The following is a 55,932-nucleotide window of genomic DNA, read 5'->3' on the forward strand; positions in this document are numbered from 1 at the left end:
GTCGCAGCTGCCCGACCGTCTCGCGGGCGCCGGCCTGGCGGCGGCGGTGGCGCTGCCGGCCGTCGCCCTGATGTGGCCGCGTCCCGTCGCCGATCCGCTCAGCGCCCCGGCGGCCGCCGTCTGCCGTGCCGCCGCCGGGTATCTGCGCGCCCGCGCCTCCGTGCCGGCCCCGGACGGGTCGGTGCCCTTCAGCGATCAGTGCAGAGCGGCGGCGGAGGTCACCGCCCGTTCCGGCGCGGAGCTGCGGGGAGCCTTCGACGCCACCCCTTACCGCCCCACCGGCCTGTCCGCGACCTCCCGTGCGCTGGTCCGGCTGGTCGACGAACTCACCTGGCTGTGCGCCGTCCTCGTGGACCGGTCCGAGTACACCGACGAACCCCCCGGCTGTGATCCGGCCGCGCACGGCGTGCGCCGCGCCGCCGCGCATGTCCTGGAGGCGGCCTGCGACCTGCTCACCGACCTGACCGGCGACACCGGCCCGCTGCGGGCCCGCGCCGAGGAGCTGCGGGCGGCGCTGACCGGGATGGAGCACAGCTCCACCGTGCGGGTGCCCGCCGAACACCCGGGCGGGAACAGTACGGCGGAGATCTACGGGTTCATCGCCGCGCTCGACGTGTCCTTCCGCGCCCAGGAACTCGGCTTCGCCGTGCTGCAGATCGCCGACAACGTGGACATGGCGGCCACCGCCTGGCAGCGCAGCTGGCACGAGCGGCTGCTGGGTCGTGAGCCGGGTGCGCTCGCCGCACCGCTGGCCTCCGCACGGGAGCGGGCCGCCGCGCATCTCAGGGCCGACTCGGTGTGGATGCACAACAGTCTGCGCGGCGGCATCGGCCTCGGCATCGCCGTGTTCCTGGCCGACGCGACCGGCGTGGGGCACTCCTTCTGGGTCCTGCTGGGCACCCTGTCCGTACTGCGCTCCAACGCGCTCAGCACCGGGCAGAACGCCGTCCGCGCCGTCCTCGGCACGGTGGGCGGCTCCGTCATCGGCGCCGGGCTGCTGCACCTGATCGGCCACCACGGCACCGCGCTGTGGTTCGTGCTCCCGGTGGCCATCCTGTTCGCCGGCATCGCGCCCGCCGCCATCTCCTTCGCCGCCGGGCAGGCCGCGTTCACCGTCACGCTCGTGGTGCTGTTCAACATCGGCCACGACCCCAACTGGCATGTCGCCCTGCTGCGTGTCCAGGACATCGCGTTGGGGTGCCTGGTGAGCATCCTCGTCGCCGTGTTCTTCTGGCCGCGCGGCGCCCAGACGGCCGTCCACAAGGCACTTGCCCAGGCGTACGAGGACAGCGCCCGTTATCTCGGCGGCGCCGTCGACTACGCCCTCGGCCACCGCCGCCCCGTCGACCCGGATCCGCAGAGCCGGGAGGCGGCGGCCTCCGCCCGCCGCCTGGACGACGCGTTCCGCAGCTTCCTGGCCGAACGCGGCGCCAAACCGGTGTCGCTGGCCTGCACGACCGCCCTCGTCTCGGGCGTGGTCGGGCTGCGGCTGGCCGCCGACGCCGTCGTCTCCCTGTGGCAGGGCGAGGACCTGGCGCGCGTGGAGGCCGTGCGGGCCGACGCCCACAGTGCCGTCCTCGGGTCGGCGGCCCTCGTCACCGGCTGGTACCACGGGCTCGCGGCCAGCCTCGGCGACCGCGGCCCCGTCCCCGACGTCGTCCCCCTGCGCCCCGAGGGTGCCGCGCGGCTGGTCCGGTCCGTGCGTACCGAACTCAGCGACGGTCAGGGCCGGGCCACCCCCGTCGCGGTCCGGATCATCTGGACCGACGACCACGTCGACGCCGCCCGGCGCCTCCAGCCGGGCCTCGCGGACGCGGCGAAGACCCGGGCGGCGGCTCACCACGGCTGGCCGCGGAAGAGGCCCACCGGCTGACCGTGGCGACGACGTCCGAGCCGCTCACCAGGGACTCGCCGAGCCTGGCGACAACAAACCAGCCGCTCACCACAGACCCGCCCGACCCGGTGACATCGAACCAGCCGCTCACCGTGGGTCCGGCGACCACGACGACAACGGACGAGCCGCTCACCACGGACCCGCCGGCCCCGGCGACGAGGACCGGCGGCGTGCCCCGGGGCCGGGGCGGGGCGGCACGGTCGTCCTGTCAGCGCGCGGTGGCTCGGAGTTTGTCAGCGCACGGTGGCTCGGAGTGGTGTGCCGGACAGGTATGCGGGGGCGGCCCAGGCGACGTCGTCGACCGCGAGCCACGGCGCGGCGGAGACCGCCGAGGGCGTCGCGCCGGTGAAGGCACGGACGTCACGGTGGAGGTGGGACTGGTCGGCGTACCCGATCTCCGCCGCCACCTGCGCGGCGCTGTGCCCCGCGGCGAGCCGGTGGGCCGCGTGGTCGAAGCGGATCAGCCGGGCCGCGCGCTTGGGGGTGAGGCCGGTCTGGGAGCGGAAGCGGGACCACAGCCGCTTGCGGCTCCAGCCGACCTCGGCCGCCAGCGGCTCGACCCGGACCCCGCCCAGGTGCGTCACCATCTGCCGCCAGACGAAGGCGATCTCCGGGTCGACGGCCCACCCGGTCCGGTGCCGGCGGGCGAGCGCGGTCTCGGCGAGCGCGAACCGGTCCTGCCACGACCCGGCGGCACGCAACTGCTCCTGGGCGCGTGCCGCGTCGCGGCCCCAGAGGTCGTCGAGGGTGACCACCGTGGCGCCCAGCTCCGAGGAGGCGCCGAACACCGCGTGCGCGACGACCGGGGACAGGCGTATCTGCAGGCACTCGACGGCACGGCCGTAGCCGCGCAGCCCGCTGGCCGCGAGTCCGGCGACGATGCTGCCGTGATGACGCCGCCCGCCGCGATCGTCGACGGCGAGCGAACGGTCGCCGAGGTCGACGACCACCGTGACCGCCGGGTACGGGATCACGCCCAGGTCGACGGGGTCGGTGGTCCGCGCGCGGAATCCCGCCATGCTGACTCCCGGCAGCCGACCGGGCCGCGCCGGGACGGCGATGTCCCAGATCTGCGCGGCGTCCCGAGCCGGCCGTGCGGTCCGCATGGCGCCAGCGTACGGAACATTCGTCCAAGACGGAGCGGCACGGGCCCGCCGAGACTGACGGCCTGCCCGTCAGGGACACCGGCGTGATCCGCCGGGCGTCCCCCGGCCTCCCGGACCGGAAAGGACCGCACGTGATGCGCGCACCGATCGATCTGTTCACGCCGGCCGTCGAACTCGCCGCGGCCATCCGCCGCAAGGAGGTGAGCCCGGTCGAGGTGGCCGACGGCTTCCTTCGGCGGATGGACGCGCTGGATCCCCGGCTGAACGCCTTCTGCCACCGGGCCGACGACGAAGTCCGCAAGGCCGCGGCCGCGGCGGCCGACGCGGTGGTACGGGCCGCGTCGCCCGACGACCTGCCGCCCTTCCACGGTGTCCCACTGCCGGTCAAGGACCTTATCGACGTGGCCGGTTGGCCCACCACCTATGGCTCCGCCGGTGGCGGTACGGCACCGGCCACGGTCTCGGACCCGGTGGTGCGGCGGTTCATGGACGCGGGGTTCGTGCTGCTCGGCAAGACCACCACCTCGGAATTGGGTGCGGTGCCCTTCACCGAGAGCGCGGCCCTGGGCATCTCGCGCAACCCGTGGGACCCGGACCGCACCCCGGGCGGGTCGTCCAGCGGGGCGGGGGTGGCCGTCGCCGCCGGGATGGCGCCCCTCGCCCACGCCGAGGACGGTGGCGGGTCGATCCGCATCCCCGCGTCGTGCACCGGTCTCGTCGGCCTCAAGCCCACCCGCGGTCTGGTCAGCGGCGAGATCGTCTTCGTGGAGGGTCTCGCTTCCAGCGGCGTGGTCTCCCGTACGGTGGCGGACACCGCGGCCGCTCTGGACGTGCTGGCCCGCCACGATCCGGGCGCCTGGTGGTCGCCGCCGTCGCCGCGCGGGTCGTTCGCCGCCGCGACGACGGTGGAACCGCCGGCCGGGCTGCGGATCGGTGCGCTCACCGACTCGCCGGTCGACGGGATCGGGGTGGACCCGGCGTGCGTGGCGGCCGTCGAGGGCACGCTCCGGGCGCTCGAGTCCGCCGGTCATCACGTCGTGGACACTCCCCTTCCGCTGCCTCCGACGGACGAGTTGGTCACCGCGTTCACGACCATCTGGAACGCCGGGGGCGCCGCCATCGAGCTCGCGGATCCGGAGCGCGTCGAGCCGCACAACCGTGCGCTGCGCGAGGCGGCCCGGTCGACCGACTCGTGGGCCTACGTGGAAGGGGTGCGGCGGACCCAGCAGTTGTCGCGGCGCATCGTGGAGGGCTTCCTCGCCGGCTTCGACCTCCTCGTCACGCCGACGATGGCCTGTCTCCCGCCGCGCATCGGCGCCTGGCGCACGGGCGTCGACGAGAATCCTCTGGCGGCGCTGCTGAACAGCTACCCGATGGGCGTGTTCACGTCGGTGTTCAACGTGACCGGGCAGCCGGCGATATCGCTCCCCCTCCACCACGACGAGGCCACCGGGCTGCCCGTAGGCGTCCAGATCGTCGCCGCCCCCTGGCGGGAGGACCTGCTGCTCCAGGTGGCCCGCACCCTGGAACTCGCGCTCCCGTGGAGCGGTCGCCGCCCACCCGTCGGCTGACGCCCCGGCCGCCACGCGATCGGCCACCGCATCACCGGGTGGCGCGGCTCCGGAGCCCGCCGGGCCACGTGAGGGGGGTGGACCGGCGAGCCCGACGGAGCGCGGGCCGGCGGGGCCGGCGACGCGCCCCGCACGTGAGCGTCATGCCCGGTGGTACTGGACGGGGGTGTCGACCGTGCCGCCGAGCTGCTCGGCGGCGTGGCGGGCCCAGTAGGGATTGCGCAGGAGTTCCCGGGCCAGCAGGACGGCGTCGGCGGTGCCGGAGCCGACGATCTCCTGGGCCTGCGCGGGGTCGGTGATCATGCCCACGGCGGCGACGGGCATGCCGGTCTCGTCGCGGACGCGTTCGGCGAAGGGAACCTGGTACCCCGGGCCGGTCGTGATCTTCGCGTCGGGGACGATGCCGCCGGTGGAGATGTCCATCAGGTCGACGCCATGCGCCAGCAGCTCCTTGGCGAGGCGGACGGTGTCGTCGGCGGTCCAGCCCTCACGGCCGTCCTCGGGGTTCTCCGAGAGCCAGTCGGTGGCGGAGATCCGGAAGAACACCGGCAGTTCCTCGGGCCATACGGTGCGGACGGCGTCGACGACCTCCAGCGCGAAGCGGATCCGGCCCTCGAAGGAGCCGCCGTACTCGTCGGTGCGACGGTTGCTCTGCGGGGAGAGGAACTGGTGGATCAGATAGCCGTGGGCACCGTGGATCTCGGCGACCTGGAACCCGGCCGCGAGAGCGCGTACGGCCGCGTCGGCGAACTGCCGGACGATCTCACGGATGCCTTCCGTGGTCAGTTCCTCGGGAACCGTCGAGGTCTCGTCGAAGGCCACCGCGCTCGGGCCGACCGGGGTCCAGCCGAAGGGTTCGGTCGGGGCGATCGAGCGCCCGCGGTCGACCCAGGTACGCTCGGTCGACGCCTTGCGCCCGGCGTGCGCCAGCTGGATCCCGGGGACGCTGCCCTGCGACTTCAGGAACGCGGTGATGCGCTGGAAGGCGGCGACCTGCTCGTCGTTCCAGATGCCGAGGTCGTAGGGGGAGATGCGGCCCTCGGGGCTGACGGCGGTGGCCTCGGTGATGATCAGCCCGGTGCCGCCCGCGGCACGCGCGGCCAGGTGCGTGAGGTGCCAGTCCGTGGGCACACCCGCCTGCTCGCCGCCGGGCTCCGCGCTGTACTGGCACATCGCTGCCATCCAGACGCGATTGGGGATCGTCAGCGACTTGAGATCGAAGGGGGTGAACAGCGAGTTCAACACGTGACTCCTTGGAGACCGGACAGGACGAGGTGCCGGGGCCGGTCGAGGGCCGGCCGCCGTGCCTCGTCCAAGATAATTGCATGCGCGGGTTTTTTATTTCCGCCCACTACCCGCGAATAGTCATAAATGGTCGGGACCGGCCGGTCCCGACCATGAAGGCGACCGTGTCATGGCCGCCGGCTCCGAGGTCTCCGCACCCTGACGACCTCGGCGGCTTCGCGTACGGGACCGATGATCTGCGCCTGCAGGAGACACAGCGCGTCGAGGTGGTCCGCCGTCCAGATCATCCGTACGACCGCAGAAGCAGCGGGGGCGTTCCCGTCGGCGGTCAGTTCACGGCGCAGTGCCTGCTCGAGGGCCTGGTCCGCCTCCCTCGGGCCTACCGTCCGGTCCGGTACGGCCGCGAGGCCCGCCAGCGCGCGGCCGGACCCCTCGAACCAGGCGGCGATCGGCTCACAGGCGCCCAGGACCGCGGCACGGGCGGCGGCCCGGTCACCTCGGGGCCGGTATCCCTCGCGCGACCACAGGTCGGCTATGGCGTCTCCGGTCAGCCGCACGGCCACGACCGAGTTGACCAGGCGGGCCACCTCGGGCAGCGCGAGCCGTTTCGTACCGCGCTCTGCCAGGAACCCGCGGAAGGCGTCGTCCAGCCGCCGAGCGGCGGCCGCGGCCGACCGCCTGTCCGCACCCGAGGTCGCCGAAGGCGCGGCCAGGCCGTCACAGCGCAGCAGCCCGAACGCCACGGCACTGCGCAGGTACCGGGCCGTGTCCTCGAAGGCCTCGCACAGCACACAGCCCAGTGCGGCACCTGCGCCCCGGGGCCAGAAGAGGACCCCCACGACCAGGCTCACCGCGCACCCGAGCGCCATGTCCTCGATCCGGACCAGTCCGACCGTCCACCCGACGGGATTGATGATGCTGAAGAGGATCAGCAGCACGACGGTGAAGCCGGCCTGCCCGGCGGTGAACGAGGTGACGGACGGCTCGAGCCCTATCAGGACGATCGCGAAGGGGAGCAGCACCCACAGGGCGACGGGATGGGTGCCGAGCACGAGGATGAGGGCCACGCCGATGACGAAGCCGATGACGGTTCCCACCAGGGCGCGCCCGACGGTCTGACCTGTGTTCACGGCATTGGAACGCAGCACGGCCAACGTGCCGAAGACGACCCAGAACGAATGACCCACGCCGCTGAGCTGAGCGAGAACCACGGCGAGGCTGAGGGCGGCAGCGCTGCGCAGGCTGTTGTGCAGCCACACGGAATGGCGGTCGAGGTGTGCCGCGAGGCGATCACGAGCCGATGACAGTGCGGGGGCGGTGGTCGCGGGGCGCTGCCCGAGCAACTTTCGCCACCGGGCGCGTTGGCGTGCCGCGAGGGCGAGTTCGATGTCCGCCGCCGTCACCGCCACGATGAAGGCGATTCTCCTCGCGCGGAATCCGGGCTCCAACGAGGCGAGCAACACGGCGACCGGATCGGCCGATTTCACGGACCGTGTCCCGACCGAGGTCCGGGCGGAGCGGGTCGCCAGGTTCTCGGGGAGGGATCTGGTCATCACCTCCTCGAGTCGCGCTCCCGCCGCTTCCAGTCGCCCGATGTCGGAGGCGAGACCGTCCAGCGGTCCCGTACCGGATCGCAGCAGCGCCGCTCCGCGCTCCAGCACCGCCGCGGCCGCGAGCTCGACGTCGCACACCACCAGCCGGCTCGAACGGTCCTGTCTCTGCGGCGGGGCCTGTTGCAGGACGCTGCCGAGCCAGAGGACCTCGTCGACCAGCCGGACCAGCGCCCGGGCCGTCGTGGAGAGCCCGGTCGGACGGTACGGGGTCGCGTAGAAGGCCTTCCGGAGAGCGGCGGCGGCGTTCCCCGTGTCCCGCGCAGCCGCGTCCAGTGCCGCGGCGTGCGGGAGAGCGGCACGGACACAGTCCGTCTCGGCGCGCAGATATCCGGCCTGGTGGGCGCAGACCTCGGCGAGGGAGGTGCGCACAGGATCGCCGGCCGGACGAGGCCACATGAGGGCGACGGCGGCAACGGTCGCCGCGCCGCCCAGCGACCAGCCGGCAATCCGGTCCGGGATCGAACTCACCGGCCCGGTCAGTGTGGCGGCCAGCACGAAGCTGATCAGAAGTGACGTTCCCGCACCGGCCAGGGCGGAGCTGACGACACCGGAGAAAAGCACGGCGAACGCCACCACGAAGGTGGCGACCCCCGCGAGCCACACCAACTGGCCTGCCAGACTTCCGAGGCAGAGCAGCGCGGTGGAGACCACGACCAGGCTCAGTTGCTGGGCCGCCCGCTCCCGTATCGGACCGCCGAAGTCCACGAAAATCATCAGCACCATCGGGCCGAGAGCGGCGAAGACCGCCATCACCGGGTTCCCGAGACCGAGATAGGTCAGGGCGAACAGCGAGGGCGTGATGATCGCGGTGCGCAGTGCGCGCCGCAGTGCCGACAGACCCGGATCATGCTCCCTTATCCGCGCCGGCGTCCGGCCCCCTGCCATGAGGGCACGTCGCTCCGCGCGTCCGCTGCGGCTGGTCCCGTCCGTGCCGTCCCGGCTCGTCGATCGGAACATCAGGACGGCCGGTCGCGTCCGGCGAAGTGAGTGCCGGGGCGGACGGTGAGCCAGTCGGCACCGCGGCGGATGAGAGAGGTGTCCGCCGCCTTCTCCAGGACCTTGCCGTAGATCTGGAACACCCTCATGAAGGACACCTCTCTCCCTCGCAACGGCGCCCGTCCCACACCATCATGTCCCCGGGCCGCCCCCCTCGCGACCGGCCTCGCCGCGGCTCCGGGACGACCACGGCGCCTGCGGAGATCGCGGCGGCCGGCGATGTCGTCGCCCGGACGGCGACCCTCGGCGCGGTGGGGTGCCGACGCGCGTTGCCGACAGTGCCCACCGGCGGGTTCGCGATCACGCGCCGACCGCTTGAACTCGCCCTGGCAGGGGGCTGGTTGAGGGTAGCCGGAGGGAGCCGGTCCTGGCCGGACGGCGACCCTCGGCGCGGTGGGGTGCCTGCAGGTGCGCTCGCATCGGCCCCGCGGTGATTCAGCACCAGGGCTGCCGGTGGCCAGCGCCCGCCGCGTTGACGGCTCGGTCCGCACCGGCCGACGCGGACCTGGGCGGGTGTGGACCGCGCCGCATGTCCTTGACACCTGCGGGGGCGGGCGACGTACGGTGAACCGATCGGTTTCAGACGGGTGGAGGCCCTGATGCACGTGTCCGGCGCGGCACCACGAGGTGGGCGCTGTGGCGTGCGACTGATCACGCGCCGGCATGTCGACTACTGCCGCACCTGCTCCGCCGTCTGTCTTCCCGGACACCGCGTCTGACGCCTGCGGCCCGTCCCGCCAAGCCGGTCCCCCAGGCCCGTCCGCAGGTCCGTACGCCGTGGCCGCGCCCGGTCCGGCGCGCCGTCGTCACGTCCAGCACCTCTCGTCCTCGCCACGCCCGGCTCGCATGTCGCGGCTTCGTCCGACGCTCGTCCGCTGCCGCCGCCCGGCTCGCTCGTGGCGGCCGTGCGGCCGCGAGTTCCCGTGTTTCCCGGAAGGAACGTCCATTGTCCGGCCCCGCCCTGCACCTCGCCGTCGAGATCGACGGTGACGGCGCCCATCCCGCGGCCTGGCGCCGCGCCGCCCACGCACCCGACCAGTTGCTCACCCCGCGCCGTGCGGCCGGCCTCGCCGCCGTGGCCGAGAACGCCGGGTTCACCCTGATCACCCTGGACGACGGGGTGCTGCCGCCCGGTGCCGCACCGGATCCCGTCGGCCGTATCGGGGCGGTGGAGCGGGCGGCCTTCGTCGCGGCGTCCACCAGCACGATCGGGATCGCGCCCGTCGTCCCGCTCACGTATGCCGAACCCTTCCACGTCTCCAGCCAGTTGGCGTCCCTGGACCACATCTCCGCGGGCCGCGCCGGGTGGGTGGTGACGGAGGAGGAGCGCCCCGAGGCGGCCCGGGTGTGGGGGCGTCCCCTGGTCGCCGACGCGGCCGGGCGGGCCCGGGAGTCCCGGGACGGGGTGGAGGTGGCCCGCGCCCTGTGGGACTCGTGGGAGGACGACGCGGTCATCCGGTCCGTGGCCACCAGCCGCTACCTCGACCGCGACCGGCTGCACTACATCGACTTCACCGGGGAGAGCTACGCCGTCAAGGGCCCGGCGATCGTGCCGCGCCCGCCGCAGGGGCAGCTCGTCGTCCTGGGCCGGCCGGACCGGGTGCCCGCCGCGTGGCTCGACGTCGCCCTGGTGGAGGGCCGCGACCCGGCGTCGGTCTCCACGGCCGCCGCCGGCGCCGGTGCGCCCCGCGTCTTCGCCGAGGTCGAGGTGGCCCTGGACACGCCGGACGCGACCGGTGCCGAGCGCGTCGCCGACCTGGAACGGCATGCGCCGTGGGACGACCGCGGGCGGCTGCGGCACGTCGGCTCGGCTGACGGACTGGTCGCCGTTCTCGACGAGTTGAGCCGTCACGTCCACGGGGTACGGCTGCATCCCCTCGTACTGGACGAGGATCTGCCCGTCCTCTCCCGCCTGGTCCTGCCGGCCCTGTCCGCACGGCGTCTCGTCGCCCGCCCGCTGCCCGGTACGTCCCTGCGCTCGACCTTGGGTCTGGAGCGCCCCGCCAACCGTTTCGCGGCCGCGGCCGTCCAGGAGGGGACCCGATGACCCGCACCGACCCCCTCGACGTCCCCCGGCCCCACGCCCAGCTGCACTTCGGGGTCTTCTTCCAGGGCGTCAACCACTGGACCGTCTGGTCCGCCCCCGACAGCGGTTCGCAGATCGACCCCGCCTCCTTCCGGAAGGTGGCCCAGACCGCCGAACGAGGCCTGTTCGACGCGTTCTTCCTCGGTGAGGGGCTCCGGCTGCGCGAGGTCGACGGCCGGATCCACGACCTCGACGTGGCCGGCCGGCCGGACGCCGTCACCCAGCTCGCGGCGCTGGCCGCGGTCACCCGCCGGATCGGCCTGGTCTCCACCTCCAACTCCACCTACAACGAGCCCGCCGACCTCGCCCGCCGCCTCTCCGGCCTCGACCTCCTCTCCGAGGGCCGCGCCGGCTGGAACGTGGTGACCACGGACAACGCCTGGACCGGCGCCAACTTCCGCCGCGGCGGTTATCTCGACCACGCCGACCGTTACCGGCGCGCCGAGGAGTTCCTCACCGTGGCGCGCGCCCTGTGGGACGGCTGGGACGACGGGGCAGTCGCCTCGTCCGTGGCCGCACCCGCCTGGTCGGTGCCCGGTGCCGTACGCCAAGTACGCCACCGAGGACCGCAGTTCGACGTCGACCTCGCGCCCACCCTGCCGCGCAGCGCCCAGGGCCACCCGGTGATCTTCCAGGCCGGTGACTCGGGCGAGGGGCGCGATTTCGCCGCCCGCAACGCCGACGTCATCTTCTCCGCGCACGGCAACGACTTCGACGACGCGCTGGCCTTCGCCGAGGACATCCGGCGCCGGCTGCGGGCGGTCGGCCGGCCCGACGACGACTTGCGGATCCTGCCCGGCACCGAGATCATCATCGGCGCCACCGAGAAGGAGGCCCAGGAGAAGAAGCGCTGGATCCGGCTGCAGCAGGTCACCCCGGCCACGGCCCTCGGTGTCGCCGGGCTGCTGTGGGGCATCGACCTGTCCGGCCGCGACGCCGACGGGCCGCTGCCCGCCGAGGACCCGGTCATCTCCGAGAACGACGGCTCCTTCGGGGCCCGGCGGGTCGCCGACCCGCGCGCGGTCGTGGCCGAGTGGCGGGCGAAGGCGGAGGCGCACGGCTGGTCGCTGCGCGAGACCGTCATCGCGCTCGGCCCGCAGCGCGGGCACGTCGGCACCCCGTCAGGTCTGGCCGACAAGTTCGCCCGGTTCGTGCGGCACGGCGCGGTCGACGGCTTCAACGTCACGCCGTACCTCATCCCCGACGGCCTCGACGACATCGTCGACCTGCTCGTCCCGGAACTGCAGGAACGCGGGGTCTACCGCACCGAGTACACCGGCAGCACGCTGCGCGAACACCTCGGGCTGCGGGCACCGCTCAGCCACCGCTCCGCACCCGAGCGACGGCAGGCCGGCTGAATTCGTCGCCCCCGCCGCACCGGACCGGCACCGGGTCCTGGCTCGCCGGTACGGCGGGGGAACGCGCCGCGTGACTCAGCCCGCTCCGTGCCCCGTGAGCGCCAGCACGGTCTTCCCGTGGGTACGCCCGGCCTCGTGGCGCCGGTGGACCTCGACGACGTCCGACGACGGGACGACGGTCGGCGGGGCGTAGGGCAGTTCACCGGAGGCGAGCGCGGACAGGGCCCTGGAGAGGTGTTCGCCGATGGTGGCGGGGGCACGGCGGGCCACGTCACCGATGTTGTATCCGGCGACGGTCCTGTTGTTCTTCCACAGATCCCAGACGTCCGCCGTCCAGTCCGTGTCACGTCCGAGGTCCCCGTAGCTGACCACCCGGCCGAAGGGGGCCAGAACCCGCAGGCCGGCGTGGCGCACCGGCCCGCCGACGGGGTCCAGCACCAGGTCCACCCCGCGTCCCGCGGTGACCTCCCGGACCGCGTCCTCGAATTCGTCCCGGACGAACAAGGCGTCGTAGCCCAGTTCGGCAGCCAGCCGGGTCTTCGTAGCGGAGCCGACCGTGCCGAAGACCCGGGCGGCGCCGCGGGCTCGCGCGATCCGCGCCGCGGCCGAACCGACCCCGCCGGCCGCCGCGTGGATCAGGACCGTCTCACCCTCGCGCAGCCGCCCCGCGTCCGTCAGCACCCCGTAGGCCGTCGGATAGACGCACGGCACCCCGGCCGCGTGCGCGAGCGGAAGCGCACCGACCGGCCGGACGAAGTCCGCGTCGACGACGGCGAACTCCGCGTATCCGCCGAAGGCCGGAAGATAGGCCGCGACCTGTTCGCCGACCGCCGGCCCCGTCACCCCGCTGCCGAGCGCGGCCACCGTGCCGGAGACCTCCAGCCCGGGTACGTCGTAGCCGCCGGGGCCGTCGGGCTCGCCGAACTCGCCCCGCCGGTGCTGCACCTCGGCGAAGTTCACGCCGGCGTACGCGACCGCGATCAGCACCTGCCCGGGGCCCGGCGTCGGGGTCGGCACCTGGATCTCTTCCAGGACTTCCGGTCCGCCGTTCGACTTGAATCCGTATGCGCGCACGTGGCGTCCTTGTCTATTCGATCGACGCGCAGGACCGGGGCCAACCCCGCGCAGTGCCGTCGGCCCGCCAACTCGCCGACCTCACAGGTGTCCTGACGACCTGAAACTCTCCTGCGGCAACATCACGACGTGCCTCGCCATTCCGCTCGGCGCGCCAGGATCGTCCGGGTCACCGCCGGGCCCGGCGCCGTACGGACACGTCCCGGTCGCGCTGCCGGTCGAGCACGTCGTCGGCCGGGCAACGGCCGCGGCGCACATAGCGGTCGGCATGGGCCGCGACGGCGTCCATGACCCTGGTGCTCGCGCCCAACCGGGGCAGGGCGTCCAGTGCCGCGGCGAAACAGGCCACGGCGGCGCGCTTCAGCTCCGGGTCGGCGAGCCCGTGGCGTGCCGCGTCCGTCCACAGCGGATTGTGCGGCGCCGGGGGCCCGGCGCCGCGCTCCGCCAGCGACTCCACCGCCCGGTTCGCGAGAACGGCGGCACCCGGGTCCTCGAACAGGGCCGTGGCCACGGCGAGCGGCACGATCCACCCGTCGTCGCCGGGCTGTGCGTCGATCATGCGCAGTTCCAGGTATCCGCGCGGCCTGACGGGTGGAAACAGGGTGCCGATGTGATAGTCGAGGTCCGCGAGGGTCGGCGGGCGCATGGTGCGCGAGCGGGTCCACTCGCGGAAGCTCACTCCGTCCGGCACCTCCCAGGGACCGTCCCGTCGTACGCACATCACCGGTGCGTCGAGGACCCGCCGGACCCAGGCACGCCGCGGGTCGGGGACCAGGGAGGGCCCGCCGGCCCGTCCCGGATCGAGTTCCGCCCACATCAGCTGCCGCGTGGACAGCCAGCCCGTGGCGCGGCCCTCGGCCATGGGCGAGTTCGCGAACGCCGCGACCAGGACCGCGCCCAGGTGGTGTGCCAGCCACCAGCGGCGCGTGAATCCCATGACGCCGGGTTCCTCCCGTCCGGCGTCGAGACACACCTGGACGGAGGCCGACGTGCACATCAGGGTTCGCCCCGCCGGACCCGTACGGTCGAGGCAGGCCTCCATGGCGTCGTAGCGCCGCTCCCGCAGGAACCGGCGAGGCGGTTGCCAGGGATCGACGCCCAGGCCGGCCAGGGTCAGGCCGTGCTCGCGCAGCGCGGTGCGCACGGCCGCCAGATCCGCGGAGACCTCCGAGACGCACTGGGCCAGTGACGGGGCCGGCCGGGAGCTCAGTTCCACCTGACCGCCGGGCTCGACGCTCAGCCCGGACGTCAGCGGCAGGGTTCGCAGGTCGGCGTGGGCCGCTTCCAGGTCCTCCCGGCCCACGGAGTCGTGCGGCGCACGCTCCCGGTGGACAAGCCATTCCACTTCGACCCCGACACTGCCCGGCGGGCCCGTCTTGAAGCAGATCCCCTCGACCAGCGCCTCCGCCTCGCGTTCGGAGACAGCGGGACCGTCAACGCCGCACTCCGGTGAAACCGACATCCGGTAGCCTCCTGAGCCGCCTCAGGGCCGTCGGGGATCCGACGTCCGGTACGCGCCGCTGTACCTCCTGCCAGAGTCCGCCGTCCCGCCCTGTCATGACAAGAGCGCACTTTCCAGACACCTGGGCATGCGGCAACCCGCGACGGGCGGCCCGGGAGGGCCCGGGCCGCCCTCAGTCCGTCGTGGGCCCGCCGTCGGTGTCCCGGCGTACCTTCTGCCGGATCCGCGTGTCCCGGTCGTGTTCGTGGTGCTCCAGCATGCGCAGCCGGGCCGTCTCGGCCTCCCCCGCCCGGATCGCCTCGGTGATCGCCCGGTGTTCGGCGAGGGTCGCGTCGAAGGTGTCGTCGACCGTGCGGGTCTGCCAGGGTGCGCTGGTCTTCACCTGGGCGTCGACGGTGTGCAGCAGGGACGAGACGGTGGTGTTGTGGGCGGCGGCACGTATCGTGTCGTGCCATTCGTTGAGGCTGCGGCGGATCTGCCCGGGGTCGTCCAGGGTTCCGGTGTGCTCCAGCAGGGCGTCCAGCCGGGCCAGGTCGACGGGGCTGCGCCGGACCGCCGCCGCCGAGGCCAGCAGGGCGTCCAGCACGGCACGCAGCTCGAAGAGTTCGAGCATCTCCTCGTCGGAGCGCTGCCGTACGGCGAAACCGCGCCGGGTGCTCACCAGAAGTCCGTCACGCTCCAGCAGCGCCAGGGCCTCGCGAACCGGCGTGCGCGACACCGCGAACTCCTCGCTCAGCGCCAGCGGGACCAGGGAGGCGTCCTGCGGATAGCGGCCGGAGGTGAGCCGGTGCCGTAGCTCGTCGTAGATCGTGTCCCTTGTGCTCTTCATCCGTTTCCTCGTCGCGGGGCGGCCCGCGAAACGGTTCGCGGGCTGCCCCGGATCATGCCCGATGCCCCGGGCCGCGGTCAGCCCCGGCCCTCGGCCGCGTTGTCGTCCGCCGCGTTGTCCTCGGCCGCGTTGTCCTCCGCCGGGCCGACGACCAGCGGCAGGGTCGGGTCGGCCCGCCACTCCGCGAGCGAGCCGTCGTACAGCAGCACGTCGTCGATGCCGATCTCGTGCAGGGCGAGGGCGAGCCCGGCCGCGTTGACCGCCCCGCCGCAGTAGAGGACCGTGCCGTCGCCGGCCCGTATGCCGTGGGCTCGGGCGAGACGCGCGGTCCGCTCGCGCGCGAGGGTGTTGTCCGGGCCGAGCAGGTCGGCGTACGGGAGGCTGGTGGTGCGCGGTATGTGCCCGGAACGGGGCCGGTCCGGCGTGCCGAGGTACTCGGTGCGGCGCAGGGCGCACACCGCCGGAGTGGGGTCGCTGCCGTCGGCGATCCGCTTCATGCGCTCCAGGTCCACGAAGCCGTCGTCCGCCGGGCGCGCGACGACGTCCCCGGGGGCGGGGGCCGGCTCGCGTCCATCGGTGACGGGAAGTCCGGCCGCCTCCCAGGCGGTGAGGCCGCCGTTGAGGACGCGGACGCGGGTGATGCCGGCGGTGCGCAGCACCCACCACAGGCGGGCGGCCCAGGCACCGGTCAGCCGGTCGTAGAGGACCACGGTGGAGTCCTCGCGGATGCCGAGTTCGCGGGCCTGGGCGGCGATCCGGGACGGTGACGGACAGGTGAAGGGGAAGGGGGCCGCAGGGTCTGAGAAGCCGGCGATCAGGTCGGCGAAGTGGGCGCCGGGGATGCGGCGTTCGGTGTGGAGGCCGAGCCCGCTGACGAAGACCGTGCCGCCGTCGGGGCCGGTTCGCCGGTCCACGGTGGCGTCGAGGAGAGTCACCTCGCCGAGCCGGTCGCGCAGCCGGGCGACGTCGACGAGGGCACTGGTGGCGGACGTCATGACCGCTCCCCCACCGTCGATGCCGCGCGGTTGCGCCACTCGCCGCGTTCCGGCCGGGCGAGGCCCAGGTTCTCACGCAGGGTGGCGCCCGCGTAGTCGGTGCGCACGAGGCCGCGGCGGCGCAGTTCGGGTACGACGTGGGCGGCGAACTCCTCGAAGGCGGTGGGCACATGAGTGGCCTGGATCATGAAGCCGTCGGCCGCGCCACTGTCCAGCCACAGCTCCATGGTGTCCGCGATGTCCGACGCGGACCCGATCATGTTGCCCTCGGTACGGGCCCCGTACCAGCGGCCGATCTCGCGCACGCTGAGCTTCTCCCGCTCGGCGAACTCGACGACCTCGCGGTAGTGGCCCTCGACACCGACCTCGTCGAGGGAGGGCAGGGGGCCGTCGAGGTCGTAGCGGGTGAGGTCGACGTTGACGTGGTAGGCGAGCCGGGACAACCCCGCCTCGGGGTGGACGAGTTCGGTGAACGCCTCGTGCTTGGCGAGGGCGTCGCGCAGGTCGGTGCCCACCACGGTGGTCGCGGCCGGCAGGATCTTGAGCTGGTCCGGGTCACGGCCCCGGGCGGCGGCACGGGCCTTGAGGTCGGCGTAGAAGGCGACGGCCGACTCCAGTGACTCGTGGCTGCAGAAGACGACGTCGGCCCAGCGGGCGGCGAAGTCCCGGCCGGCCGGGGAGGCGCCGGCCTGGATGATGACCGGATAGCCCTGGGGCGGGCGCGGCACGCTCAACGGGCCGCGCACGGCGAAGTGTTCGCCCCTGTGGTCCAGCGCCTCCACGGTGTCGGGGCGGCCGAAGACCCCGCTCGCCTTGTCGGCGACGATCGTGTCGTCGGCCCAGCTGTCCCAGAGCCGGGCGGTGACTTCGAGGAACTCCTCGGCGCGGGCGTAGCGCACCTGCCGTTCGGGCAGCCGGTCCTGGCCGAAGTTCTGGGCCTCGGCGTCCTGGAAGCTGGTGACCACGTTCCATCCGGCGCGGCCGTCGAGGAGGTGGTCGAGGGTCGCCATGCCGCGGGCGACGTGGAAGGGCTCCTGGTAGCCGGTCGAGACGGTGGCGGCGACGCCGAGGTGCCGGGTGGCGGCGGCCATCAGGGTGATCACGGGGACCGGGTCGAGGCGCGGGGTGCCGGTGCCCCAGGTGACCGCCGGGTCGAAGGAGTCGCCGAGGCTCCGGGGCACCGCGAGGGAGTCCGGCACGAAGGCGAGGTCGAATCCGGCGTCCTCCAGGACCCGGGCGATGTGCGTGTAGTGGGCGGCGGTGAGGAAACCGTCGCCCGCGTCGGGATGGCGCCAGCCGACGGTGCCCTGCGGTCCGGCGTTGAGGAAGGCGGCCAGGTGCATGCGCGGGGCGGGCTGATGGTGGGTGGTGCTCAAGGATGCTCCAGGTGTCGTGCGGTGCGTGCGGGCCGTGAGTCCCCGTCACGTACCCAGCAGGGACAGTTCGTCCAGGAGCGCGACCGCGAAGGACCCGGTGCCGGTGGTGCGGGCGCCCGCGCGTTCGGCCGCGGTGGCGAAGGCGACATGGGCGACCGCGGCGGCGGTGAGCGGGTCGGGGACGACGGCCAGGGCGGCGGCGATCAGGGCGCCGAGGCTGCATCCGGCCCCGGTGACCTGGGTGAGCCGGACGTCGCCGCCGGGGACGGCGACCGTACGGGTGCCGTCGGTCAGGTAGTCCGTGGGGCCGCTGACCGCGACCACGGCGCCGGTCCGCCGGGCGAGTTCCTCGACGGCGCCTGTCGCGTCCGCGGAGGAGAGGGTGGTCTCGACGCCCTTGCCGGTGCTGTCGCCGCCGGCGAGTGCCACGAGTTCGCTGGCGTTGCCGCGGATCACCGTGGGCGCGTGGTCGAGCAGGGCCGTCACGAAGGCGTCGTACTCGGTGGCGCCCGCGCCGGCCGCGACCGGGTCCAGCACCCAGGGAGTGCCGGCCGCGTGCGCGGTGCGGGCCGCGTCCACGAGGGGCTCGGCCGGGTTGCTGATCAGCGCCGCCGTGTTGATCCACACCCCGCCGGCACCGGCCGGGAAGACGGTGGGGAAGTCGGCCGCGGCGCCGATGGCGGGTCCGGCGCCGACGGCCAGCAGCACGTTGGCGCTCAGGTTGGCGGCGACGTAGTTGGTCAGTCCGTAGACGAAGGGCGACGCGGACCGGATGGCGGCGATGCCGTCGGCGATCGCGGGGCTCTCCCAGGTGAGTTCTTCCATGGCGGGGTGTCTCCGTGACTCGGATGCGGGACTCGGATGCGGGACCCGGGGGCGGGGCTCGGGGTGCGTGACCCGGGGTGCGTGACCCGGGGTACGTGGCTCAGGTGTGTGGCTCAGGTGCGGACTGGAACGGTCGGCCGGGCCTGGTGCATGCAACTGTATGCAGCAGGGGGAGCCACTCGGCCGCCCGTGGGCCGTCATTTCACGGAGCCGCAATATTCACGGCCACCAGGGAGCCACCAGGAGGCGGCCGAACATCCATTCTCTTGCCGCCGGGGGTCCGGGCGGGTTCACTGGGCGCATGGTGACCTTCGCCGCCACGCTGACGGGCTTCTGGCCCTCGCGTCGCGTCCATCTCTTCGACGGGTTCTGTAGCCGGGCCGCGTGACAGTGCTCCGCGGCCCCGGACGTCCGGGGCCGCACCGTGCCACCGCCTCCCGCACCACCCGTCACCGGAGAGAACCGAGGTCCCTCATGTCCGTGACCGATGAACTGCTCGCCAACAACGCCCGTTACGCCGAGTCCTTCTCCGGCCCGCTGCCGCTGCCGCCCTCCCGGCGGATCGCCGTCGTGGCCTGCATGGACGCCCGGCTGAACGTCTACGCGATCCTCGGTCTGAACGACGGCGAGGCCCACGTCATCCGCAACGCGGGCGGCGTGGTCACCCAGGACGAGATCCGCTCGCTCGCCATCAGCCAGCGGCTGCTCGGCACCGAGGAGATCATCCTCATCCACCACACCGACTGCGGCATGCTGACCTTCACCGACGACGGGTTCAAGGACGCGATCCAGAAGGACACCGGAATCCGTCCGCCCTGGGCGGCCGAAGCCTTCGCCGATCTGGACACGGACGTGCGGCAGTCGATCGCGCGCATCAAGGCGGACCCCTTCGTCGTGCACAAGGACCGCGTCCGGGGCTTCGTCTTCGACGTGGCCACAGGCAGGCTCGCCGAGGTCCTCTGACCGTCACGGACCGGGGGCGCCCGGCATGCGACGGCTCCCGAGAGCCTTGGCCGGCTCGCGCGGCGTCACGGGTTCGGCTGCCGCGCATCGGAACGCCGTACGGCGGTTCCGGTACGTGCCGGAACCGCCGCCGCTCTCCTCTGCCGGCGGGATGATGCGCGCCGGCGCGGCTGTTGTACGAAGGACAGGATGCGCGGCCGGAGGGATCCGACATGACCGTTCAGGACGTCGACCGAGTGGGCTTCGTACAGGAGTGGGAGGAGTGGCACCGGCAGAAGGAGGCGGTGCTGGCCGGCCCGCACGGGTTCCTCGCGATCACCGGCCTCCACTGGCTCGGCGACGAGCCCACCAGGTTCGAGGACGCGCCCGGTGCCTGGTCGAGCACCAGCGCCGGTGTGGTCGTCGAACTGGACGAGGGCGAGGAGGTGGCCGTCGACGGGCAGGCCGTGCGCGGCCGCCACGACTTCGGTGTCCTCGCCGAACGTGCCAGTGTCTACGTCGGCTGGGGCGACGCGGTGATCGAGGTCGCCAAGCGCGGCGGACACGACATCGTGCGGCCCCGCCACCCCGGCAACGCGCTGCGGACGGCGTTCACCGGGACACCTGCCTACGAGCCCGACCCGCGCTGGGTGCGCTCCGGCCGCTTCCTGCCCTTCGACAGCCCGCGTCCGGTGACCGTGGGTGCCGCCGTCGAGGGTCTGGAGCACGTGTACGACTCCCCCGGCCAGGTCGAGTTCGAACTGGACGGCGCCGTGCACCGGCTCACCGCGTTCAACGGCGGGACGCCCGGAGCCCTGATGGTGCTGTTCACCGACAAGACCTCCGGCGTGACCACGTACGCGGCCAACCGCTCCCTCCGGATTCCCGCCCCCGACGCCGAGGGCAGGGTGACGATCGACTTCAACCGCGCCGCCAACCTGCCCTGCGCCTACACGGACCTGGCCACCTGCCCGCTGCCGCCGACCGAGAACCGGCTCCCGGTCGCGATCGAGACGGGCGAGAAGATCCCGCTGGAGCGCGGCGCACGACACTGACGGGACGCGCATCTGCCGGCCCCCGCCGCCGTAGCCGTGGTCCACGGTGGGCGACGGGGGCTTTCCGCGGGTGCCGGCCGCCTCGATCCCGCGGTCGTCTCTCGTCAGGTGCGCTGTCGCTCCGTGAGCGCCTTGGTGAAGTGGGTGACGGGGCGCTCCACCCGTTCGCCGTCGAGGGTGATGTCGACGGCCTCGTTGTAGAAGGCGAGGAGCCCCTGGACGGCGCCGACCGCGGGCAACGGGTCCGGATAGCTCCAGACGACGTTGGGCGGGACGTCGGCCTCGCCGCGCCACGACCAGTACTCGGCGGTGCCCTTGTAGGGGCAGCCGGTGTGGTGGTCGGTGGCTTCGAGCAGGTCGAGGCGGACGTCCTCGCGCGGGACGTAGTAGCGGGTGGGCAGGCCGGTCTCGAAGAGCAGGACCGGCCGGCGGGTGTCCGCGACGACCGTGCCGGCGATCTCGACCACCAGGTGTCGGCTGCTGAGGACGGCGTCCACCCGCTTGTGCGGGTCGCGGGGGTGGATGAAGATCTCTTCCTCCTCCTCGTACCAGTGGTCCAGGCCCCGTCCGACGCGCCGGAACCACTCGAAGGCGATGTGGCCGTCCAGGTCGGCGGCCGGGAAGGTCCAGGCGGCGTTCTCCAGCAACTCGCCGTCGATGTCGAGGTCGTAGAAGATCCGCGAGCCGGTGTGTGTGCCGGTCGGGGGGTTCTTCGCGGGGCGGAGCAGGTCCTCGCGGACCTCCGTGCGCGGGAACGCGTACAGCGGTACGGGAACTCCCGGCTCCCAGACGAGGACGGGGTGGCGGCTGTCGACAACCGTGACGTCACCCTTACGGCCCCGCACCCAGCGTTCGCTCGGCTCCCACAGGAGCCCCTCCGGGGTGGTCCGCACGGCCCGCGCGGTGGGGAATGTGGTCATGACCGGCTCTCCTTCGGCTTGCTCACGCGGTGACTTCGGCGACGTAGGGGCGCTTCTCCCGCCAGGCGGCGAGCTGCTCGGGGCGGCCGAAGACCCGCAGGTACTCTCCTCGACGTTGCCACTGGCACGCTCCCACACCGAGACGGGTTCGAAGTCGAAGCCGTCCGGGTCGTGGCCGCTGCCCCGTCCCCGATCAGACTGGACCCGGACGGGCAGCGCATGCCGGTGGACGGCACTCCCGTCGCCCTGACCCCGTTGGAGTTCCGGCTGCTGACCGCCCTGCCGGGCAGTCCGGTGTGACGGTCAGTCATGGAGCGTTCCCCCGGTGGACGGTTCGCGTGACGGCTCGTCATCGGTGGAGGGCGCGCGACCGGTCGGCGCGGCCGCAGACGCCGGTACGGATCGGGAGACGGGCGGAGCGGGCGGTACCGGTGGCGCGGCCGCCCCGGCCGCCCCGGCCGACACGGGCGACACGGGCGACACGGGCGACACGGGCGACACGGCCGACACGGCCGACACGGGCGACACGGCCGACACGGGCGACGCGGTCAGGGCCGGTGCCGAGCGTGGCCTCCGCGTCAGCCACAGCGTCACGCCGAGCGCGGCCAGTACGGCGGTGGCCGCGCCCGTGCCCAGCCCCCAGCGCACCCCCGCGTGCTGGGAGATCCAGCCGATGACGGGGGCGCCGACCGGGCTGCCGCCCATGGAGATCACCGTGTAGACCGCCATCACCCGGCCCCGCATGGCGTCGCTGACCTCCGACTGGACGAAGGCGCTCACCGCCGTGTTCAACGTCATCAGCGTGAAGCCGGCCGGCAGCAGCAGGGCGAGGAAGGCGGGGTAGGTGGGCATGACCGCCGCCAGTGCCTCGAAACCGCCGAACAGCAGCGCGCCGACGACGACCGTCCGTACCCGGGGCGAGACCCCGCGCGTGGCGGCGACCGTGCCGGCGACGGTGCCCACGGCCAGTGCGGTGTTCATGAGGCCGAGTCCCCGGGAACCGACGTCGAAGACGCGCCCGGCGAACAGGGTCAGCGTGGTGGGGAAGTTGACCGCGAAGGTGGCGACCAGGCCGAAGACGGTGAACACACCCACGAGTTCGGGTCGGGCCGCCACATAGCGCAGCCCCTCCGCGCCCGCCCCGGTCCACGGCGGCCTGGAGGCGGCGTGCGTCTCCGGTGACCGTGGCCGGATCGACAGCAGACCCGCGAGGACGACGGTGAAGGACACGGCGTTGAGGGCGAAGACCCATCCGGTTCCGATCGCCCCGATCAGCACACCGGCGATCGCGGGACCGATCAGGCGGGCGGCGTTCAGGGACAGGATGTTCAGGCCCGCCGCTTTCGGGATCAGGGGCCGTCCGACCAGTTCGGTGACGAAGGACAGGCGTGCCGGGTTCTCCACCGTGAACACGCAGCCGAGCGCGAACGACAGGACGTACAGCAGCCACAGCGCGGCATGGCCGGAGAACACGATGACCGTCAGGAGCAGGGCCTGGACCGCGTACAGCGTCTGGGTCCACAGGAGCAGGGTCCGGCGGTCGTACCGGTCGGCGATGACCCCGCCCCACAGGCCGAACAGCAGCACGGGGGCGAACTGGAGTCCGGCGACCCAGCCGAGCGCGGTTCCGCTGTGGGTGAGCGTCAGGACGAACCAGTCCAGCGCGACACCCTGCATGGCGCTGCCGATGTTGGACACCAGGCCCGTGCTCCAGTAGATCCGGTAGTCACGGACCCGCAGCGCGGCGAACACCCCTGCAGGAGCAATGCTGTTGACGGCCATGCCTCTCATTCCGACGGGTTGCGGCGGGGCGGTCGGGTGTGCGCGCGACGGACACGCCGGTGAAAAGGGCCGCGCGGCGTATTCACGCGCTTCGAGGAGAAGGAGGTGAGCTGAGCTGAGGGGAGCTGGTGGTCAGCGACAGGTCTGGTCGAACTGGTCGGCCCGGCGGCCCACCCAGAACGGGTCGAGCAGCACGGCGCGTGCCTGACCTGCGGTCTCCATGGCCGGATCAAAGCACACGACACAAGGTGCGTCCACCACGCGTCCCGGCACTTGAGATGGTCGCATCCGCTCGAACGGGACATCGGTCGCGGCATTGACGTACGACAAAATCGATCCGTACGATCGCCAACGGCATTGAGTGTCAGCGTCAAGCCCTGGCTCGCTGACCGGCAACCCTCCCACGCGGTGGGGTGCTCCAGGTGAAAGCCCGGCGGGTTCACCGATGACTCCCGCAAGCGCGTGGCCCCGTGACGGGGGCCGGAGACGAGGAGGGACCGGCATGCGACACAGCGATGACCCGGCCGCCTCCCCCGCCGACGCCACGGCGTACTCCCGGCTCTCACGCCGGCGCCACATCGATCTGAAGCGCTCGACCAGCTGCCTCTGTCGGGTCTGACCAGGCCCGCCTGCCGCCGGTGACCTCTGTCACCGGCTACGGCCTCTTCGTGCCGCCCTTCCCCTCGCCACCGGTCCCCGGTGTCGTCCACCTGCCCTGCGTTCGCCCTCCGTCTGCACAGCGCCTCCCCCGGCCGGGGCCGCACGCCCCTGCACGGCCGTGCCTCGCGCCCCGACACCCGGCACCCCGTGCCGGGTGACACGAGTAGGAGAAAGCCCTCCGTGACTGCACTTCCGGATTTCAGACCCTCCCGATGGGCGCCCCTGGCCGCGCTCCTGACCACCAGCGTCCTGCTGACCGCGTGCGGTTCGGGCGACGACGGCTCCGGCGGCGGAAGCGGCCCGGCGAAGAACGGCGGAACCCTGACCTTCGCGGTGGGATCCGACGCCGGCTGCGTGGATCCGCAGCAGGTCGGCAGCAACGACACCATCTACTCGGTGCGCCAGATCGTGGACTCCCTGACCGACCAGGACCCGAAGACCGGCAAGATCGTGCCGTGGCTCGCCAAGAGCTGGGACATCAGCACCGACGCGACGACGTTCACGTTCCACCTGCGGTCGGGGGTCACCTTCAGCGACGGCTCCAAGTTGACCGCCCAGGTGGTCAAGGACAACTTCGACGCGGTACCCAAGCTCGGCGCCCTGGGCACCCTCGCCGAGGGCTATCTGAGCGGCGTCAAGAGCACCGCCGTGGTCGACCCGCTCACCGTCAAGGTGTCCTTCAAGCAGCCCAACGCGCAGTTCCTGCAAGCGACTTCGACTCACTCGCTGGGTATCGAGTCGTCGGCGAGCGTGCGGAAGTCCCCGCAGCAGAAGTGCAGTGACGGCGTGGTCGGCTCGGGGCCGTTCGAGCTGAAGCAGTACGTGCAGAACCAGTCGGTCACCCTGGCCAGGCGGACCGGGTACGACTGGGGTTCCTCGCTGTGGTCGAAGAAGGGCGAGGCCTACCTGGACAAGCTGGTGTTCAAGGTCGTGCCCGAGGCGGGAGTGCGGGCCGGCAGTCTCCAGTCCGGGCAGGTGGACGTGATCAGCAGCGTCGGCAAGGCGAACGAGGCGGCGCTCAAGGGCGGCCAGGTCGCCCTGCAGAGCCGGGCCAACCCCGGCGTGGTGTTCGGTCTCGGACTCAACAACTCGCGGCCCCTGCTGAAGGACACGAAGGTGCGCCAGGCGATCCTGGCCGCCGTCGACCGGAAGCAGATCGCCGACACCGTCTTCCCGACCGGCACCCAGCCGGCGACCAGCATCCTGGCGCACACCACGCCCGACTACACGGATCTCTCCTCGGACCTGTCCTTCGACGCGGCCAAGGCCAAGTCCCTGCTGGATCAGGCCGGTTGGAAGGCCGACGGCGACGACGTCCGCACCAAGGGCGGCAAGAAGCTGAGCCTGACCATCACCTGGTTCCCCAACTCCGCCACCAACCAGCCGGCGCTGGAGCTGGTTCAGCAGCAGCTCAAGGCCGTCGGGATCGACGTGGTGCTCAAGCAGCTGCCGGTCACCCAGTTCGCCACCACTCTCCAGTCAGGTGACTTCGACGTGGTGTGGGGGAACGTGACCCGCGCCGACCCCGACATCCTGCGCGGCTCCTTCTCCTCCCAGCTGGGCAACTTCTACCACCTGCCCGCCAGTTCACTGGACACGGCGCTGTCCGCGCAGGCCGCGACCACGGACACCGCGAAGCGCAGGCAGCTGGTCACCGAGGCGCAGCAACTGATCGTGCGGAACGCGTACAACGTGCCGGTCGTGGAGCTCCAGACCCAGCTGGGCGTCGCGAACAAGGTGCACGACCTGGAGTTCGACTCCGGGAGCCGCGTCCAGCTGCACGACACCTGGATCGGGTAGCGGATGCGGCGCTATGTGATCAAACGGCTGGCGCAGGCGGTCGGGGTGCTGTGGGCGGCGTACACGGTGTCGTTCCTGGTGCTGGACTTCCTGCCCGGCGACCCGGTCTCCGCGATAGCCGGGGCAGGAATGGACTCGGGGGAGGTCGACCCGGCCCAACTCGCCAAACTGCGGCACGAGTACGGCTTCGACAAGCCCGTGCTGGTGCAGTACGCGGAGTATCTGGGCCGGGCGGTGCGCGGGGACTTCGGCGACGCGGTCTCCACCGGCCGCCCGGTGACCGCCACGCTGGCCGACGCGCTGCCGCAGACGCTCCAGCTGACCGGTGCCGCGCTGCTGCTGGCGGTGGTGCTCGGCGGCGGCCTCGCGGTGGTGGCGACGTACACCTCGCAGCGGTGGCTGCGGCAACTGCTGCTGTCGCTGCCCCCGTTGGGGGTGTCGGTCCCGACGTTCTGGGTCGGTCTGCTGCTGGTCGAGGCGTTCTCGTTCCGGCTGCACTGGTTCCCGGCGTTCGGCAACGACGGGCTGCGCGGCCTGGTGCTGCCGGCCCTGACGCTGGCGATCCCGACCGGCGCGCAGGTCGCCCAGGTGCTGGCCAAGAGCCTGCTGACGGCGCTGGACCAGGCCTACGTGGAGACCGCGCGGGCCAAGGGCGCCGGCCGGTGGCGGGTGCATCTGCGGCACGCGCTGCGCAACGCCTCGCTGCCCGCGCTGACGGTCGTGGGCCTGCTGGTCGGGCAGCTGATCGCCGGTTCGGTGGTGGTCGAGACGGTGTTCTCCCGCGACGGTCTGGGCCGGGTGACCGCCGGGGCGGTGACCACCCAGGACATCCCGCTGGTCCAGGGGGTGGTGGTGTTCGGCGCGCTGATCTTCGTGGCCACGAACCTGCTCGTCGACCTCGTCTATCCGCTGCTGGACCCGCGGATCGTGGTGGCCTCGGACAGAAGGGCGAGCTTCGCATGAGTCAGAGCCTTGTCGACGACCAGGCCGAGGCCGCCCTCGGCCTCGCCCGGCCGGTCGAGACGGGACCCCCCGCGGCACCCGGACGGCCCGCCGACATCCGCCGGGTGCTCCGCTTCCTGCTGCGCCGCCCCGGTCTGCTGGTGTCCGCCGTCGTTCTCGTACTGGTGGTGCTGGCCGCCTTCTGGCCGGATCTGTTCACCTCGCAGGACCCGCTGAAGGGGGTGCCGTCCCAGAACTTCCGCGGTCCGAGCGGCAGTCACTGGTTCGGCACGGACGAACTGGGCCGCGACGTCTTCTCGCGCGTGGTGCACGGCGCCCAGCTCTCCCTGAAGGCCACGCTGATCGCGGTCCTGGTCGCGTTCGTGGTCGGTGGTCTGCTCGGTGTGGTCGCCGGCTTCGTGGGCCGCTGGGTGGACGACGTGCTGATGCGCTTCGTCGACGTCCTCCTCTCCATCCCCGCGCTGTTCCTGTCGCTGGCGCTGGTGACCGCGCTCGGGTACGGGACGGTGAAGGTGGCGGTCGCGGTCGGCATCGCCAGCGTCGCCTCCTTCGCCCGGGTGGCGCGGGCCGAGGTGCTGCGGGTGCGGCAGGCGGTGTACGTCGAGGCGTCCCGGTCCTGCGGGACCCGCTGGTACTCGGTCCTAGGCCGGCACGTGCTGCCCAACGCCGCGGGGCCGGTGATCGTCCTGGCCACCCTGGACTTCGGCTCCTCGATCCTGGCCGTGTCGGCGCTGAGCTTCCTCGGCTACGGCGCGCCGCCGCCCGCCCCGGAGTGGGGGACGTTGATCTCCGACGGCCGCAACTACCTGGCCAACGCCTGGTGGCTGACCGCACTGCCCGGGCTGGCGATCGCCGCGACCGTCCTGGCCACCAACCGCATCGCCAGGGCGCTGGACGGCGAATGGGCGCGGCAGCGATGACCGACGACGCACATGAGCACGGTGACGCACGCGAGAACGGTGAGAACGTGACCACACCACTCCTGGAGATCCGCGGCCTGTCCGTGTCCTACCGCACCCGGGGCGGCACGGTCTCGGCCGTACGGGGCGTGGACCTCGACGTATGGCCCGGGCAGGTGACCGCCGTGGTCGGCGAGTCCGGCTCCGGCAAGAGCACCACCGCACACGCCGTCACCCGGCTGCTGGCGGCGAACGGCACCATCGACGCGGGCACGGTCCGCTTCGGCCGGCACGATCTGGCGACGCTGTCGGAGGCGGAGCTGCGTACCGTGCGCGGCGCGCAGATCGGCCTAGTCCCGCAGGATCCGACGGTCTCGCTCAACCCGGTCGAGCGGATCGGCGACCAGGTCGCCGAGGTGCTGCGCGTCCACGGCCTGGCGACCCGCCGGGCGGCGGCGGTCGAGGCGGTCGCCGTCCTTGACCGGGCCGGGCTGCCCGACGCGGCCGTCCGGGCCCGGCAGTACCCGCACGAGCTGTCCGGCGGCATGCGGCAGCGGGCCCTGATCGCCGTCGCGATCGCCGCGAAGCCCCGGCTGATCATCGCCGACGAGCCGACCAGCGCGCTGGACGTCACCGTGCAGCGGGTCATCCTCGACCATCTCCAGAGCCTCACCGAGGAGTCTGGCACCGCGATCCTGCTGGTCACCCACGACCTCGGGGTGGCCGCCGACCGGGCCCAGCGTCTCGTGGTCATGTCCCAGGGCAGGGTGGTCGAGGCGGGCGAGACCCGGGCCGTCCTCGCCGACCCACGGCACGAGTACACCCGGCGGCTGCTGGCCGCCGCCCCGAGCCTGACCACGGCCCGCCCCCGTACCCCGGTCTCCGTCGCCCCGGCCGACCCGGCGGTTCCCCTGGTCGAGGCACGCAACCTGGTCAAGGAGTTCAGGCTGCCGCGCGCCGACGGCGAGTCCCGGACCCTGCGCGCGGTCGACGACGTCAGCCTCACCCTGCGGCGCGGGCAGACCCTCGCCCTGGTCGGGGAGTCGGGCTCGGGCAAGTCCACCACGGCCCGGCTGGTGCTGCGCCTGGCCGAGGCGACCTCCGGGCAGGTGCTGTTCGACGGGACCGACGTCACCACCGCCAAGGGCGCCGAGGTCAGGCAGCTGCGCCGGCGCGCCCAGCTCGTCTACCAGAACCCGTACGCCTCGCTCGACCCGCGATTCTCCATCGGCGAGGTGATCACCGAGCCGCTGCGGGCGTTCAAGGTCGGCGACCGCGCCGCCCGGCTCGACCGCGCCCGGGAACTCCTCGACCGGGTCGCACTGCCCGCCGCGACCCTGGAGCGCCGCCCGGCGGAGCTGTCGGGCGGACAGCGCCAGCGGGTGGCCATCGCGCGTGCCCTGGCCCTCTCCCCCGACCTGGTGGTGTGCGACGAGCCCGTCTCCGCGCTCGACGTGTCCGTGCAGGCCCAAGTCCTGGACCTGCTGGCCGAGTTGCAGGCGGACACCGGCGTGGCGTACCTGTTCATCTCGCACGACCTGGCCGTCGTACGGCAGATCGCGCACCAGGTCGCCGTCATGCGGGCCGGACGGGTCGTCGAGACGGGTCCGCCGGAGGACCTGTTCTCCGAGCCGCGCCACGCGTACACCCGCGAGCTGCTGGCGGCGATCCCGGGCGGGCGTGTCCCCTCCCCCGCCGCCGAGACCACCACGAGCTGAGGACCGGCGACCCATGAGCACTCCGACCATCACCTCACTGGCCTTCCTGACACCCGGCAACTTCGCTGACGACGACCCCTACCCCGGCCTGGAGGAGACCCTCCGGCTGTTCGAGTACGGCGAGCGGCTCGGCTACGACGGCGCCTGGATCCGGCAGCGCCACCTCGAACACGGCGTCGGCTCGGCGGCCGTCTTCCTCGCGGCGGCCGGGCAGCGGACCGAACGGATCGAACTCGGTACCGCGGTCATCCCGATCGGCTACGAGAGCCCCTTCCGGCTCGCCGAGGACCTGGCGCTGGCCGACGTCCTGTCCCGGGGCCGGCTCCAGATCGGTTTCAGCACCGGCATGCCGAGGACCTCGTGGCGCGCCGGTTCCTGCCGGCCGAGGACGTGGAACGAGCGGTGGCGGCGGCCGACTGTTCGTCCCCGCGGCACCGCTTCGAACTGCCGTGAGCAGCGCCGCCCCGGTCACCGGGAACCTGCTCACGGACCGCGACGCGCCGGCCCCCGCGGCCGAGACCGGGCCCCGCCCCGCGGTGGCCGTCGTGACGTCCTGAACGACTCCCCACCCCGACTTGGAAGGCTCACCATGGCCACTGTCCTGTCCGTCTCCGGAAGCCCGTCCGCCACCTCACGCACCGCGCGTCTGCTGCGTCACCTGGACCGCCGTCTGGCCGCGCAGGGCCATGAGGTGATCGCTCTCGACGTGCGCAACCTGCCTCCGGAAGCCCTGCTGGGTGCGGACTTCGCGCATCCGGCCGTCGCCGAGGCCACCGCGTTGTTCGAGCGGGCCGAGGGCGTGGTGATCGGCACGCCGATCTACAAGGCGGCCTACTCGGGTCTCCTCAAGGCACTGCTCGACCTCCTCCCGCAGTACGCGCTGGCCGGCAAGACCGTGCTGCCGCTGGCGACCGGTGGCAGCACGGCGCACGTCCTGGCCATCGACTACGCCCTGCGCCCGGTGCTCAGCTCGATGGGTGCCGCGCACGTCGTCCCCGGCTGGTTCACGCTCGACAAGGACATCACGACCGACGCCGACGGCCGGCTGACCGTGGCCCCCGGGTCGGCCGAGGCGCTGGCGGAGGTCACGGACCGCTTCTCGGCGGCGCTGCGCGGCCGGACCCCTCACCTGGCAGCCACGGGCTGAGCATCGCCGGAACCGTCCGCTCGCTCCTGGTCCTTCCAGCAGTGGGCACTGGCCGATGCCTTCGAGACGCTGATACACGCCTCAGGAGCGACGCCGGCACGGCCGCAGTCATCGCGCTTCCCGTCCTTCCCGTTCTTCCCCTCCCTCCTCGTCCTTCGTGTCCGGTCAGGCGGTGTACTGGTAGGCGGAATAGGTGAGATAGCCCGTGTCGCCGCCCTGGTAGTAGGTGGCAGGGTCGGCCGGCGCGAGCGGCAGGCCGGTGCGGAGCCGCTCCACCAGGTCGGGGTTGGCGAGGAAGGCGCGGCCGAAGCTGATCAGGTCCGCGCCCAGGCCGAGCCAGCGGTCGGCGGCAGCCCGGTCGGTCTGCTTGGGGCCCATCGGAAGTGTCCGCTGTGTCGTGTGAGGTCCGTTTCGCCGGGCACTCGGTGCGGTGACGCATTGGTCGGGTGTGCCTTATGAGGCTCGCCCGTGAGGCGCCCTGTCGCATTGAGCCACCCCACGGGTGCGTCCGGTGACTCGCTCGGGGCGCGGCTGCGAGGTACAGGCGTGATCGACACGACGACCCGGAACGACCGCGGAGTCGGCCCGATGCCGGCCCGGTGGAGGGTGTACGCCCCCCAGCACGACACCCTGCTGCTGGCCCAGGCCCTGGGCCGGGAGCACATCGGCGCCGGAGCCGCCGTCCTTGACGTGGGGACCGGTGCCGGGACTCTCGCCCTGGCCGCGGCCCGGCGTGGCGCCCGCGTCACCGCCGTCGACAGGGCCTACCGGGCGGTCCTCGCCACCCGGCTCAACGCCCGGCTGGCCGGCCTGCCCGTCGAAGTCCTCCACGGTGACCTGTTCGGCCCGGTCGTCGGCCGCCGGTTCGACCTCGTCGTGAGCAATCCGCCCTACGTCCCGACGCCCGGGGTTGTCCCCCGCCGCCACCGTGCCGCGGTGGCGTGGGACGCGGGTGTCGACGGACGCCTCCTGCTGGACCGGATCTGCCGCCGCGCGCATACCTCGCTGCGTCCCGGCGGTGCGCTGCTGCTCGTGCACTCCGCCCTGTGCGGCATCGCACCGACCCTGGCCTGCCTGGAGCGGTCAGGACTCGAAGCCCGGGTGACCGACCGACGTCTGGTGCCCTTCGGCCCGGTGCTCCGCTCGCGCGGGGCGTGGCTGCGGGAGCAGGGACTCGTCGACGCCGGCGAGGAGAAGGAAGAGTTGGTGATCATCCGTGCCGAACGGACGCACTGAACAACCGCGCCGCGTCACGTTGACGAGCGACGGGCCGATCCTCGTCGATGGACCGGTCGAAGTAGTGCTGGACGACGGGAGCACCGTGTGCTCGGACCGTTTCACCGTCGCGCTCTGCGTCTGCCGCCGCAGCCGGGCCTACCCCTGGTGCGACACCAGCCATCGTGCCCGGGAGAAGAGGCGGACCGCATGACCAGCACCGCACCGGCCGCACTCGATCGCGCCACCGGCCCCGCGCTGCCACGCAGCAGGGGCGAACTCTCCCGCACCGTACGGCAGTCGCTGACCCGTCCCGCCGGGACGCCGCTGCCACAGCGGGTGACGGCGGCGCACGCGGACCCGTACGGGGACGATCTGCAACTCGCGCTCTACCTCTGCTACGAACTGCACTACCGAGGCTTCACCGGCGTCGACCCCGAGTGGGAGTGGGAGCCTGGCCTGCTGCGGCTGCGGGCGGAGATGGAACACCGCTTCCTGTCCGCGCTCCGCGCCGACGTCGGGCCGCCCAGAAAGGCACAAGAGGCTCTGGCGGAACTTCTCGTGGAACCCGTCGACGGCGACGGTCCCTCCTCGTTCCTCAAGGAGCGGGGGGAGTTGTGGCAGTTCCGCGAGTACGCGGCCCAACGCTCCCTGTATCACCTGAAGGAAGCCGACCCGCACGCCTGGGTCATCCCGCGTCTTACCGGCCGCGCGAAGGCCGCGATGGTCGCGGTCGAGTACGACGAGTTCGGCGCCGGCCGGCCCGAGCGCATCCACGCCCGGCTGTTCGCCGACCTGATGGCCGACCTCGGCCTGGACAGCGCGTACGGACGCTATGTCGACTCGGCCGGCGCCGAGATGCTGACGAACGTCAACCTCATGTCCTTGTTCGGACTCCACCGTGCACTGCGCGGGGCGCTGGTGGGTCACTTCGCGGCCGTGGAGACCACCTCGTCGCCCGGTTCGCGACGCCTCGCCCAGGGCCTCGCGCGAGTCGGCGCGGGCCCCGCGGCCGTGCACTTCTACACCGAGCACGTGGAGGCCGACGCGGTCCACGAGCAGATCGTCCGCCGGGACGTCGTCGGCGGTCTCCTGGAAACCGAGCCCTTCCTCGACGAGGACATCGCCTTCGGCGTCGACGCCACCGAATGGTCCGAGAACCGGCTCGGCAACCACCTCCTCACCGCCTGGCGAAACGGCCGCACCTCACTGCGCACACCGCTGTGACGGACAGCCAAGTTCATGCTCGGCAACCTCGTGCCCTCTTCCTCCACGTCGTCTTCCGGATCGCCGAGGACCACCTCGTCGTACCGCGGGCCATGAAGTTCGCATACGCCAAGCCGATCACGCGGCGCTCCGGACCGAGGTGCGGAGACTGCCGCGCGGACGAAGGGAGTTCGTCCGCGCGGCAGGTGCGCCGCCGGTCAGCTCGTCGCCAGTACCGCGTCGCGGATCAGGTCGGCCACCTTCTTGGGCTGGGAGACGGCGACCGCGTGCGATGCGCCCTCGATCTCCACGACGGTCGCCCCGGCGCGCTTGGCGCCAAACCGTTCGACCTCGGGGTTGATCGCCTTGTCCGCTCCGGACACCAGGGCCCAGGAGGGCTTGGTCCTCCAGGCGGCCGCGGCGGCTGTCTCCTCGAAGGCCGCGGCGGCCAGCGGCCGCTGGGTCACGGCGAGGACCTTGGTGACGTCGGCGGGCACGTCGGCGGCGAAGATCGACGGGAAGGCGTCGGCGGCGATGGTGACCTCGACCGCGGGGTCACCGCCCTCGACGGGGTACGTCCACTGCTTCAGGTTGCTCACCAGCGGGGAGAGCGGGAAGCGGCCCTGCAGCTCGCCGAGGCTCTCGCCTTCCTCCAGGACGTAGGCGGCGACGTAGACGAGTCCGACGACGTTCTCCGTGACACCGGCCACGGTGATGAGGGCGCCTCCGTAGGAGTGGCCGACCAGCACGACGGGGCCGTCGATCTGGGCGGCCACGGAGGCGACGTAGGCGGCGTCGGCGGCGAGGCCGCGCAGCGGGTTGGGCGGGGCGATCACGGGGATGCCATGGGCCTGCAGTTCGGCGATGACGCCGGACCAGCCGGCCGCGTCGGCGAAGGCGCCGTGGACGAGAACGACGGTGGGCGCGTTCGTGGTCATGTCGGGGTGTCTCCTCGGGTTCAGACGGTGTGCAGGGCGGCGCGCAGGGTGCCGGTCGCCAGCGTGATGGCGGCCTCGGCAGCGTGGGTCTCGCGCAGGGCGTCGAGCATCACGAAGTCGTGGATGATGCCCTGGAAACGGACCGCGGTGACCGGAACACCGGCCTCGCGGAGCTTGTTGGCGTATGCCTCGCCCTCGTCGCGCAGCACGTCGGCCTCGCCGGTGATGACCAGGGCCGTCGGGAGACCCGCGAGCTGCTCGGGGGTGGCCCGCAGCGGGGAGGCGGTGATCTGCGCCCGTTCGGCCTCGTCGGTCGTGTACTGGTCCCAGAACCACTGCATGCCGTCGCGGCGCAGGAAGTAGCCCTCCGCGAACTGGTGGTACGAGCCGGTGTCGAAGCTCGCGTCGGTGACCGGGTAGAACAGCACCTGCTGCACCAGCGGAATGCCGCCGCGCTCCTTGGCCATCAGCGTCAGCGCGGCGGCCATGTTGCCGCCCACCGAGTCACCGACGACCGCGATGCGGGCGGCGTCCAGCCCCTTCGTCGCACCCTGCTGAACGACCCACTGGGCGACCGCGAAGTTCTGCTCGATGGCGACGGGGTAGCGGGCCTCGGGCGACAGGTCGTACTCGGGGAAGACCACCGCGGCGTTCGCGCCGACGGCGAGTTCCCGCACCAGGCGGTCGTGGGTGTGGGCGTTGCCGAACACCCAGCCCGCGCCGTGGATGTAGATGATCACCGGGAGGGTGGCCTCGGCGCCGGCCGGCTTGACGACGCGCACGCGAACGCTGCCCGTCGGCCCGCCCGGGACGGTGATCCACTCCTCGTCGACGGTCGGCTTGTCGATCTCGCCGGACTGCACCTCGTCGACGGCCTTGCGCCCTTCCGCCGGGGGCAGGTCGAACAGGTACGGCGGATTGGCGGTCGCCTTCGCGAAAGCGGCTGCCGCGGGTTCCAGCACTGGCTGAACCGGCCCGATGGCATCGGACATGTGAATCTCCTGAAGGGTGAGGGGGACGCCGGCCTCTCCGGCACTAGGACGGCCACGCTAGGGCGGGTGAACACGCGGCAATTGCCCACGAGTGCACCGCTGTTGTCCTCACAGCGCACGGCTGCCTTCGCCCTCTCCCATGAGGGTGTGAGCCGGCCTGGCCGACACGGTGGCCTGGACGGTGACCCGGCCCTCGCACACCAACATCGACCTGCTCGTCGTCCGCCCGCGCGCCCAGGCCGCCCAACGCCGCCCAGGCCGCCCAGGCCGCCCAGGCCGCCCAGCACAAGGTGTGCCTCGCACTCTGAGCGGCGGCCGGTGCGCGGTTCCCGGGGCTGGGCGAGGGCCGGTCCGCACGCGTGGCTACCGTGGGTCCGGCATCCACCGGCCCTATTCCTGGAGACCCCTGTGCCCGTACCCCTCGGCGAGAACGTGGTGGCGATGCTGCGACGCACCAGCACCTGCTACATCGCCACGACGATGCCCGACGGCTCGCCCCAGCTCACCCAGACATGGGTCGACACCGACGGTGAGCACGTCCTGATCAACAGCGTGGAGTCGCATCAGAAGACCCGGAACATCGCGCGCGACCCGCGGGTGGCCATCGCGGTCTCCGACCCCTCGGAACCGTCCTCCTACGTCCAGATCCGCGGCCGTGTGGTGCGGGTGACCACCGAGGGAGCGGCCGAGCACATCGAGGCGCTCGCGCAGAAGTACCTCGGCGGGCCCTACCCGTGGTTCGGCGGCCGCGACCAGGTCCGGGTGATCTACGTGATCCAGCCCGAACGGATCACCAGCCCCCGCGGCTGAGCTGGTGTCACGAGGCCGGGGTCCGAGGCGCGGCGGGGGACCCCGCGCCGCGCGGCCTCACGCCTGGACCGGCTTCGCCTCGGCGTCCGCCGGAGTGCCACAGTCGTAGTGCGGCCCGCCGGACACGGCAACCACCGTCAGGATTCGATGACGAGGTCGTCGATGAGGCCGGCGCGCAGGGTGAAGCGGTAGTGCAGGTCCACCACCCCGCCGGGGAAGTCGCCTTCGAGGTGGTGAGTGGTGACGTAGTGGTCCGCGTCGACCTTCTGTGTACCGGTGAGTTCGATCGTGTAGGTGTACTCGCCGGCGGAACGGTTCAGCCAGGTCTCGATCGCCGTGGCTCCCTGGTGGGTCCTGCGCTCGTCGGTCACGGTGGCGTCCGGATGGAAGGCGCTGAGGGCGGTGGCGGTGTCATGGGTGCGATGGGCGTCCAGGTAGCGGGTGATCACCTCGGGCAGGGCGCCGGGGACGATGTCCTGGGGTTGGTCGGTACGCATGGCGGTTCCTGACGGTGGTGGGGTTCGTACGGTGGGGATGGTGCGGCCGTAGATGACGTGCTCGGCACCGACGAGCGCGCCGGCCTCTCAGGGATTCGCTGATGTCGCTGACGGGGGAGGTCATGGCGAGTTCCGTTCCCGGGTGCGGGCAGGGCAGGGGCACCGCGCCCGCCATTACTGCTAAAATAGAAGCAAGTGACTTCGACTTTAGCAGTAACTCTCCGGGGATGGTCAACCTTGGCAAGCCGTATCAGGGCAGAAGACCTCGAATGCCCGCTGTCCACGACCGTGCAGCACGTCGGCGAATGGTGGACGCTGCTGATCCTCCACGACGCCTTCGACGGCTACACCCGCTTCGATCAGTTCCAGGAGAACCTCGGCATCTCCACGAGCATGCTCACCGCACGCCTGAAAACCCTCGTCGCCGACGGACTGCTGGAGCGCCGCCCATACCAGACCAACCCGGTCCGCCACGAGTACGTCCTGACCACCCTGGGCCGCTCCCTGCGTCCGGTGATCATCACCCTCGCCGCATGGGGCAACTCCCGCCTCACCCCCGAGCAGCGCAGCATGATCCTGGTCGACGCCGACAGCGGCGACGAAGTCGAACCCGTGGTCGTCGACGCCAGGACCGGACGCCGCCTGGACGACAGTCACGCCTACGTGTTCACCGCCGGGCCCGCCGCCGGCCGTGCCATGCGCGCCCGCTACGACCGCACCGCGGGAACCACACCTGACGGAGCGGTCACCTCTTGAGGTCCGTCTCGCAGACAGGCGTCGAGCCGTACCCTTCGAGCGGATCGGTCCGTTGCGGGTGTGCGAGGAGGCCGGATACACAACCCTGACTCTCCGGCGACGAGTTCGGGGCGAACATCGAGCCGTTGCCGCGGCCGGTTCGGCACCCATCGCCCTCGGCACCCGGTCCGGTCGCGACTACGGCCGAAGCCGTCTGCAGCATTCGGGGGCTCGCCGGGCCGTCTCGCCCTGGGCACTCGGCCCCCGCCCTCCCCGCTCCCAGTGCACAACCAGTGCACCCTTGCGCGGGAAATCCCATCAAATCCGGGGAAACCCGGGGAAACTCGGGGAACTCGCGGGAACCGTTGACGAGGCGTCAAAGCTTTTGCCCAGGGCAGCGGCGCCCCAGGTCAGGACCCGGTCGCGGGCAGTGTGACGGTCTTGTGCTCGACGTACTGGGCCAGCCCGACCACCCCGTACTCGCGGCCGATCCCGCTCGCCTTGTAGCCGCCGAACGGGCCGTCGAAGGAGATGGCCGCGCCGTTGACGGTGACCGTGCCGGTCCGCAGCCGGCCGGCGACCTCCAGTGCGTGCGCCTCGTCGGCGGACCACACGCCGCCCGAGAGGCCGTATTCGGAGTCGTTGGCGATCCGTACGGCGTCGTCCTCGTCGTCGTAGGGGATGACCACGAGGACCGGGCCGAAGATCTCCTCCCGGGCGATCCGCATGGAGTTGTCGACGTCGGCGAACACGGTCGGTGTCACGTAGTTGCCGCCCTCCAGCCCCGGCGGGACCCCGGGGCCGCCGGTGACGAGCCGGGCCCCTTCCCTGATGCCGACCTCGATGTAGTCGCGCACGCGCTGCTGCTGGTCGCGCCGGATCATCGGGCCGATGAAGGTGTCGGGATCGGCCGGGTCACCGACCTTGAGCGATTCCACCAGGTCCTTGAGGCCGGTGACGACCTCGTCGTACCGGCCGCGCGGCGCGAGGACGCGGGTCTGGGCGATGCACGACTCGCCGTTGTTGAGCAGCGAGGCGAACTTCAGCCCGCGCACCGCCCGGTCGACGTCGGCGTCCGGCAGGATGATCGCGGCCGACTTGCCGCCCAGTTCCAGGCTGACCCGCTTCAGCTGTTCGCCCGCGATGGCGGCGATCCTGCGCCCGGCCCGGGTCGAGCCGGTGAACGCGACCTTGTCGATGTCGGGGTGCGACACCAGGTGCTCGCTGGTCTCCCGGTCGGCGGGGAGCACGCTGATCACCCCCTCCGGCAGACCGGCCCGCTCCAGCAGTTCGGCGAGGACCCCCATGCTCAGCGAGTTCTCCGGGGACACCTTCAGGACGACCGTGTTGCCGGCCAGCAGCGCCGGGATGATCTTCGCCATGGCCGCCGAGAACGGGGAGTTCCAGGGGATGACGGCGGCGACCACACCGACGGGCTCACGCCGTACGACGGCGCGCACCGCGGAGCCGGACGCCGGCGTCTCCTCCCAGCCGAACCCCTCCGCGGCCGCGAAGTAGGCCTCGGCCTGCCGGGTGAGCCCCGGCTGCCCGGCCCTGGTGAACCAGGCGGCCGAGCCGTTCTCGGCCGAGATGAGGCCGGCGATCTTCTCGGCGTCGGCCTCGCGCAGCGCGTTCAGACGCCGTAGGACGGCGATGCGATCCGCCGGTGCCGTGCGCGACCAGGGGCCCTCGTCGAAGGCGGCCCGGGCGGCGGCCACCGCGCGGTCGATGTCGGCCGGCCGGGCCTGGGCGGCACGGCCGATGACCGCCTGGTCGTGCGGCGACCGGATGTCGAGCAGTCCGGGGTCGCTGGGCGCCTCCCAGGATCCGGCGATGAAGAGACGGTCGTAAGTGATCATTTGCCCTCTCCCGAGGATGTCGAGCGCGATGGCTTCGTTATCTGTCACTTCAATGTAGCACTTACAGATTGGTTGGCCTCACTGATGAGTCAGTAGATGAGTCAGACTCCACACCCCGGGCTATGCTCGGCGCGTGAGAGCAGACGCAGCACGTAACCTGGAAGCGGTTCTGACGACCGGGGCCCGTATGCTCGCCGCCGATCCGGCCGCGAGCATCGCCGCGATCGCCGCCGAGGCCGGCGTCGACCGGCGCACCGTCTACCGGCGGTTCGCGTCCCGCGAGGAGTTGCTGGCGGCCATCTACCAGGCGCGGTACGACGCGGTCGAGCGGGCCGTGGAGAACGCCAGGCTGCGTGCGGCTCCCGTCGCGGTGGCGCTGCACCGGTACGTCGAGGAGATCATCGGCGTCAATCGCAAGTGGCCGGTGGAGCTCGGCCGGCTGCGGGCCGACGACGCGATCCGGGAGCGGCGCGACGCCCTGATCGGGGAGATCGACGACTTCCTGCGGCGCGCCGCCGAAGAGGGGCTGCTGCGCGCGGATCTCCCGTTCTCCTGGGCGAGTTCACTGCTGCCGCAGCTGATGCATCTGGCCTCGCAGGAGTTGTCCGAGCTCAGCGCCGCCCAGGCCGCCGACGTGGTCGTCGACACCTTCCTGCACGGCCTCGGCCCACGGTGATCGCCACGGGTCTTGTGGTGCGCCCGTACGTCTGATTGGGTACCGCCCGGTAGAACGGGAGCAACCGACATGGACCAGGCGGCACGGCAGGACGTCCGAGGGGCGTTGCCCGAAGGGCTCGGGCAGGCGATACGGCAGACCGGCGACGACATCGCGGCGGTGCTGGACGGCGTGGCGGACACGGGTGTCGCCGTACCGGGGTCGCAATGGACGGTCGGCGAGGCGGCGGCCCATCTGGCGCTGGCCAACGAGCTGATGGCCGACCTCGCTCTCGGCACCGAACGCCCTTACGGGGACGGCACACCGCAGAGCCTGGCGGCGGCCAACGCGGAGTCGCTGGCCCTGTTCGGGGAGCGCCGGGCCGGGCCGCTCGCGGCGACGATCACCGAGCAGGCCGCGCGCTGTGTCGACGCGCTGGCCACGACGGCGGACGGTCCCGCGCCGGTCACGCCGCTCGGCCGGATGGACCGGTCCGTCCTCGCCTCCTACCTGCTCACGCACATGCTGGGCCACGGTTACGATCTCGCCCGCGCGCTGCGGCGCCCGCACATGATCGACGCCGAACGGGTGGCGCTGTGCATGCCGTTCATGCTCTCGGTGATGCCGACCGTGGCGGACGCTTCGGCGGTCGCCGGACTGACCGCCCGCTACACGATCCGGCTGCGCGGTGGCGGCGGTGCCTTCGGCGTCACGCTCGCCGACGGCGCCGTCCAGGTGGCTCCGGCACCGCAGGACCGCCCGGACTGCACGATCCTCATCGATCCGGTCGCCTTCCTCCTCATCGCCCTCGGCCGCCGCAACCCGTGGCCGGCGATGGCCCGGGGCCAGATTCTCGCCATCGGCCGCAAGCCCTGGCTGGCCCCCCGCTTCCCCTCCCTCTTCGTCGCCCCCTGACCACCCCCCTCGGCGACCCCGGCCACCGGGCACGCACCGTCCTCTCGGTCCGCCCGGGCCGTCCCGCGCAGCCCGCCTCCGCCGGCCGACCCGGCGTACGCCCGGCCACACCCCGTTCGGCCCAACCCCGCTCGGCCAGAAGAGGCGAGCGGGCGTGACCGATGTGACCGTGGTGGAAGGTATGGGCCGCGCGCACGGATCCGAGGAGGCTGCATGGCCGAGGGACTGGTCGACGGCAGAGCGCCCCGCACTGCCCTGACGGACGGCCCGAAGCGCCCTCCTGGGCGGTCCGGGCATGTCTTCGGGCGGCTGAGCGCCGTCGCCGATGCCGTCCTCTACGAGGGGTACCTCCTCTACCCCTATCGGCGGTCCTCGCCGAAGAATCGTGCCCGCTGGCAGTTCGGGGTCCTCTTCCCCAGGGAGTGGGTGGAGGCCGACGGCCCGGTCAGCCCGGGCGTGTCGGGCTCGGCGGACTCCTGGTACCAGCAGACGGAGTGCCTGGTACGGGTGGACCGGCCGGACGCGGTCCTGCGGGTGCGGGTGCGGTATCTGCAGATGCAGCACAAGCAGGTCGAGGACGCCGAGGGGCGCCCGGTCGAGTCGCTGACGTGCGACGACGGCAGCGTGCAGCTGACCTTCGAGGAGGCGGTGCCGCGCGAGGTGGACCTCACGGTCACCCTGGCCGAGGGCGAGCACGGCTTTCCGGTGGGCTCGCCCGCCGGCGCCGACACGGAGGCGCTGCCCTCGGGAGCCGGGCGGATCGTCAGGCGCCGGGAGGAGGTCCGGGCGACCACCACGGTCACGGCCGAGCGGTTCGGCGAGGGACTCGTGCGGCTCCGGGTGCGCACCGAGCACCAGGGGCGCCCGGCCGATCCACACGCCCCGCGCGACCAGGCGCTGCGCCACGCCCTCATCGCCACCCACACCCTGCTCGGCGCCGAGGGCGCGGAGTTCGTCTCCCTGATCGACCCCGGCCCGGACCTTCAGGAAGCCGCCCGGAGCTGCCGCAACGACTTCACGTTCCCGGTGCTCGGCGGCCCGCCCCCCGCCGACGCCCCCGCCGACGGCTCGGTCTCCGCCCTGCTGCTCTCCTCGCCGATCATCCTGCCCGACCACCCGCAGGTGGCCCCGGAGAGCCCCGGGGATCTGCACGACGCCGGTGAGATCGACGAGATCCTCACCCTGCGCACCATGCTGCTGACGGACGAGGAGAAGCGGGAGGCCCGCGCCACCGACCCGCGGGCCGCCGAGATCCTCGACCGCGTCGACACCATGCCACCGGAGGTCTTCGGGCGGCTGCACGGCGCGATCCGTTCGCTGAAGCCGGCCGCCGGCCGTCCCGCCTGGTGGCAGGAGGGCGCCGACGAGGGGCTCTCCCCGGCCACCGACACCGTCCTGGTCGACGGTGTGCGGGTCGGCGGCGGCTGCGCGGTGCGGCTGCGCCCGCGCCGCCGGGGCGCCGACGCCCAGGACATGTTCCTGGCCGGACGGACCGCCACCGTGGCCGCCGTCTTCCACGACGTGGACGGCAGCACCCATCTCGCCGTCACCGTCGACGACGATCCGGCGGCCGAACTGCACGGCTGGTACGGCCGTTTCCACTACTTCCGGCCCGACGAAGTCGAGCCGCTCGGGGGCACCGACGTCCCGGACCCAGCGGTGGCACAAGAGCCGCCCGCGGGACCCACTCCATCGGAGGCCTAGCGTATGAGCACCAAGAACGGCACCACCGCCGTCGGCGGCGAACCCAGCGAAACCGGCGAACACCAGGGGTTCGACGAGATCACCATCCTGTGGATCTCCGAGGGCATGAGCTGCGACGGCGACACCGTCTCCGTGACCGCGGCGGACCAGCCCTCCATCGAGGACCTGGTCCTCGGCCTGATCCCGGGCATCCCGAAGGTCAACCTGGTCAACAAGGTGCTGTCGCCGAGCCTGGGCGGCGAGGACTTCCTCGCGCCGTACCGGAAGGCCGCGCGGGGCGAGCTGGGGCAGCCGTTCATCCTCGTCATCGAGGGCTCGATCCCGAACCAGAACATCATCGAGGGCGAGGGCTACTGGACGTCCTTCGGCAACGACCCGGAGACCGGCCAGCCGCAGACCCTCAACGACTGGATCGACCAACTGGCGCCCAAGGCCTGGGCGGTGGTGGCCATCGGCACCTGTGCCGCCTTCGGCGGCATCCACGCGATGGCCGGCAACCCGACCGGTTCGATGGGCCTCGCGGACTACCTGGGCTGGGACTACAAGTCGCAGGGCGGGCTGCCCGTGGTGAACATTCCGGGCTGCCCGGTGCAGCCGGAGAACTTCATGGAGACCCTGGTCTGGGTGCTCTACCACGCCGCCGGCACCGCTCCCCCGCCCCCGCTGGACCACATGCTGCGTCCGCAGTGGCTGTTCGGACGCACGGTGCACGAGGGCTGCGACCGAGGCTCGTACTACGAGCAGGCGTCCTTCGCGATGGACTACAACTCCCCCAAGTGCCTGGTGAAGACCGGCTGCTGGGGTCCGGTCGTGAACTGCAACGTGCCCAAGCGGGGCTGGATGGCCGGCGTCGGCGGCTGCCCCAACGTCGGCGGTATCTGCATCGGCTGCACCATGCCGGGCTTCCCGGACGCGTTCATGCCGTTCATGGACGAGCCGCCCGGAGGCACCCTCTCCTCGCTGGCCATCAAGCCGTACGGCGCGGTCATCCGCCGCCTGCGCGGCTTCACCAACGACCTGGTCAACCACGAGCCCAAGTGGCGCCACAACAAGCGCAAGCTCACCAGCGGGTACGCCCCGCGCTGGCGGCCCTGACACGCCAGAGTCCTCCCGCCCCACATCCCCCCACAGCAAAGGCCAGCGACGCTGATGACAACCGAGGCCCGGCAGAAAGGGCGCAAGCCCGCGCAGATCGTGGACATGTCCTGGGATCCGATCACTCGGATCATCGGAAACCTGGGCATCTACACGAAGATCGACTTCGCCAACCGGGAGGTGACGGAGTGCCACAGCACCTCCTCCCTCTTCCGCGGCTACTCCGTCTTCATGAAGGGGAAGGACCCGCGCGACGCGGGCTTCATCACCTCGCGGATCTGCGGTATCTGCGGCGACAACCACACCACGTGCTCCGACTACGCCCAGCAGATGGCGTACGGGGTGAAGCCGCCGCCGCTGGCCGAGCACATCGTCAACCTCGGCGAGGCGGCCGAGTACATGTTCGACCACACGATCTTCCAGGACAACCTGGTCTTCGTGGACTTCTGCGAGCAGATGGTCAAGGCCACCAACCCGAGTGTGCTGGCCCGCGCCGAACGCACCGCCGCCCCGCGCGGTGACATCCACGGGTACCGGACCATCGCGGACATCATGAAGGCCTTCAACCCCTTCGAGGGCGAGGTCTACAAGGAGGCACTGAAGGTCTCCCGGACCACTCGCGAGATGTTCTGCCTGATGGAGGGGCGGCACGTCCACCCCTCCACGCTGTATCCGGGCGGTGTGGGCACCATGCCGGCTCCGACCGTGTTCACCGACTACCTCAGCCGGCTGATGCACGTCATCGACTTCGTGAAGAAGGCCGTCGCCATGAACGACGACGTCTTCGACTTCTTCTACGAGGCGCTGCCGGGCTACGAGGAGGTCGGCAAGCGCCGTATCCTGCTCGGCTGCTGGGGCGCCTGGCAGGACCCGAAGGTCGTCGACTACAAGTACGAGAACATGGACCGCTGGGGCAAGGCGATGTACGTCACCCCGGGCATCGTGGTCGACGGCGAACTGGTCACCAACAACCTGGTCGACATCAACCTGGGCCTGAGGATCATGCTCGGCAGCTCGTTCTACGAGGACTGGGTGAACGAGGACCCGTTCGTCACCCACGACCCGCTGGGCAACCCCGTCGACATGCGCCACCCGTGGAACCAGACGACCCTTCCGGTGCCGCAGAAGCGGGACTTCGACGCCAACTACAGCTGGGTGATGAGCCCGCGCTGGTTCGACCAGCGCACCGGCGACCACCTGGCCCTCGACACCGGCGGCGGCCCGCTGGCCCGGCTCTGGACGACCGCGCTGAGCGGCATCGTCGACACGCCGTACATCAAGGCCACCGGCAGCAGTGTGCGGATCTCGCTGCCCAAGGGCGAGAGCCTGCCGGAGACCACCCTGGAGTGGAAGATCCCGAAGTGGTCCAACACCCTCGAACGCGACCGTGCCCGGCCGTACTTCGTCGCCTACGCGGCGGCCATGGCCCTGCAGTTCCTGGACGAGGCGATGGGTCTGGTGCGGTCCGGCGACACCAAGGTGTTCGAGGACTTCGAGGTGCCGGACGAGGCGATCGGCTGCGGCTTCCACGAGGCCGTGCGCGGGGTCCTCTCCCACCACCTGGTGATCAAGGACAAGAAGATCGCCAACTACCACCCGTACCCGCCGACCCCGTGGAACGCCAGCCCCCGGGACAAGTTCGGCACCCCCGGTCCCTACGAGGACGCCGTCCAGGGCCAGCCGATCTTCGAGGAGAACGGCCCGGACGACTTCAAGGGCGTCGACATCATGCGCACGGTCCGCAGCTTCGACCCGTGTCTGCCGTGCGGTGTCCACATGTACACGGGCAAGGGCAAGACGCTGAGCGTCACGCACTCGCCGACGTACGGGGCGGACCATGGCTGAGCCCGGGCGGCTCGACGGCCCGGCGGTCGAGACCCGGCTGGCCCGCCTCGACTCGCTGCTGGAGGGGCTGGAGTCAGCTCCGGGCCCCACCGGCGGCTCGGCCGTGGAGGCGGTGCGCCTGCTGACCGAGGTCTACGGCGAGGCGCTCGCCCGCGTCCTGGACCGCGCGGACGCGGCCCTGGCCGAGCGGCTCTCCGGCGACGAACTCCTCGACCACCTCCTGGTCCTGCACGACATCCACCCCGACTCGCCCGAGAGCCGGGCGGCCCGCGCGGTCGAACGGCTGCGCCCCGCCGTGCGCGAACGCGGCGGTGACGTCGAGTGGGCCGGTGTGGAGGGCCAGGTGGGCCGGGTGCGGCTGACCACGGGCGGCGGTTGCGGGTCCGGGTGCGGCGGAGGTACTACGGAGGTGGCCGACGTGGTCCGGGAGGCGGTGCTCGCCGCGGCCCCCGAGCTGACCGACGTGCAGCCGGTGCCCGAGGCCCCGGCCCCCGCCTTCGTCCCCCTGGACTCCCTGCGCCGGCCGCAGGAGGCCCGGTGAGCACCGACGGAGCCCTGGCCCGCCTCATCCGCTCCGCCGCCGACCACCGGCCGGCGGCGGAGGCGGAGGTGTGCGACCTGTGCGCCGCCCCGGTGCCCGAGAACCATCCGCATCTGTACGACTCCGGGCAGGGCGAGGTCCGCTGTGCCTGCCGTCCCTGCTCGGTGCTGTTTCCCGGAAAGCCGGGACAGGGCACCGGTGAAGTCCAGTTCCGGCTGATCCCGACCCGCCGGGTCCGGCTCCCGAAGGTCGACACCGCGGCCCTCGGGGTCCCGGTCGGACTGGTCTTCTTCGTACCGCGCGCCGACGGCTCGGTCACCGCCGAGGGGCCGAGCCCGGCGGGTGCCATGCGCTGGGATGTGGACGCGGCGGCCTGGCAACGGGCGGTCGCCGGCTGCCCGCCCCTGGCCGGTATGGCGCCCGACGTCGAGGCGCTGCTGGTCAACACCGTCCACGGCCTGGACCACCACTGGATCGCGCCGGTCGACGACTGCTTCCGCATGCTCGCCGTGGTCCGCCGGGAATGGCGCGGCCTGTCCGGTGGCGGCCGGATGTGGCCGGCCGTGGAGCGTTTCTTCGAGGAGCTCACCGAGCGGCCTTGAGGAACGGCAACACAGGAAGGAGAAACCCCATGGGAAGCATCCGAGTGGGCCGAGCCCAGGTGAAGCCCGACACGCCGTCCCACGTGCCCGGCATGCACCAGGGCAACAAGGGGCCGCACACCAGCCAGACCGGGCATCACCCGGACGGCACCGCCGACGCGCGGCGCTCCACCGGCATCCACTGGAAGCGGCACGACACCCTGCTGGACGTCATGCCGAACATCCCTCCCGGCTGAACCGGTCGAGAGCCGAACCGGACGACAGCGGACCGAGAGAGAACTGGGAGTCCCCCATATGAGGCAACGAACGAGAGGTACGACGGCGGCCCAGCGGGTGCTGACCGCCGAGGTCGCCCTGGTGGGCGCCCTGTGCGTGGCGCTGCTCGTCACCGAGATCCCCAGCCTGCTGCGCGAGCTGAAGATCTGGCGCATCTCCGGCGGGCTGGGTGCCGGTCACCGGTATCCGTGAGGCCGGCGTGCACGAACTGTCCATCGCGACCGCGATCGTGGATCAGGCCGGCGCGTGGGCCCGGGAGGACGGGGCGGACACCGTCTCGGCGGTGTCCGTCCGGGTCGGGGAGCTGTCCGGGGTCGTCCCCGACGCCCTGACCTTCGCCTTCGAGGTGGCCCGTGACGGCACCGCCCTGGCGGGGGCGGACCTCGTGGTCGAGCAGGTGCCCGCGCGGGCCTGGTGCGAACCGTGCGCCGAGGAGTTCGCGGTGGGCATGCCGCCGTTCTTCTGGTGCCCGCGCTGCGACCGGCCCTGCCCCGAGCTGCGCAGCGGCCGGGAGCTGGAGATCACCGCCGTCGAATGACCCTGCCGGTACCCGGAACGGACCTGGGTACCGGCAGGGTCTTCGCCTTGACCGGACTCGCCTCGACCGGACTCACCTTGACCGGCCTAGCCTCGACCGGCTTCGCCTCGATCAGCAGATCCGCGGGAGCTGTTCTCCCAGGGGCAGGTCCACGACGCGGGTGCCGCCGAGTCCGGTGGCCACCACGACCATCCCGGGGTGGTCGGCCACGCACTCGCCGATCCGGGTCGCGCCCGCCCCCTGCGGGTGGGCGCGCATCGCCGCCAGGACGGCCTCGGCCTCCGTCGGGGGTACGAAGGCGACGAGCCGGCCCTCGTTGGCGACGTAGAGCGGGTCGAGCCCGAGGAACCCGCAGGCGTTGGCCACCGCGTCCGGGACCGGGACGGCCCGCTCGGTCAGCCGTACCCCCGTGCCGGAGGCGCGGGCGATCTCGTTCAGCGAGGCGGCCAGGCCACCGCGTGTCGGGTCGCGCAGGACGTGGATGTCCGGGGTGACGTCCAGCATGGTGGCGACCAGGTCGGCGAGCGACGCGGTGTCGCTGGCGATCTCGACGCCGAACTCCAGCCCCTCGCGGACGCTCAGGACGGCCACCCCGTGCAGTCCGATCGGCCCGCTGACGATGACGGCGTCGCCGGGCCGGGCCCGCTGCGGCCGGATGTCCACCCGCTCGGGCACCAGACCGACCCCGGCGGTGGTGACGTACACCCCGTCCCCGTGGCCGGCCTCGACCACCTTGGTGTCGCCGGTGGCGATGGTGACTCCGGCCGTCTCGGCGGCCGCGCCCATGGCCCGCGCGACGCGTTCGACGACGGCCAGCTCCACGCCCTCCTCCAGGACGAACGCGGCGGAGAGGTAGGCGGGCCGGGCGCCGCTCATCGCCAGGTCGTTGACCGTGCCGTTGACGGCGAGGTCACCGAGACAGCCGCCGGGGAAGAACAGCGGCCGTACGACGTAGGAGTCGGTGGAGAACGCCAGCCGGGCGCCGCCGAGCTGGAGGACGGCCGAGTCGGTCATCCCGGCGAGCAGGGCGTTGCCGTAGGCGGGGACGAAGACCTGCTCGATCAGTTCGGCGGAGAGGGCGCCGCCTCCGCCGTGGCCCATCACCACGACCGGCTGGTCGCGGATCGGCACCGGACAGCTCCAGTTCGCCGGGTCGGCGACGGTCTGCTCAGCCAACGGGGTTCATCTCCTCGCGCGGGAGCGCCGGTTCGGACATCCGGCGGTAGAGGTAGTAGGCGGCGCAGGCCCCCTCGCTGGAGACCATGGTGGCGCCGAGCGGGGTGCGCGGGGTGCAGCTGGTACCGAAGGCCGCGCACTCCGTGGGTTTGATGAGCCCCTGGAGGACCTCGCCGGCCCGGCACTCGGCCGGTTCCTCGGTGCGGATGCCGGTGACGTCGAAGCGGTGCTCGGCGTCGTACGCCCGGTAGGCCTCGCTGAGCCGCCAGCCGCTGGCCGGGATGGGGCCGATGCCCCGCCAGGAGCGGTCGGTGACCTCGAAGACCTCTTCGATCATGCGGATGGCCGCCGGGTTGCCGTCCTCGCGCACGGCACGGGCGTAGGCGTTCTCCACCCGGTGCTCGCCGCGCTCCAGCTGAAGGACGGTACGGCGGATGCCCTCCAGGATGTCGAGCGGTTCGAAGCCGGTGACGACGACGGGGACCCGGTGGCGTGCGGCCAGCTCCGGGTACTCGGTCATGCCCATCACGCTGCACACGTGCCCGGCGGCCAGGAAGCCCTGCACCCGGCAGCTGGGGGCGGTCATGATGGCCTCGATGGCCGGGGGTACCCGCACATGGGAGACCAGCAGGCTGAAGTTGGTCAGGCCGAGGCGCTTGGCCTGGTGGACGGCCATGGCGTTGGCGGGGGCGGTGGTCTCGAAGCCGATGGCGAAGAACACCACCTGACGGTCCGGGTGTCGCTGGGCGAGCTTCAGCGCGTCGAGCGGCGAGTACACCACCCGGACGTCACCGCCCTCGCCCTTGACCCGGAACAGGTCCCGGTCGGTGCCGGGCACCCGCAGCATGTCGCCGAAGGAGCAGAAGATCACCCCGGGGCGGGCGGCGATCTCCAGCGCCTTGTCGATGCACTCCAGCGGGGTCACACAGACCGGGCACCCCGGGCCGTGGATCAACTCCACCTCATCGGGGAGGAGTTGGTCGATGCCGTGCCGGATGATCGAGTGGGTCTGGCCGCCGCACACCTCCATCAGGGCCCAGGGCCGGGTGACGACGGACCGGATCCCGTCCAGCAGCCGGCGGGCCAGCTGGGGGTCGTTGAACTCGTCGAGATACTTCACCGGGCCTCGTTCCCCTCGGCCTGCCGGGCCGCCTGCTGCCAGGCGTCGCCGAACTCCTCTTCCAGCAGGCCGAGTTCCTCGAAGAGCTGGAGGGAGGCCAGGGCCGACTCCTCGTCGAGCCGCTGGAGGGCGAAGCCCACATGGACGATGACGTACTCACCGACGCGGACGTCGGACACGTACTCCAGACACGCCTGTTTCTGTACACCGCCGAAGTCGATCAGGCCGGTGAGCGGATCGGCCGTGTCGTCGATGCTCACGACTCTGCCGGGCACTGCCAAACACATGGTCACTCCGTCTCGTCGCTGACTGCCGTACGTCGGCCGTCGGGGGGTCGTTGTCCGTGGGCCGCGACCATCAGCTGCCCGAGCGCCAGCCCGCCGTCGTTCGGCGGGACTTCTCGGTGCCGGACGACGGTGAACCCGTGGTCGTGCAGCAGGTCGGAACCCGCTTGCTCCAGAAGGGCGTTGGCGAAGACGCCACCGGTGAGGGCGACGGTGGCCAGGCCGGTGGCCCGGCGCGCCGCCCGGCACAGCTCCAGGACCGCCCGGGCGACCCCGCGGTGGAAGCGGGCCGCGATCACCGGTACCGGGGTGCCGCGCCGCAGGTCGGTGACGATCGCGCGCAGCGTCGGGGCCGGGTCGAAGCGGTCGCCGAAGGGGTAGGCGGCCGTGTCCTCGCCCCAGGCCAGGCAGGCCTGCGCCTCCAGTTCCAGGGCGGCCTGCGCCTCGTACCCGGCGCGGTGGCACACGCCCGCGAGGGACGACACGGCGTCGAAGAGCCGGCCCACGCTCGAGGTGGCCACGCAGCCGACCTGGCTCGGCAACTGCCGGGCCAGCAGCCTCAGTTCCTCGCGCGAGCAGGCGGCGACGCTGGGCAGGTCCGCATCCCACGGCAGGCCGGCCGCCCACAGCCGGGCCAGTGCCATCCGGCACGGGTTGGCGACTCCCGCGTCGCCGCCGGGGAGCGGGGCCGGGGCGAGGTGGGCGAGGCGCCGGTAGCCGGTGTAGTCGGCGACGAGCACCTCGCCACCCCAGACGGTGCCGTCGTCGCCGTACCCGGTGCCGTCGAAGGCGACGCCGATGACCGGTGTGGTGCCGTCCAGGCCGGCTTCCGCCATGGCGGCGGCGACATGGGCGTGGTGGTGCTGGACGAACACCGGCTTCTTCACGGGCAGTTGAGCGGCCCGGCGGCGGGCCCAGGCGGACGCGTGGTAGCCGGGGTGCCGGTCGGCGGCGACCAGCTCGGGGCGGACTCCGGTGAGCCGGTGCAGATGCTGTTCCGCGCGGACGGCGGCCTCCAGCGTCGCCAGGTCGCCCATGTCGCCGATGTGCGGACCGAGCCAGGCCAGTTCGCCCTCGCCGACGCACAGCGCGTTCTTGAGGTCGCCGCCCACCGCGAGCGCGGGCCGTACCGGGACGGGCAGGCTCAGCGGTCGTGGCACATATCCGCGGGAGCGGCGCAGGACCTGTTCGGTGCCGTCGGCGCGCACCCGCAGCAGGGAGTCGTCGCAGGGCGAGGCGATGGGCCGGTCGTGGGCGAGCCAGGCGTCGGCCAGTCCGAACAGGCGGGTCAGCGCCTCCTCGTCGTCCGTGACGATCGGCTCGCCCGAGCGGTTGCCGCTGGTCATCACCAGCACGCGGGGGCCGGGCGGGTCGCCGGGGAGGCCGAACAGGAGGGTGTGCACGGGGGTGTAGGGCAGTATCACGCCGAGGTGGGGGCTGCCGGGGCGGACCCCGGCCGCCAGCCGTACACCGGCGCGGGGGCGGAGCAGGACGATGGGGCGGCGGGGGCCGGTGAGCGCGGCCCGTTCGGCGGCCCCGACCACGGCGATCCGCTCCACCCCCGCCAGGTCCGCGCACATCACGGCGAACGGCTTGTCCCCGCGCGCCTTGCGGGTGCGCAGGGTGTCGACGGCCCGGGCGTTGTCGGCGTCGCAGGCCAGGTGGTAGCCGCCGATGCCCTTGACGGCGACGATCTGGCCGGCCGCGAGCAGCTCTCGCGCCTGTGAGAGGGCATCACCATCGCGAGTGGCTCGCACTCCGTTGCCCGCGGCGGGGACCAGCCGCAGCCGGGGCCCGCAGTCCGGGCAGGCCACGGGCTGGGCGTGGAAGCGGCGGTCGGCCGGGGCGTCGTACTCCCGGGCGCAGTCGGCGCACAGGGGGAAGCCGGACATGGTGGTGACCGCGCGGTCGTAGGGCATGCCGGTGGCGATGGTGAAGCGGGGGCCGCAGTGGGTGCAGGTGATGAAGGGGTGCCGGTGTCTGCGGTCGGCCGGATCGGCCAGCTCCCGCAGGCAGTCGGCGCAGGTCGCGGTGTCTGGCGGGAGCAGGGTGCGGCCCAGGGACGACTGCTCGGTGGCGCGGATGGTGAAGCCTGGGTCCGCGCCGGTGACGGGTACCTCCTCGACGGCGACGGCGGTCACGGTGGCGAGCGGCGGCGGCTCGGTGGCGAGCAGCTCGCAGAACCGCTCGACGCCGACCGCCGTTCCCTCGACCTCGATGAGCACGCCGTCGGCCGTGTTGCCGACGAACCCGGTCAGCGTGAGACCGGCGGCGAGGCGGTGGACGTGCGGGCGGAAGCCGACGCCCTGCACGGTTCCCCGCACGGTGATGCGCCGGCGGACGGCCGTCGCCGTGGTGGGGGCCGTCACGAGGCGCTGGGCGCGTGGACGTGACCGTGCGGGTGCGGGGCGAGGGGCGGCCGGTGCGCGGGAGCACCGTCCCGTACGGCGAGCACCCGGTCCAGGACCGTGTCGACGCCCTCGCCGGTGCGGGCGCAGGAGCGGACGATCTCCACCCCGGGGTTCACGCGCCGCACCTGGTCGGCGAAGGCGGTCTCGTCGAAGCCGGCCGGCCCGGCGAGGTCGGTCTTGGTGAGCACGACCAGGTGGGCGGAGCCGAAGGCGGTGGGGTACTTCGCGGGCTTGTCCTCGCCCTCGGTCACCGCCATCAGCACGATCCGCAGCTGTTCACCGAGGTCGTAGGAGGCCGGGCAGACGAGATTGCCGACGTTCTCCACGAACAGCAGCGCGGTGTCCGGCGGCAGCCAGCCCTCCAGGTGGCCGCGTACCTGCCGGGCCTCCAGGTGGCACAGCCCGTCGGTGAGCAGCTGTTTCACCGGCGCTCCGGAACGGGCCAGCCGCCTGGCGTCGTTCTCGGTGGCGAGGTCGGCGGTGAAGGCGGCGACGGGCACGTCCCGCTCCAGCGCCCGGGCCAGCACCCGGCCGAGCAGTTCGGTCTTGCCGCTGCCGGGGCTGGAGAGCAGGTTCACCACGCTCACCCCGCGCGCGGCCAGGTCGTCGCGCAGGCTGGCGGCCAAGCCGTCGTTCCTGGCCAGGACGGCCCGGGTGACCTCCTCGGACTCACACATGGGTACTCCTCGATCGTTGAGTTCCAGAAGAACCGTCGGATCGGGAGGGTCCCGTCCTGGTCCGTCAGCGATCCTCCGCGCCGGTGGCGGCCGGGTGCGGGAGCCCGGCCGGGGCGGGGCCCGTGGATTCCTCCGAGCGGGCCAACGAAGGCGTGCCCCGGGGATCGGCGAGCAGCGCCGGGACCAGAGCGTGCAGGGCTTCGACGGCCTGTTCGACCGCGTCCCGCACGGGCTCGCTCAGGCCGGGGGCGATGTCCTCGTCGCCACGCGGCAGCTCGCCGGGCTCGCAGGCGAGTACGAGGACGCGCGGCAGGGGTTCGTCACCGAGATGGGCGGCCAGGGCCAGCACCTTCGCCGGGTCCATGCCGTGTGCTTCGGGCGGGGCCGCCTGGGCGCCGTCGGGGAGGTCGGGTTCGATCAGGGAGAGCGTGCCGGGGCGCAGGCCGCGGGCCGCGGCGTCCACGAGTACGGCGACCGTCCAGCCGCCGAGCAGCGCGTAGGCGAGGTCCATGCCCCGGATGCCGAAGTCCCGGACCTGTACCTCGGGGGGCAGCGGGCGCCGGGCCAGGGCGCGGATCACCTCGGGGCCGAAGGAGTCGTCGCCGAGGAAGATGTTGCCTACGCCCGCCACCAGCAGCCGCGTCACCGGGCACCGCCCGGGACCTTGCGGACGAAGTCCGAGCGCAGCGAGTGGTAGGCGGCGGCCGGGTCGAAGAACAGGGCGCGCATCCGGTCGAGTTCGTCCTTCCGGTACGCGGCGAGCGGCCGGCGTGCCTCGTCGGCCTCGCGCGCCGCGGCCTTGGCGACGAGGCGCCGGCCCAGATCCGGGGCGGCGGCGAGCTCGGCCGCCAGCTCCGCCACCTCGGCGGCGAAGCGCTGTGCGGGGACCGGCAGCAGCCGGTCGACGAGTCCGGTCCTGGCCGCGGTCGCGGCGCTCACCGGCTGCGCCTCCTCGGTCAGCCGCCGGGCGGTCTCCGCTCCGGCGCGACGGGGCAGCGAGTACGTCCAGAACTCCGAGCCGTACAGGCCCATCCGCCGGTAGTGCGGGTTGAGGACGGCGCCGGTGCGGCACCAGACCTCGTCGGCGGCGAGGGCGAGCATGGCGCCGCCGGCCGCCGCGTTGCCGGCGAGCGCCGCCACGACCAGCCGGTCGGTGGTCCGCAGCACGGCCTCCACCAGGTCGTCCATCGCGTTGAGGTTGGCCCAGGACTCCTCGGCGGGGTCCGGGGCGGCCTCGATGACGTTCAGATGGATGCCGTTGGAGAAGAAGTCCCGGTGGCCGCCGAGCACCAGAACCCGGGTCGGCCGGGCGAGCGCGTACTCGTAGGCGGCGAGCAGGCGCCGGCAGTGGTCGGTGCTCATCGCGCCGCCGGGGAAGGAGAAGGTGACGTAGCCGACGTCGCCGCGCTGCCGGTAGCGGATGTCGGTCCAGGTGCGGCGGTCCGGGGGCAGTTCCAGCGGGGCGGGGCTGTCGGGGAGGCCGGGAGAGGCGAGGACGTCGGCCGCGGGGCGGCGGAAGGGGGCGGGGTCGCCGGAGGTCTTGCGGGGGCGCAGCTCGGGGATCCACACGGCGCCGTCCCGGGTGGCCCGGCAGACCGCGCCCGCGCGGGTCGCGAGCAACTCACCGGGGCGGCCGCGCAGCCGGTCCTCGGGGTGGCCGCCGTGCAGGAACAGCTCCCGGCCGAGGAGTTCGTCGAGGACCCCGGGCTGCGAGTCGGCGCCGCGCAGCTTGCGCAGCACCGTCTCGGTGTCGTCGGCCGCCCAGTCGATCCGCCGTCGCGTCTGGCGGAAGACGTCCCGCCAGACGATCCGGCCGTGGATCGAGGGATCGCTCTGCGGCACCGGCTTGTACGAGCCCTCCGCATACCGTCGTACGGCCTCGTGGACGGCGGTGAGGGCGGCGTCGGCGACCTCGTTGCGGTAGAGGTCGCTCTTGCCGACCGGCTCCACCGGGAAGGGCTCGCTCGCCCAGACCGCGCCCGCGTCCACGGCCGTCTCGGCCTGGAGCACGGTCACTCCCCAGCGGGGTGCCTGCCCGGCGACGGCCCAGTCGAGCGAGGAGGGGCCGCGGTCGCCGGGCGGTCCCGGGTGCACGACCAGGCAGGTGTGGTCCCGGCAGACGTCCCCGGGGAGCGCGGTCTTCAGCATCGGCGCGATGATCAGCTCCGGGCGCCGGTCCCGGACCGCGGAGCGGACGGCGTCGGGGCCGTGGGTGGCGAGGACGACCTCCACGTGGTGGCCGAGGTCGGACAGTTCGGCGTACACCCGTTGGGACAGGCTGTTGAAGGCGCTGGCGACGAGCAGGATGTCCATGGTGCGGCATATTCGCCGCTTCAGCGGTTTCCGGAAAGCACCCCGGCGGCGTTTCGTCGGCCGTCCTGGTCGGCGCGCCCCTCCCGGCCCCGGAACGCCCACTCCATCCGGGGCTCCATCACGAACCGGAAGACCCGGCGCACCGGCGGTGTGCACAGCAGGGTCACCACCACGGCGGCGACGAGGGTGACCGTCACCGCGCCCAGCGGGCCGTGCGTCCAGGCCGGGTCGTAGAAGTGGGCGGGCTTGGCGCTCTGCGCGACGAAGCCGTGCAGCAGGTAGCCGTAGAGCGTGCCCGCGCCGAGGGTGGTGAACCAGGTGCGGCGGCCCGGCACCCAGGCGAGGAAGCAGGCGACCAGCACCAGGGAGCAGCCGAAGACGGCGAGGGTCATGACGGGCCCGTACCAGGCGGGGGCGCCGAGCTGCTCGGCGCTGTCCCGGTGGAAGAACCAGCGGTAGCCCAGACGCGGCACCGACCAGTACGCCACGGCGAGGGCGCACAGGGCGACGGGGACGGCCCACAGGCGCACGCTCCACCGGCGCAGCAGGCTGAAGTGCTCCGGCCGCAGGCACAGGCCGAGCACGAAGTACGGCAGGAACTGCAGGACCCGCTGCAGGTCGAAGTCGCTGCCGATGGACGGCGTGAGGCTCGCCAGCGCGGCGACGGCGAGCGCGAGGGGCAGCGGCCACCGCACGAGCCGCCAGATCGGCGTCGTCAGCCGCCAGATGAACAGGGCCGCCAGGAACCAGGTCAGATACAGCGGGTCCAGCAGGCTGATCTCGCGGTCGGGGGCGTGGTCGCTCCACCGGGTGAAGAGGGTGTAGGCGACCTCGAACACCACGTAGGGCACGGCGACCCCGGTGACCAGCCGTTTGATACGGGCGGGGCCGGCGTCGAAGCTGCGGGAGAAGTAGCCGGAGATGATGATGAACGCCGGCATGTGGAAGGCGTAGACGAACGTGTAGAGCGCCGTGACGGTACGGCTGTCCGAGCGCAGCGGCTCCCAGGCGTGCCCCACGGCCACGAGCACGATCGCCAGGTACTTCGCGTTGTCGAAGTAGGCGTCGCGCCGGCCGGCGGCCGGGCCGTTCCGGGTGGCCGGGCCGGTCCGTGCGCCCGGGCGGGGCGGCGGGACCGGGGTCCGGTCCGCGTCCGCCGCCCGGGCGGTCGGCGCGTCGACTGTGGCTGCGGTCTCGCGGGAGCCGGACAGA

Annotated in this window: 52 protein-coding genes, 3 pseudogenes and 1 riboswitch (2 of these 56 only partly in view); of the genes and pseudogenes, 30 read left to right on the forward strand and 25 right to left on the reverse strand. The window is 72.5% G+C overall.

The features are described 5' to 3' along the window. Nucleotides 1-1,873, forward strand: partial view of an FUSC family protein gene (locus tag ABZ642_RS06780; RefSeq protein WP_360478241.1) — the 3' portion only. The gene continues 425 nt to the left of window position 1, outside the view; the window shows 1,873 of its 2,298 coding nt (coding positions 426-2,298); the start codon falls outside the window, past its left edge; the stop codon is at nt 1,871-1,873. A gap of 254 nt (nt 1,874-2,127) precedes the next feature. Here ABZ642_RS06780 and ABZ642_RS06785 read toward each other — a convergent pair whose 3' ends face one another. Next, nucleotides 2,128-3,000, reverse strand: a complete 873-nt coding sequence (locus tag ABZ642_RS06785; protein ID WP_360478244.1) for a helix-turn-helix domain-containing protein — start codon at nt 2,998-3,000, stop codon at nt 2,128-2,130. Nucleotides 3,001-3,134: 134 nt separating this feature from the next. On the opposite strand from ABZ642_RS06785, the gene ABZ642_RS06790 reads away from it, so the two are divergent. Next, the gene (locus ABZ642_RS06790) at nt 3,135-4,571 is read left to right on the forward strand and encodes an amidase (protein WP_360478247.1); all 1,437 of its coding nucleotides are present in this window, start codon (nt 3,135-3,137) and stop codon (nt 4,569-4,571) included. Nucleotides 4,572-4,712: 141 nt separating this feature from the next. Here the strand turns inward: ABZ642_RS06790 and ABZ642_RS06795 are convergent, their stop codons facing one another. From ABZ642_RS06795 to ABZ642_RS06805, 3 genes are all read right to left on the reverse strand, one after another. Then, nucleotides 4,713-5,813, reverse strand: coding sequence for an NADH:flavin oxidoreductase/NADH oxidase (locus tag ABZ642_RS06795; protein ID WP_360478250.1), 1,101 nt, complete (start codon nt 5,811-5,813; stop codon nt 4,713-4,715). Nucleotides 5,814-5,983: 170 nt separating this feature from the next. Further along, nucleotides 5,984-8,314 carry an FUSC family protein gene (locus ABZ642_RS06800; protein WP_360478253.1) on the reverse strand — a complete coding sequence of 777 codons (2,331 nt, stop codon included), beginning with the start codon at nt 8,312-8,314 and terminating at the stop codon, nt 5,984-5,986. Nucleotides 8,315-8,385: 71 nt separating this feature from the next. Then, a complete protein-coding gene (locus ABZ642_RS06805; protein WP_360478256.1) occupies nt 8,386-8,514 on the reverse strand; it encodes a hypothetical protein in 129 nt (42 codons plus the stop codon). Between the two features lie 857 nt (nt 8,515-9,371). Here ABZ642_RS06805 and ABZ642_RS06810 point away from each other — a divergent pair. Beyond that, nucleotides 9,372-10,472 carry an LLM class flavin-dependent oxidoreductase gene (locus ABZ642_RS06810; RefSeq protein ID WP_360478259.1) on the forward strand — a complete coding sequence of 367 codons (1,101 nt, stop codon included), beginning with the start codon at nt 9,372-9,374 and terminating at the stop codon, nt 10,470-10,472. Next, the gene (locus ABZ642_RS06815) at nt 10,469-11,869 is read left to right on the forward strand and encodes an NtaA/DmoA family FMN-dependent monooxygenase (protein WP_360478262.1); all 1,401 of its coding nucleotides are present in this window, start codon (nt 10,469-10,471) and stop codon (nt 11,867-11,869) included. The genes ABZ642_RS06810 and ABZ642_RS06815 overlap by 4 nt, the downstream gene beginning before the upstream one ends. A 75-nt stretch (nt 11,870-11,944) precedes the next feature. Here ABZ642_RS06815 and ABZ642_RS06820 read toward each other — a convergent pair whose 3' ends face one another. The 6 genes from ABZ642_RS06820 to ABZ642_RS06845 all read right to left on the reverse strand — a co-directional run bounded on the left by ABZ642_RS06820 (nt 11,945) and on the right by ABZ642_RS06845 (nt 18,430). Then, entirely contained in the window at nt 11,945-12,943 is a 999-nt protein-coding gene (locus ABZ642_RS06820) for a zinc-binding dehydrogenase (RefSeq protein WP_360478265.1), read from the reverse strand. A gap of 169 nt (nt 12,944-13,112) precedes the next feature. After that, the gene (egtA, locus tag ABZ642_RS06825) at nt 13,113-14,405 is read right to left on the reverse strand and encodes an ergothioneine biosynthesis glutamate--cysteine ligase EgtA (RefSeq protein WP_360478268.1); all 1,293 of its coding nucleotides are present in this window, start codon (nt 14,403-14,405) and stop codon (nt 13,113-13,115) included. 172 nt (nt 14,406-14,577) lie between these two features. Then, complete coding sequence (locus ABZ642_RS06830; protein WP_360478271.1) at nt 14,578-15,234, reverse strand: GntR family transcriptional regulator; 657 nt, start codon at nt 15,232-15,234, stop codon at nt 14,578-14,580. Nucleotides 15,235-15,311: 77 nt separating this feature from the next. Then, nucleotides 15,312-16,229 (reverse strand): rhodanese-like domain-containing protein, encoded by a 918-nt coding sequence (locus ABZ642_RS06835; RefSeq protein WP_360478274.1) that lies wholly within the window; start codon nt 16,227-16,229, stop codon nt 15,312-15,314. Then, complete coding sequence (locus ABZ642_RS06840) at nt 16,226-17,605, reverse strand: LLM class flavin-dependent oxidoreductase (protein WP_360478277.1); 1,380 nt, start codon at nt 17,603-17,605, stop codon at nt 16,226-16,228. The genes ABZ642_RS06835 and ABZ642_RS06840 overlap by 4 nt, the downstream gene beginning before the upstream one ends. Nucleotides 17,606-17,650: 45 nt before the next feature. Beyond that, nucleotides 17,651-18,430, reverse strand: a complete 780-nt coding sequence (locus ABZ642_RS06845) for a hydroxyethylthiazole kinase (RefSeq protein ID WP_360478280.1) — start codon at nt 18,428-18,430, stop codon at nt 17,651-17,653. A 474-nt stretch (nt 18,431-18,904) separates the two neighbouring features. On the opposite strand from ABZ642_RS06845, the gene ABZ642_RS06850 reads away from it, so the two are divergent. Next, nucleotides 18,905-19,393, forward strand: coding sequence for a carbonic anhydrase (locus ABZ642_RS06850; protein WP_360478282.1), 489 nt, complete (start codon nt 18,905-18,907; stop codon nt 19,391-19,393). A 212-nt stretch (nt 19,394-19,605) separates the two neighbouring features. Next, nucleotides 19,606-20,427 (forward strand): DUF1684 domain-containing protein, encoded by an 822-nt coding sequence (locus ABZ642_RS06855; protein ID WP_360478285.1) that lies wholly within the window; start codon nt 19,606-19,608, stop codon nt 20,425-20,427. A gap of 104 nt (nt 20,428-20,531) precedes the next feature. On the opposite strand, the gene ABZ642_RS06860 is transcribed toward ABZ642_RS06855, so the two are convergent. Then, complete coding sequence (locus ABZ642_RS06860; protein WP_360478288.1) at nt 20,532-21,347, reverse strand: DUF427 domain-containing protein; 816 nt, start codon at nt 21,345-21,347, stop codon at nt 20,532-20,534. Nucleotides 21,348-21,518: 171 nt separating this feature from the next. On the opposite strand from ABZ642_RS06860, the gene ABZ642_RS06865 reads away from it, so the two are divergent. Beyond that, nucleotides 21,519-21,647 carry a hypothetical protein gene (locus tag ABZ642_RS06865; protein ID WP_360478291.1) on the forward strand — a complete coding sequence of 43 codons (129 nt, stop codon included), beginning with the start codon at nt 21,519-21,521 and terminating at the stop codon, nt 21,645-21,647. Between the two features lie 3 nt (nt 21,648-21,650). Here the strand turns inward: ABZ642_RS06865 and ABZ642_RS06870 are convergent, their stop codons facing one another. After that, nucleotides 21,651-23,129 (reverse strand): MFS transporter, encoded by a 1,479-nt coding sequence (locus ABZ642_RS06870; protein WP_360478293.1) that lies wholly within the window; start codon nt 23,127-23,129, stop codon nt 21,651-21,653. A 353-nt stretch (nt 23,130-23,482) separates the two neighbouring features. Continuing rightward, a riboswitch (SAM riboswitch) is annotated at nt 23,483-23,596 on the forward strand. A gap of 35 nt (nt 23,597-23,631) precedes the next feature. Between ABZ642_RS06870 and ABZ642_RS06875 the strand changes: the two genes are divergently transcribed. From ABZ642_RS06875 to ssuE, 7 genes and pseudogenes are all read left to right on the forward strand, one after another. Beyond that, nucleotides 23,632-23,748: a putative leader peptide gene (locus tag ABZ642_RS06875; protein ID WP_360478296.1), complete on the forward strand. Its 117-nt coding sequence runs from the start codon at nt 23,632-23,634 to the stop codon at nt 23,746-23,748. Nucleotides 23,749-23,969: 221 nt separating this feature from the next. Next, entirely contained in the window at nt 23,970-25,589 is a 1,620-nt protein-coding gene (locus tag ABZ642_RS06880) for an ABC transporter substrate-binding protein (RefSeq protein ID WP_360478299.1), read from the forward strand. Between the two features lie 3 nt (nt 25,590-25,592). Next, nucleotides 25,593-26,552 (forward strand): ABC transporter permease, encoded by a 960-nt coding sequence (locus tag ABZ642_RS06885; RefSeq protein ID WP_360478302.1) that lies wholly within the window; start codon nt 25,593-25,595, stop codon nt 26,550-26,552. Continuing rightward, nucleotides 26,549-27,472: an ABC transporter permease gene (locus tag ABZ642_RS06890; RefSeq protein WP_360478305.1), complete on the forward strand. Its 924-nt coding sequence runs from the start codon at nt 26,549-26,551 to the stop codon at nt 27,470-27,472. Before ABZ642_RS06885 ends, ABZ642_RS06890 begins: the two co-directional genes overlap by 4 nt. After that, nucleotides 27,469-29,169 (forward strand): ABC transporter ATP-binding protein, encoded by a 1,701-nt coding sequence (locus tag ABZ642_RS06895; protein ID WP_360478308.1) that lies wholly within the window; start codon nt 27,469-27,471, stop codon nt 29,167-29,169. Before ABZ642_RS06890 ends, ABZ642_RS06895 begins: the two co-directional genes overlap by 4 nt. Nucleotides 29,170-29,182: 13 nt before the next feature. Further along, a pseudogene (locus ABZ642_RS06900) lies at nt 29,183-29,569 on the forward strand (LLM class flavin-dependent oxidoreductase); the annotation flags it as partial. 189 nt (nt 29,570-29,758) lie between these two features. Further along, a complete protein-coding gene (gene ssuE, locus ABZ642_RS06905; protein ID WP_360478905.1) occupies nt 29,759-30,316 on the forward strand; it encodes an NADPH-dependent FMN reductase in 558 nt (185 codons plus the stop codon). Nucleotides 30,317-30,481: 165 nt separating this feature from the next. On the opposite strand, the pseudogene ABZ642_RS06910 reads toward ssuE, so the two are convergent. Further along, nucleotides 30,482-30,700: pseudogene (locus ABZ642_RS06910) on the reverse strand (alkene reductase); the annotation flags it as partial. Between the two features lie 204 nt (nt 30,701-30,904). Here ABZ642_RS06910 and ABZ642_RS06915 point away from each other — a divergent pair. The 3 genes from ABZ642_RS06915 to ABZ642_RS06925 are packed head-to-tail and all read left to right on the forward strand — an operon-like array spanning nt 30,905 to nt 32,758. Continuing rightward, the gene (locus ABZ642_RS06915; protein ID WP_360478908.1) at nt 30,905-31,552 is read left to right on the forward strand and encodes a HemK2/MTQ2 family protein methyltransferase; all 648 of its coding nucleotides are present in this window, start codon (nt 30,905-30,907) and stop codon (nt 31,550-31,552) included. Then, complete coding sequence (locus ABZ642_RS06920) at nt 31,533-31,745, forward strand: CDGSH iron-sulfur domain-containing protein (protein ID WP_360478311.1); 213 nt, start codon at nt 31,533-31,535, stop codon at nt 31,743-31,745. Before ABZ642_RS06915 ends, ABZ642_RS06920 begins: the two co-directional genes overlap by 20 nt. After that, nucleotides 31,742-32,758, forward strand: a complete 1,017-nt coding sequence (locus ABZ642_RS06925) for an iron-containing redox enzyme family protein (protein ID WP_360478314.1) — start codon at nt 31,742-31,744, stop codon at nt 32,756-32,758. Before ABZ642_RS06920 ends, ABZ642_RS06925 begins: the two co-directional genes overlap by 4 nt. Nucleotides 32,759-32,955: 197 nt before the next feature. On the opposite strand, the gene ABZ642_RS06930 is transcribed toward ABZ642_RS06925, so the two are convergent. Together ABZ642_RS06930 and ABZ642_RS06935 are read right to left on the reverse strand one after the other, a co-directional pair. Then, a complete protein-coding gene (locus ABZ642_RS06930) occupies nt 32,956-33,675 on the reverse strand; it encodes an alpha/beta hydrolase (RefSeq protein ID WP_360478316.1) in 720 nt (239 codons plus the stop codon). Nucleotides 33,676-33,695: 20 nt separating this feature from the next. Continuing rightward, nucleotides 33,696-34,667, reverse strand: coding sequence for an alpha/beta hydrolase (locus ABZ642_RS06935; RefSeq protein ID WP_360478319.1), 972 nt, complete (start codon nt 34,665-34,667; stop codon nt 33,696-33,698). Between the two features lie 160 nt (nt 34,668-34,827). On the opposite strand from ABZ642_RS06935, the pseudogene ABZ642_RS06940 reads away from it, so the two are divergent. Beyond that, nucleotides 34,828-34,920, forward strand: a pseudogene (locus ABZ642_RS06940) (oxidoreductase); the annotation flags it as partial. Between the two features lie 155 nt (nt 34,921-35,075). Continuing rightward, nucleotides 35,076-35,477 (forward strand): PPOX class F420-dependent oxidoreductase, encoded by a 402-nt coding sequence (locus ABZ642_RS06945; protein ID WP_360478322.1) that lies wholly within the window; start codon nt 35,076-35,078, stop codon nt 35,475-35,477. 137 nt (nt 35,478-35,614) lie between these two features. Here ABZ642_RS06945 and ABZ642_RS06950 read toward each other — a convergent pair whose 3' ends face one another. Then, nucleotides 35,615-35,974, reverse strand: coding sequence for a nuclear transport factor 2 family protein (locus tag ABZ642_RS06950; protein ID WP_360478325.1), 360 nt, complete (start codon nt 35,972-35,974; stop codon nt 35,615-35,617). Between the two features lie 237 nt (nt 35,975-36,211). On the opposite strand from ABZ642_RS06950, the gene ABZ642_RS06955 reads away from it, so the two are divergent. Beyond that, nucleotides 36,212-36,730, forward strand: coding sequence for a helix-turn-helix domain-containing protein (locus ABZ642_RS06955; RefSeq protein ID WP_360478328.1), 519 nt, complete (start codon nt 36,212-36,214; stop codon nt 36,728-36,730). Nucleotides 36,731-37,119: 389 nt separating this feature from the next. On the opposite strand, the gene ABZ642_RS06960 is transcribed toward ABZ642_RS06955, so the two are convergent. Next, on the reverse strand, nt 37,120-38,568 hold the full coding sequence (locus tag ABZ642_RS06960) for an aldehyde dehydrogenase (RefSeq protein ID WP_360478331.1): 1,449 nt from the start codon (nt 38,566-38,568) through the stop codon (nt 37,120-37,122). A 187-nt stretch (nt 38,569-38,755) separates the two neighbouring features. Here ABZ642_RS06960 and ABZ642_RS06965 point away from each other — a divergent pair, with 187 nt between their 5' ends. From ABZ642_RS06965 to hypA, 10 genes are all read left to right on the forward strand, one after another. Then, entirely contained in the window at nt 38,756-39,244 is a 489-nt protein-coding gene (locus ABZ642_RS06965; RefSeq protein ID WP_360478911.1) for a TetR family transcriptional regulator, read from the forward strand. A gap of 69 nt (nt 39,245-39,313) precedes the next feature. Continuing rightward, nucleotides 39,314-40,138, forward strand: a complete 825-nt coding sequence (locus tag ABZ642_RS06970) for a maleylpyruvate isomerase family mycothiol-dependent enzyme (protein ID WP_360478334.1) — start codon at nt 39,314-39,316, stop codon at nt 40,136-40,138. Nucleotides 40,139-40,351: 213 nt separating this feature from the next. Next, nucleotides 40,352-41,842, forward strand: a complete 1,491-nt coding sequence (locus ABZ642_RS06975) for a hypothetical protein (RefSeq protein ID WP_360478337.1) — start codon at nt 40,352-40,354, stop codon at nt 41,840-41,842. A gap of 3 nt (nt 41,843-41,845) precedes the next feature. Then, nucleotides 41,846-42,937, forward strand: coding sequence for a hydrogenase expression protein HypE (locus ABZ642_RS06980; protein ID WP_360478340.1), 1,092 nt, complete (start codon nt 41,846-41,848; stop codon nt 42,935-42,937). Nucleotides 42,938-42,991: 54 nt separating this feature from the next. After that, on the forward strand, nt 42,992-44,782 hold the full coding sequence (locus ABZ642_RS06985; RefSeq protein ID WP_360478343.1) for a nickel-dependent hydrogenase large subunit: 1,791 nt from the start codon (nt 42,992-42,994) through the stop codon (nt 44,780-44,782). After that, the gene (locus ABZ642_RS06990; protein WP_360478346.1) at nt 44,775-45,323 is read left to right on the forward strand and encodes a NifU family protein; all 549 of its coding nucleotides are present in this window, start codon (nt 44,775-44,777) and stop codon (nt 45,321-45,323) included. The genes ABZ642_RS06985 and ABZ642_RS06990 overlap by 8 nt, the downstream gene beginning before the upstream one ends. Beyond that, on the forward strand, nt 45,320-45,925 hold the full coding sequence (locus ABZ642_RS06995) for a DUF5947 family protein (RefSeq protein WP_360478349.1): 606 nt from the start codon (nt 45,320-45,322) through the stop codon (nt 45,923-45,925). Before ABZ642_RS06990 ends, ABZ642_RS06995 begins: the two co-directional genes overlap by 4 nt. Before the next feature lie 29 nt (nt 45,926-45,954). After that, a complete protein-coding gene (locus ABZ642_RS07000) occupies nt 45,955-46,161 on the forward strand; it encodes a hypothetical protein (protein WP_360478352.1) in 207 nt (68 codons plus the stop codon). A gap of 58 nt (nt 46,162-46,219) precedes the next feature. After that, nucleotides 46,220-46,393: a hypothetical protein gene (locus ABZ642_RS07005; protein ID WP_360478355.1), complete on the forward strand. Its 174-nt coding sequence runs from the start codon at nt 46,220-46,222 to the stop codon at nt 46,391-46,393. A 7-nt stretch (nt 46,394-46,400) separates the two neighbouring features. Beyond that, the gene (gene hypA, locus ABZ642_RS07010; protein WP_360478358.1) at nt 46,401-46,739 is read left to right on the forward strand and encodes a hydrogenase maturation nickel metallochaperone HypA; all 339 of its coding nucleotides are present in this window, start codon (nt 46,401-46,403) and stop codon (nt 46,737-46,739) included. A gap of 111 nt (nt 46,740-46,850) precedes the next feature. Here the strand turns inward: hypA and hypE are convergent, their stop codons facing one another. The 8 genes from hypE to ABZ642_RS07050 form a co-directional block, all read right to left on the reverse strand. Beyond that, a complete protein-coding gene (hypE, locus tag ABZ642_RS07015) occupies nt 46,851-47,840 on the reverse strand; it encodes a hydrogenase expression/formation protein HypE (RefSeq protein WP_360478914.1) in 990 nt (329 codons plus the stop codon). A gap of 67 nt (nt 47,841-47,907) precedes the next feature. Beyond that, nucleotides 47,908-49,035, reverse strand: a complete 1,128-nt coding sequence (gene hypD / locus ABZ642_RS07020) for a hydrogenase formation protein HypD (RefSeq protein WP_360478361.1) — start codon at nt 49,033-49,035, stop codon at nt 47,908-47,910. Further along, complete coding sequence (locus ABZ642_RS07025) at nt 49,032-49,322, reverse strand: HypC/HybG/HupF family hydrogenase formation chaperone (RefSeq protein WP_351696557.1); 291 nt, start codon at nt 49,320-49,322, stop codon at nt 49,032-49,034. The genes hypD and ABZ642_RS07025 overlap by 4 nt, the downstream gene beginning before the upstream one ends. A gap of 2 nt (nt 49,323-49,324) precedes the next feature. Further along, a complete protein-coding gene (gene hypF / locus ABZ642_RS07030) occupies nt 49,325-51,688 on the reverse strand; it encodes a carbamoyltransferase HypF (RefSeq protein WP_360478365.1) in 2,364 nt (787 codons plus the stop codon). Further along, nucleotides 51,685-52,407, reverse strand: coding sequence for a hydrogenase nickel incorporation protein HypB (gene hypB, locus ABZ642_RS07035; RefSeq protein ID WP_360478367.1), 723 nt, complete (start codon nt 52,405-52,407; stop codon nt 51,685-51,687). Before hypB ends, hypF begins: the two co-directional genes overlap by 4 nt. A gap of 64 nt (nt 52,408-52,471) precedes the next feature. Next, on the reverse strand, nt 52,472-53,053 hold the full coding sequence (locus ABZ642_RS07040) for a hydrogenase maturation protease (RefSeq protein WP_360478370.1): 582 nt from the start codon (nt 53,051-53,053) through the stop codon (nt 52,472-52,474). Then, a complete protein-coding gene (locus tag ABZ642_RS07045; protein WP_360478373.1) occupies nt 53,050-54,720 on the reverse strand; it encodes a hydrogenase maturation protein in 1,671 nt (556 codons plus the stop codon). The genes ABZ642_RS07040 and ABZ642_RS07045 overlap by 4 nt, the downstream gene beginning before the upstream one ends. Before the next feature lie 20 nt (nt 54,721-54,740). Continuing rightward, a protein-coding gene (locus ABZ642_RS07050; RefSeq protein WP_360478376.1) for an acyltransferase family protein crosses the window boundary here: on the reverse strand, nt 54,741-55,932 show its 3' portion. Its footprint extends 23 nt past the window's final position; 1,192 of the gene's 1,215 nt are visible here — the last part of the coding sequence; its start codon lies beyond the right edge, outside the window; the stop codon is at nt 54,741-54,743.

The organism is Streptomyces sp. NPDC007157, assembly GCF_040634235.1.
Lineage (GTDB): Bacteria > Actinomycetota > Actinomycetes > Streptomycetales > Streptomycetaceae > Streptomyces.

Coding starts and splice junctions, on each gene's coding strand:
- ABZ642_RS06815 (WP_360478262.1), top strand. CDS start 10,469: ATGACCCGCACCGACCCCCTCGACGTCCCCCGGCCCCACGCCCAGCTG.
- ABZ642_RS06800 (WP_360478253.1), bottom strand. CDS start 8,314: ATGGCAGGGGGCCGGACGCCGGCGCGGATAAGGGAGCATGATCCGGGT.
- ABZ642_RS06830 (WP_360478271.1), bottom strand. CDS start 15,234: ATGAAGAGCACAAGGGACACGATCTACGACGAGCTACGGCACCGGCTC.
- ABZ642_RS06970 (WP_360478334.1), top strand. CDS start 39,314: ATGGACCAGGCGGCACGGCAGGACGTCCGAGGGGCGTTGCCCGAAGGG.
- ABZ642_RS06895 (WP_360478308.1), top strand. CDS start 27,469: ATGACCGACGACGCACATGAGCACGGTGACGCACGCGAGAACGGTGAG.
- egtA (WP_360478268.1), bottom strand. CDS start 14,405: ATGTCGGTTTCACCGGAGTGCGGCGTTGACGGTCCCGCTGTCTCCGAA.
- ABZ642_RS06835 (WP_360478274.1), bottom strand. CDS start 16,229: ATGACGTCCGCCACCAGTGCCCTCGTCGACGTCGCCCGGCTGCGCGAC.
- ABZ642_RS06965 (WP_360478911.1), top strand. CDS start 38,756: ATGCTCGCCGCCGATCCGGCCGCGAGCATCGCCGCGATCGCCGCCGAG.
- ABZ642_RS06990 (WP_360478346.1), top strand. CDS start 44,775: ATGGCTGAGCCCGGGCGGCTCGACGGCCCGGCGGTCGAGACCCGGCTG.
- ABZ642_RS06855 (WP_360478285.1), top strand. CDS start 19,606: ATGACCGTTCAGGACGTCGACCGAGTGGGCTTCGTACAGGAGTGGGAG.
- ABZ642_RS06985 (WP_360478343.1), top strand. CDS start 42,992: ATGACAACCGAGGCCCGGCAGAAAGGGCGCAAGCCCGCGCAGATCGTG.
- ABZ642_RS06950 (WP_360478325.1), bottom strand. CDS start 35,974: ATGCGTACCGACCAACCCCAGGACATCGTCCCCGGCGCCCTGCCCGAG.
- hypE (WP_360478914.1), bottom strand. CDS start 47,840: ATGGGCCACGGCGGAGGCGGCGCCCTCTCCGCCGAACTGATCGAGCAG.
- ABZ642_RS06925 (WP_360478314.1), top strand. CDS start 31,742: ATGACCAGCACCGCACCGGCCGCACTCGATCGCGCCACCGGCCCCGCG.
- ABZ642_RS06980 (WP_360478340.1), top strand. CDS start 41,846: ATGAGCACCAAGAACGGCACCACCGCCGTCGGCGGCGAACCCAGCGAA.
- ABZ642_RS06930 (WP_360478316.1), bottom strand. CDS start 33,675: ATGACCACGAACGCGCCCACCGTCGTTCTCGTCCACGGCGCCTTCGCC.
- ABZ642_RS06890 (WP_360478305.1), top strand. CDS start 26,549: ATGAGTCAGAGCCTTGTCGACGACCAGGCCGAGGCCGCCCTCGGCCTC.
- ABZ642_RS06935 (WP_360478319.1), bottom strand. CDS start 34,667: ATGTCCGATGCCATCGGGCCGGTTCAGCCAGTGCTGGAACCCGCGGCA.
- ABZ642_RS07045 (WP_360478373.1), bottom strand. CDS start 54,720: ATGGACATCCTGCTCGTCGCCAGCGCCTTCAACAGCCTGTCCCAACGG.
- ABZ642_RS06975 (WP_360478337.1), top strand. CDS start 40,352: ATGGCCGAGGGACTGGTCGACGGCAGAGCGCCCCGCACTGCCCTGACG.
- ABZ642_RS06845 (WP_360478280.1), bottom strand. CDS start 18,430: ATGGAAGAACTCACCTGGGAGAGCCCCGCGATCGCCGACGGCATCGCC.
- ABZ642_RS06960 (WP_360478331.1), bottom strand. CDS start 38,568: ATGATCACTTACGACCGTCTCTTCATCGCCGGATCCTGGGAGGCGCCC.
- ABZ642_RS06850 (WP_360478282.1), top strand. CDS start 18,905: ATGTCCGTGACCGATGAACTGCTCGCCAACAACGCCCGTTACGCCGAG.
- ABZ642_RS07005 (WP_360478355.1), top strand. CDS start 46,220: ATGAGGCAACGAACGAGAGGTACGACGGCGGCCCAGCGGGTGCTGACC.
- ssuE (WP_360478905.1), top strand. CDS start 29,759: ATGGCCACTGTCCTGTCCGTCTCCGGAAGCCCGTCCGCCACCTCACGC.
- ABZ642_RS06785 (WP_360478244.1), bottom strand. CDS start 3,000: ATGCGGACCGCACGGCCGGCTCGGGACGCCGCGCAGATCTGGGACATC.
- ABZ642_RS06870 (WP_360478293.1), bottom strand. CDS start 23,129: ATGGCCGTCAACAGCATTGCTCCTGCAGGGGTGTTCGCCGCGCTGCGG.
- ABZ642_RS06915 (WP_360478908.1), top strand. CDS start 30,905: ATGCCGGCCCGGTGGAGGGTGTACGCCCCCCAGCACGACACCCTGCTG.
- hypB (WP_360478367.1), bottom strand. CDS start 52,407: ATGTGTGAGTCCGAGGAGGTCACCCGGGCCGTCCTGGCCAGGAACGAC.
- ABZ642_RS06790 (WP_360478247.1), top strand. CDS start 3,135: ATGCGCGCACCGATCGATCTGTTCACGCCGGCCGTCGAACTCGCCGCG.
- ABZ642_RS06875 (WP_360478296.1), top strand. CDS start 23,632: ATGCGACACAGCGATGACCCGGCCGCCTCCCCCGCCGACGCCACGGCG.
- ABZ642_RS06860 (WP_360478288.1), bottom strand. CDS start 21,347: ATGACCACATTCCCCACCGCGCGGGCCGTGCGGACCACCCCGGAGGGG.
- ABZ642_RS07000 (WP_360478352.1), top strand. CDS start 45,955: ATGGGAAGCATCCGAGTGGGCCGAGCCCAGGTGAAGCCCGACACGCCG.
- ABZ642_RS06805 (WP_360478256.1), bottom strand. CDS start 8,514: ATGAGGGTGTTCCAGATCTACGGCAAGGTCCTGGAGAAGGCGGCGGAC.
- ABZ642_RS07025 (WP_351696557.1), bottom strand. CDS start 49,322: ATGTGTTTGGCAGTGCCCGGCAGAGTCGTGAGCATCGACGACACGGCC.
- ABZ642_RS06885 (WP_360478302.1), top strand. CDS start 25,593: ATGCGGCGCTATGTGATCAAACGGCTGGCGCAGGCGGTCGGGGTGCTG.